Origin of the sequence: Peptostreptococcus porci, assembly GCF_009695815.1 — a bacterium.
In the GTDB taxonomy this organism is placed as follows: domain Bacteria; phylum Bacillota; class Clostridia; order Peptostreptococcales; family Peptostreptococcaceae; genus Peptostreptococcus; species Peptostreptococcus porci.
In genome coordinates this window covers 230,687-288,357 of the sequence record NZ_VUNE01000002.1, presented here as the reverse complement: position 1 = coordinate 288,357, position 57,671 = coordinate 230,687, and the positions used below count along the sequence as shown (strand labels likewise).

Here is a 57,671-nt window from a genome sequence, read left to right as displayed (position 1 = left end):
GGAAGTTTGTTCAAGCCCAGATGGATGATTTTCTACCAGCAAAAGTATTTATAAAAGAAAAAGGCGGAAGTGAAATCTTAGCTGAACTAGAGTTTAATGAAAATGAATGGTCTGATGGTAAGACTGTTGTAAGAAGACTAGGTGTACCTATTTCTGAAAAATATAAAACATGGAAAGAAGATTCATTTGATGTTGAAGTCTTAAATAAATCTGGTCAAAAGATTGAACATGAGATAACTAGATCAGGATCAGTGTTCACCGTAAATGTATATGATAAAAAATTGTATACTGGAAGAGCGATAAATATAACTTGGGCATATCCAGAAGCAGTCGAAAAAGATTATCTTGGTCAGGCTGAAGCGGTAAAACCTGAAAATGCAGATTGGATGGGACAATCAAATTATTCGGTTAAACTTAAAGTAAAAGTCAAAGATAATAAAATTTTAAGTGTAGAGGATAATGGAAGTGACTATTCTGATTTTAATAAAGGATATTTTCTAATGGCATCCAAGAACTTTGAAAAATACAAAGATAAAAACATTGATAGAGTAAAAAATAGTAATATTGGCGAAGATGGTATTGATGTTGTGACAAACGCGACAGTGACTAGTAATGCAATTCATAATGCTGTTAAAGATGCATTGAATAAGGCGAAGTAGTTACTATATTTAACTGCGTTAAATCTAATCTTTACATAATGTTTTGTAAAAAATAGTTTTTAACATTTTAGATGTAAAAACTTATAAAAAAATCTAAATTATCTTAAGAACCTGCATTCTTGCAGGTTCTTAAGTAATTTAGGGATAATTATATTTTAAATATGGTTCTTTGTCAAAAAACGTCGACGAATTAAATATAAAAAATTTATCGTCAATTTGCAAAGTGATTTTAGTTCGAAAAATAAATTATAATATTCTACCGATTTTCAATAATTAACCAATACAATTTTCAATAAATAACTTTATATCGGAGTATACTCTAGCCCTATCTTTTTCATTCAAGACCTCATGTCTCATGCCATCATACAAAATCAAGCTTGTTTTTTTATTTCCATTGCGTATATATTTTTCTCTTGCACTTTCTACAAACTTGCCGTATCCACCAACTGGATCATCTTTTCCTGAAATAAACAATATAGGAGTATCAGCCAGAGTTTTTTTATGCAAATTCTTCTTTTCAAGTTTTGAAATTTTTTGCATTCCTTTCATAAATTCATTATAAAAACCATTTGTCATGTACATTCCACAGAAAGAGTCCTCAATATACTTCTTCACTTCATTGGAATCTGTACTCAGCCAGTCGAAAGTAGTTTTAGGGTCAGATATCTTGTCGTTGTTGCTCTTAAATGCGGATTTGTGTACAAATTTTGCAATCTTTTTCTTTTCGCCAAATGTGGTAATTAATCTGGTAATATTGTATAGGACAGGATTATCTGCGTTTCCAGCTCCCATGATTATTATGCCAGACAATTTGGCATCATATTCGTTTATAAAATTTCTAGTGATAAAAGATCCCATACTATGACCCAATATGAAAAAAGGGATATTTTTTCCATATTTTTTGTGATACTCGTCTTTTTTTATATTCAAAAGATATTCAATATCCTTAAGTATATTATTCCAGTCATCATTGGCAAAATGTCCAAGTGAGTTCATTTCACTTCCAGTTTGACCATGTGCTCTTAAATCCATTCCCAATACATCTATTTCTCCTTTATTCAAAAAATTGGCAAAATCGGAATATCTTGAAATATGCTCAGCCATTCCATGAACGATTAAAATAACAGCTTTTGGTGTTGATGCACAACTCCATTCCTTGTAATATATTTTTGCATTATCTCTATTAAAATACTTCATAAGCACCTCCCGTAGTGTAAATTCTGTAGCACATAATATAATCATAACGCAATGAAGATTTTATGGTGAATAAATATAATCATAACGTAATGAAGATTTTGTAACAAATAAATATCATCATAATAAATTATATATCTTTTTTATAGCTTATTACAGTAAATTTTACATACATTTTACAAAAAGGTAATTATTTCCTTACAATTAACTATTAATATAGAATCATAGATAAACGTGGTACATAAAAGTATTTGTACCAAAGTGGAAAGTAATTATTAATATTTTGGGAGGACGTTATGAAAATTAGGAAAATGCTGATTGGTATATCTGTAATGGGCTTGGTTTTAACAGGATGTGGAAAGAGTGACAGCTCTAGTTCAGGAAAATCAGATAATAGTATTCACGTAGTATCGAGAGAAAATGGATCTGGCACAAGAGATGCTTTTGTAGAAATTACGGGAGTTCTTGAAAAAGACAGCAGCGGTAATAAAGTGGACTATACAACAAAAGATGCTATAATACAAAATTCAACTGAATCTGTTATGTCAACAGTACAAAATGATAAAAACGCTATTGGTTACATCTCATTGGGTAGCTTGAGTGATGTAGTAAAGGCAGTTAAGGTTGATGGTGTAGAGCCTTCGAAGGATAATATTAAGAACAAGTCATATAAGTTGCAAAGACCATTTCTGATCGCTTATCAGAACGGTAAGCTGAGCGCAGGTGCAAAAGATTTCTTAAAGTTCTTAGCTTCTCAAGAGGCATCTACTGAAATTGAAAAAGATGGATATATTTCAATAGATAAGGGGACTGAATTTGAAACTAGCAAACCAAAAGGTAAGCTATCAATATCAGGCTCGACAAGTGTGACTCCATTAATGGAAAAATTAGTTGAAAAATATGGTTCTTTAAATCCTGATTTGGAAATAGAAATACAATCTAATGGATCAAGTGCTGGAATATCTGATGCTTTGGCAGGTGTAGCTGATTTGGCAATGAGTTCAAGAGATTTGAAGCCTGAAGAAAAATTGGAAACATACACTTTGGCTTTGGATGGTATAGCAATAATAGCAAACAATGAAAGTAAGGTAGAAAGCATTTCTCTTGACAATATCAAATCAGTATATACTGGAAAGATAGTTGAATGGAGTGAAGTAGAATAAAAAATAATCAGACATGATTTTATATGAATAATAAATTTGATGATAAATTTCGTGATAAATTGTGTAGAAATAATTTTTAGTTAAAAATTTAGGGAGAAAAAAATGAAGCTATATGAAAAGTTGATGAAGAATATATTTGTGATTTCATCAATAGTGAGCATAATGTCAATCATAGTAATAGCTACATTCATTATAAAAGGTGGGTTTCCGTTTATAGCGGAGTACGGACTATTGAAGTTCTTGTTGGGAAAAGAATGGTTCCCAACAAACTCACCTAGTGAGTTTGGGCTATTACCAATGATACTCGGTTCGGTATATATAACAGTCGGTGCTTTGGTTTTGGCAGTACCGATTGGAGTATTGACAGCTATATATCTAGCAAAATTTTGTGATAGGAAATATTACAGATTTTTAAAATCTTTAGTTCAATTAATGGCAGGAATACCATCAATAGTGTATGGATTCTTTGCTTTAAATATGATAGCACCTCTGATTAGGAATATACAAGGCGATGGTTTGAGTGTTCTGACTTCATCGATACTTTTGGCAATAATGATTTTGCCGACAATAATAGTTTTGTCTGAATCGAGTATTAACTCTGTTCCACAATCATACTATGAGGGGAGTAGGGCACTGGGTGCAAATGATGAAGAAAGTGTTTTTAAGGCAGTAGTACCTGCTGCTAGAAGCGGGGTATTTGCATCAATAATTTTGGCTTTGGGTAGGGCTATTGGTGAAACAATGGCTGTGTTAAGAGTTTGTGGTAATCAAGTTAGAATACCTGACTCTATGTTTGACGGTGTAAGAACATTGACGACAAATATAGTGATGGAGATGTCATATGCTCAAGGAACACATAGAGAATCCTTGATAGCGACATCATTAGTTTTGTTTGTGATTATATTAGTAGTTAATTCGGCGTTTGTCGTGATTAAAGGGAGGAAAGTAAGTTGATTTTAGCTAATGAAATAGAGGCGACAGTCAGTCTTGAAGGATATGACTCGTTGTTTCATACGAAGAAGAAAAAAAGAAATTTTTTAAAGCCAATAGTCAATATTTCTGCATTTGCTTGTTTTTCGATTTTTTTGTTTATTATTGGTTATATATTAATGAGGGGGATTCCCAATTTAACCTCCGAGCTGTTCGAATGGAAATATACTAGTACAAATGTTTCTATGATGCCGGCTATTATAACGACATTATATGTTGTGTTTTTGTCGATTATTATTGCCGCTCCAATTGGAATATTTACAGCCATTTATCTTGTGGAGTATCTTGATACAAATTCAAAATTTACGAGGATAATTAGGCTGACATCAGATACATTATCTGGTATTCCTTCAATAATCTATGGGTTATTTGGTATGCTGTTTTTTGTTCATTTTCTTGGACTAAATAATAGCGTGATTTCAGGGGTACTTACTTGTGTTATTATGATACTTCCAGTTATGATTAGATCTAGTGAAGAGGCTTTGATGAGCGTAAAAGATATTTATAGATATGGATCAGTGGCTTTGGGTGCTGGAAAAGTTGCCACAGTATTCAAGGTTGTACTTCCAATGGCGTTTCCTGGCATTATTTCAGGCATAATACTTTCGATTGGTAGAGTTGTTGGAGAATCTGCTGCTTTGATTTATACATTGGGAACAAGTAGCAAACTACCCGAAACGATATTTAACTCAGGTAGAACTCTTTCTGTACATATGTATATGCTATCAGGAGAGGGGAGATTTATTGAACAGGCGTTTGCAACGGCTGTTATGCTGGTATTACTGGTGATCCTTTTGAATACAGTGAGTGAATTAGTAGTTAGAAAATTTCTAACCAAATAAACAGTATCTTAATGTAAATGAACAGTATATTAATGCTAATAAACAGTAGCTTAACACAAATAAATATTAGATTAATTCAAATAAACATTAAATCTATATAAATGAGCAACAGATAAATACAAATAAATTGCGAAACAATATTTTACTAATTTAAAGAGGAGATAAGATTTTGAACGATAAAAAATTCAGTATAAAGAATCTAGATTTGTTTTACGGTAAGACCCACGCATTAAAAGACGTCAATCTGGATATTTATGAAAAGGAAATAACTGCGTTTATCGGACCTTCTGGTTGTGGAAAATCAACATTATTAAAAAGTCTAAACAGAATGAATGATTTGATTTCTGAATGTAGAATTGAAGGAGTGATAAAGGTTGATGATATAGATATTTACGACGAAAAAATAGACGTAAATAACCTTAGAAAAAAAGTCGGAATGGTATTTCAACAGCCTAGTCCTTTTGCGATGAGTATTTATGATAATATCGCCTATGGACCGAGAATACATGGTATCAAAAACAAGAAAGAGTTGGATGAAATAGTTGAAGCTTCATTAAAAAGTGCAGCCGTTTGGGAAGAATTAAAGGATAAACTAAATACTTCTGCACAGAGCTTGTCTGGTGGTCAACAGCAACGCCTTTGCATTGCGAGGGCTTTGGCTGTAAATCCTGAGGTTATTTTGATGGATGAACCAACCTCGGCACTAGATCCTATTTCAACTGCCAAAATTGAGGCGCTTTGTTTGAAATTAAAGGGAAAATACACAATTATTATGGTTACGCATAATATGCAGCAAGCCAATAGAATTTCTGACAGAACAGCCTTTTTGCTAAATGGAGAAGTTGTTGAATATGACGATACCAGAAAAATTTTCGATAGACCTGAGGATATAAGAACGAGAAACTATATCACGGGAAGGTTTGGTTAAAATTGTTAATATAATTTTTTCTAATTGATGATATAATGAATAAAGGGATTATATTAAAATTAAAATTACAGGATAAGAAAATAATAATATATAAAATGTAGAAAAGTATGTAAATAAAACATATAAATAAAATATATAAATAAAATATATAAATAAAATATATAAATAAAATATATAAATATAAGTAATCCCTTAGTGTGACTGTGACAGTTATTGCGAGGGGATTTTTTCTTGATTGGAGGAAGATTAGATTGATATTTTGTGTTGAAGACGAAAAAAGTATTAGAGATCTGATTGTATATGCATTGAAAGCACAGGGGTTTGAGGTAGTTGGATTTGAAAATGGTGAGGAAATGTTGATGCAAATTGAAAACTATAATCCGGAGCTTTTTCTTCTAGATATTATGCTACCGGGCATAGATGGTATTGAAATCATGAAGTCAATCAGAGAAAATCCCAAGACTGAGGGTATTCCGGTGATTATGCTTACAGCAAAAAGTGATGAATTTGACAAAATCCTTGGATTGGATTCTGGTGCTGATGATTATATCACAAAGCCATTTTCGGTGCTGGAATTGATTGCAAGAGTAAAGGCCGCAATAAGAAGAAGTAATAGGAGAAATGATAGCGATGGCAATAGATTAGAGCTTATAAAAATTGATAATCTGTCACTGGATGTTTCTTCAAGGGAAGTAAAGGTCAATGGTCAGACGGTTGAGTTGACATTTAAGGAATTTGAGTTGCTAAAAAAACTGATTGAGAATAAAGGGATTGTACTTTCTAGAGAAATGCTATTAGATGAAATATGGGGCTTTGAATACGGTGGAGAAACAAGGACAGTCGACGTACATATAGCGTCTATAAGAAATAAAATTGGAGATATGTCATCATGTATACAAACTGTTCGAAATGTTGGGTACAAATTTGGCGATAAAAACTCTAAAAAAGGCTAGATATAAAGGGTAATTATTATGAAAAGCAAGATACTAAGTAATACGATTTTTATCATTTTTATCGCTATAATTGTAAGTTTGGGAGTCTTTAGTTTTTTTCAGCATGGTAAAAACTCTGAGCAAGCCTCTAAGGATATCAACAGACTTCTGACAATATTAGTTGATGAGTCAGGTGGAAAAAGTGATGAAGTGATTTTAGAAAAAATTAAATATATTAGCAAAATCGACAACAGATATAGATATACATTGATAAAAAAAGATGGTGTCGTAATATACGATTCCAATATTTCTCCATCAAAAATGGACAATCATCTCACTAGGGAAGAAATTACTCAATTGAAGAACAAAAAAATAGGGAGAGCAAAGAGGTATTCAAAATCACTGGGTGAAGAATATCAATACATGGCAGTATATATCAATGATAATCTGATGCTTAGAATATCCGTAGAACTGAACTCACCTGTAAGCATGGTGTTGAGTGCACTTACAATCGTATTTATTATTACTATTATTGCAACTTGCATATCGTTCTTATTTATATCTAGGCTATTGGATAGTAGCTTTGAAAGAGTTGAGGCTGTGGCGAAGAGAATGAATGTAAAGACGATGGATAACGGCGGTTTATTTGATGAGGACGAAGAGAAATATGATGAAGAAAAATACGATGAAGAAATAAGACCTCTGATAAACATTATCAGAAACCAAAATCAAGAGATATCATTTCATATAAAGATGTTAAAGGATAAAATAATCGAGATGAATGAGATTTTGAACAATATGAAAGAGGGGCTTGTCATTTTGGATGAATCCGATAGAATTGTTTCTACAAATGAATCCGCAATTAAATTGTTGAAAATTGGGGAACTGAAAGGCGTGGAAGGAAGAAAAATTCTAGATGTTTTTTATGACGAAAGGTTGGAAAAAATGCTTTGTGAAGAGCATAGAATTTCAATTATTAATACTGAATCAGATGTGTATTTGAAGATGTATATTTCAAACGTGAATGATTCTGAGGGGATAAATAGAGGAAAGATAGTTTTTATAGAAGATGTAAGCATGACCTACTTGGATGAAAAATACAGAAGAGAGTTTTCAACGAATGTTTCACATGAATTAAAAACACCTTTGACGAGTATAAATGGCTATGCTGAGATGATTTACCTAGGTTTGGCGAGTGATGAAGACATTAAATCATTTTCAAAAATCATATATAATCAGGGAAATAGATTGTTGAATATGATTGATGATATTATTAAATTATCAAAAATGGACGAGGATTATAAGCCTTACAAGGAAAAAACAAAGGTAAACCTAAATGAAACGATAGATAGAATTGTTGATATGTTGATACCTCAAGCCAACGACAAAAAAGTCAATATTGAATATTCGTTTGATGAAGTGATTATTGTTGATGGAATGAAGATACTGATTGATGAAATCATGCAAAATATTTTGTCAAATGCTATTAAATACAACGTCGTTGGTGGAAGTATTAATATAGAGATGGCAAGAAAAGAAAAAATGGTTGAGATATGTGTCAAAGATACTGGGGTTGGGATAGATAAAGAAGATCTCAGTAGAATTTTTGAAAGATTTTACAAGGTGGATAAGGCGAGAACTAAAAGAGATTCTTCATCTACAGGGCTGGGATTAGCCATAGTCAAGCACGCTTCAGAGATGATGGGAGCAAAGGTGAACGTAGATAGTGAAAAGAATGTAGGTACAAAGGTGGTAATAGATATTCCCATAGAATAAAGACGTAGAGAAAAAAGTAAGTAAAGAAATTGCGAAAAACATAAATAAAAAAACAGAGAAAAACAAAGATAAAGAAATAAAGAAAAACGTAAATAAAAAAATAAAAGACTCCACTTTGTGATATAATATCATATATAAGTTTGGTGTTTTGGAGGAAGATATGGAATTTAAGAATAAAAAAAATACATTTCTGATGGGTACCTTGATTTTGGGTGCTGCAGGTGTATTGATAAAAATACTAGGTGCTGCCTTTAGAATTCCCCTTGCGTACTTAATCAGCGAAGAGGGAATGGGTTATTATCAGACAGCATATCCAGTGTATGCATTATTTTTGACGCTTGCGACTGCTGGATTTCCTACTGCGATTGCAAAGTTGGTATCTGAACAGGTTGCCATCGGAAACCATAAGGGCGCTAATGAGATATTTAAAATTACGCATATTATGCTTTTTGCGACTGGAGTTGTGATGTTTACGATTCTTTTTGCTGGATCTAACCAGATAGTTACTTCCGTTCAGCATAATCCGAACGCGTTGACAGCAATGAGAGCAATTGCACCTGCGTTGCTAATCGTACCGTCAATGTCGGCATATAGAGGATATTATCAGGGGTATCAGCAGATGTCAAGAATTGCGGCATCTCAAATCGTTGAACAAGTATTCAGAGTTGTATTTGGTTTGGCATTGGCTTTTGTTTTTATGAAGAGCTTGGGACCTAAATTTGGTGCTGCCGGCGGTATTTCAGGTGCAACAATCGGTGCATTCGCTTCATTTATGTTTTTGGTATTCATTTATTTAAAGGATTCAAAAAACAGAAAAGTATTGATTGAAAATAGCACAGGATACATTAAACAAACTACAGGAGAAATAGTGGGCAAGATTATTTCGGTGGTAATACCAATAAGTATTGGTGCTTGTATAATGCCTTTGGTAAATGTTGTAGATACAGTTATAGTGATTTCTAGGTTGGAAACTGCAGGGTTTACGACTGATGCGGCAAATGGAATGTTTGGACAATTGACAGGAATGGCAATGCCTTTGATAGCGATGCCAATGATTTTTACAACTGCAATTGGAATGAGTCTGGTTCCAGCCATATCTGAGGCATTTGCGTTAAAGAAGTACGATGAGGCTAGAAAGAATGCAAAAATGGCTTTTAAAATTACAATGTTATTAGTTTTGCCTTGTTCATTTGGTTTGGCTTCATTATCAGTTCCTATCTCGATGCTGTTATTTCCAAAACAGCCACCTATGGTAGTCGGCTTACTGTTGTTTGTTATGGCTCCTGCTTGTGTATTCTTGGGATTATTATACACGTTTAACGGGATATTGCAAGGCGTAGGCAAGCCATATGTACCAGTTTATGCACTGCTTAGTGGTATTGCAGCAAAGATAGTCATTAGCTATGTTTGTACAGCAATTCCATCAATTAATATTCTAGGATCAGCTTTTGGTACTATAATGTCGTATATTATTGCTGCTATAATCGAGTACACATATATAAAGAGATTTTTGAAGATAGAATTTGACCTGATGAACTATTTTGTAAAGCCTTTGATAACGGTAATTGTCATGTTTGTGGCTGCGAAATACTCTTATGTTGGATTCAATTTGATTCTTGGAGTAAAATTATCGACACTTTTGGCAATTATTGTAGGTGGTATTGTTTATATTGTAGTTCTACTGGGAATTGGTGGAATTACAAAAGACGAAATACTTGCAATGCCAAAAGGTAGAAGTGTTTTGAATAAATTGATGAAGATAAAATTGGTCAGATAATTGTATAGATAATAATTGACTGTATAGAGATTTGTTAAATTTGGTGGCTGCAAAACGTAATTGTGGTCATCAAATTTATTTTTTTATTTGAATGACATAAATTTTTTAAGCAATGTGAATATTGGAGGGGAAAATGGGCATTAAGATAATCGGACTAGGTCCTGGTGACAAGTCCCAAATCAGCTATGGTGCTATTGATGCACTAAAATCTGGAAATAAAATTTATTTGAGAACTGAAAATCATCCTGTGGTAAATGATTTAGATATATGTTATGAGAGCTTTGACTATCTTTACGAAAGATCAGATAAATTTGAGAACGTCTATGAGGAAATAGCAAAGAAAATTGTTGAAATTGGTAAAAATGAAGATATAGTGTACGCAGTTCCAGGACATCCTAGGGTGGCTGAAACATCCGTTACATTTATTGAAAAATTGTCAAAAGAAGAAGGTGTGTCAGTAGAAGTGATTGCCTCAATGAGTTTTGTCGATGCAATGTACGCATTTTTGGGTTTTGATCCATCAGAGGGATTTAGGCTGTTGGACTCCTTTTCTATCAGAAAAAAAGATTTGGATACAGACGTAAACATTATTATCACACAGGTATATGATAGATTTATTGCATCAAACATAAAAATTGAGCTGATGAACTATTACGCTGATGATCAAGATGTTTGGATTGTTAGGGCTGCTGGTGTAAGGGGAATGGAGTTTAAGGATAAAATCAAACTGTACGAACTCGATAGGCAGGAAATGGTATTTGATCATTTGACAAGCATATTTATTCCAAAAGGCGGAGAGAAGAATTTCAAGGATATTATGGACTTGGTTGAAGTGGCGAGAGTATTGAGAAGTGATAATGGGTGTGAATGGGATAAAAAACAGACTCACAAGACTCTTACAAAGTATTTGATTGAAGAGTGCTATGAACTAATAGATGCGATAGAAAATGATGATATAGATGGAATTGTGGAAGAATTAGGGGATCTTCAATATCACATTGTGCTTCATTCTCAAATTGGGTATGATACAGGCTATTTTGATTATGACGAGGTTTGCAATTCATCTGTTGAAAAAATGGTGTCCAGACATCCTCATGTTTTTGGAGATGAAGAATATAAGGAAGGTAGCTGGAATATAAACAAGATGAATGAAAAGGGAGAGACCAAAGTATCTGAGGGCATGAGAAGAATACCTAATCATCTTCCAGCTTTGATGAAGGCTATAAAGGTTCAAAATAAAGCCTCAGATGCTGGATTCGATTGGAAAGAAATAGACAGTGTATTTGAAAAAGTACGTGAGGAGTACGAAGAGTTTATCGAAGAATATAATAGGTGTGATTATGAAAAGATGACAGAGGAGTTTGGAGATCTTATTTTTTCTATTGTTAAGCTTGGAAGATTTCTGAATATAGATCCTGAGCATGCCCTTTGTATGACGATAAATAAATTTGTGAATAGATTTGAGTTTGTAGAGGATTCACTGATAAATAATGGATTAAAAATTGATAAAACAAATCTGGAAACACTTGAAAAGTTGTGGGAGGAGTCCAAAAAACGCATAAAAAATACATAAATATATAAAATTGTTAATTGAATTGTAAAAAAATAACATATTTTTAAGTGTATTTAGCACTTATTGTTGCTAAATGGGGATTCTTATTGTATAATAGTGTTGTCAACAAGAAAATATGTCTATAGGAAGATGTATATTTTTAGTTAATTAAATTGAAGAAAATTAATCAGGAGGTAATGATTGTGAACAAGGCAGAATTAGTTGCAAAAATTGCAGAAAAGAGTAACTTAACAAAAAAAGAAAGTGAATTAGCTTTGAACGCTTTTATGAAAGTTGTTGAAGAAACTCTAGTTGCTGGAGATAAAGTTCAGCTAGTAGGATTTGGAACATTCGAAACTAGAGAAAGAGCTGCTAGATCTGGTAGAAATCCTAGAAAGCCAGAAGAAGTAATTGAAATACCAGCTTCTAAGGCACCTGTATTTAAGGCAGGAAAAGGTCTTAAAGAACTAGTTAATAAATAAGTTATATAAAATGGTATTGGCAATGACTTTTGTCAATACCATTTTTGGTTATAAATAAACGAAGGTTGTGGAGGTGCTTATGAGACTAGATAAATATTTGAAGGTTTCTAGGATAATTAAGAGAAGAACCGTTGCCAAGGAAGCTTGCGAGAAAGGCTTGGTAGAAATCAATGGTAAGGTTGGAAAATCATCTTCAGAAGTAAAGATAGGAGATATTATCGAAATTACATTTGGTGAAAAAAAAGTAAAATATAGAATTACTGAAATCAGAGAGCATGTGTTAAAAGATCAAGCAAAAGAGCTTTATGAGGTTTTGTGATGAGGTATGGTATAATAGACATAGGAACAAATTCGATGAGACTTTTGCTTGCACAGTACAATGATGGTGTCTTTGAATACAGAGAAAAAATAATTGATACAACAAGGCTAGGCGAGGGTGTGGATTCTGAAGGCATGATATCAAAGGAATCAATTTCTAGAAATATTGATTCACTGCAAAAGCTCAAAAAAATAGCTGTTGACTACGGTTGTGATGGAATTCATTGTATTGGAACTGCAGCATTAAGGAATGCAAGAAATGGGTTGGACTTTGTCGAATTGGCGAAAAAGGATACAGGCTTGGATGTTGAGATAATTTCAGGTGATAGAGAAGCCCTACTTGGTTATTTGGGTGTAATTGGTGGTCTAAATTCTATAGAGGACTATTTTCTTGTAATAGATATAGGCGGTGGATCAACTGAGTTTATTGTTGGAAATAGTGAAGAAATTCTGTTTAAAGAAAGTGTCGATATAGGTGCATTGAAATTAACTGAAAAGTTTATAACATCCATACCAGAGACAGATGAAACGATTAGGGAGCTAAGGAAATATATTAATATCGAAATAAGGAATGTAATATCAAAAATTTTATCATTAGGAATACCAATGAAATTAATTGGCATTGGTGGAACCATCACATCAGTTTCTGCTATAAATCAAAAATTAGAAAACTATTCAATGGAAAAAATTCATTTGAGTGAAGTAACAATCGATGATATAAAATCACAAGTACAGGAAATAAGAACGATGACTAGTGATGATAGGGAAAATATCAAGGGTTTACAGAGGAAGCGTTCCAAAATAATATTAGCCGGAGAGTATATATTGATAGAAATAATGGACTTGCTTCAAAAAAATAAAATAATTGTGAGTGAATATGACAACTTAGAAGGGTATATACTGTTTAGTAAGTAAACACTTGAAAATATAATTATATAAGTAATTGAACGGGAGATGAATATATTGAAAAACAAAGTAAGAAAAGCTGTAATTCCAGCCGCAGGGCTTGGCACTAGATTTTTACCAGCAACAAAGGCTCAGCCTAAGGAAATGTTGCCGATAGTTGATAAACCGACTCTTCAGTATATAATAGAGGAAGCAGTTGCATCAGGCGTTGAAGAGATATTAATAATAACTGGCAGAAATAAAAAATCTATTGAAGATCACTTTGATAAATCTGTTGAGCTTGAATTAGAATTGGAAAATAAGGGGAAACATGATTTATTAGAAACAGTTAGAGGAATTTCCAATATGGTAAATATCCACTACATTAGACAAAAAGAACCAAGAGGTCTTGGCGATGCAATTTATTGTGCAAGATATTTTATAGGTGACGAGCCTTTTGCTGTTATGTTGGGAGATGACATTGTTGACAATGGAAATGGAACTCCTTGTCTAAAGCAGTTAATCGATGTTTATGAAAAATATCAGACCACAATATTAGGTGTTCAGGAAATTGATAAAAAAGATACTGATAAATATGGAATAATTGATGGTAAAAAGACGGAAAATGACGTTTATAAGGTTGATGCATTAGTCGAAAAACCTAGTACAGAATCTGCACCATCAAATGTGGCTATTTTGGGTAGGTATATAATAACTCCAGATATATTTGATATCCTGGGAGATTTGCCTCCTGGAAAAAATGATGAAATACAGTTGACAGATGCATTGGAGAAGCTTATAAAAGATGATGGAATGTATGCATACACATTTGAAGGGAAAAGATACGATCTTGGAGATAAGCTTGGATTCTTAAAAGCAACAGTTGACTTTGCACTAAAGAGGGACGATTTAAGAGAGCCTTTCTTGAATTATCTTGAAAATGTGTGTAAAAATAATGGGTAAATTGGAGAATTAATATGTCTAATACGAAGAAGAGAAAGAATACACTAGGAAAAATTGTTGCAATATTTATTGCCTTGTTGTTTGCATTATCAAGCATAGCATCGACTATATATGTTTTGATGAATAATTAGTAATAGAAAGAAGGTAAACGATGATTGATATAGATCTTGTTAGAAAAGAGCTCAACAAGTCTAATATATTAGAGCTGAGAGTAGCCTCAAAAAACATTGGGATGAAATCGGTGACAACTTATAAAAAACACGATTTGGTTGAAAAGATTTTGGAAAACTTGGAAGCAAATCCGAGTAATGCTAAGTTAATAGCTAGTGAACTGGATATTAATCTAGAATTGAACGACAAGAGCTTTGAACAAAAAAATGTAGATCAAAATGTAGCGCAAAAAGTAGAAAATCAAAAAGCAGAAGAACAAAAAATAGTAGAACAAAGGACTACTGAGACTACACCGAAAAAAGACTACAGCACATACTATAAAAGCGATGTTCAATTGACTCTGGATAAGAATATAGATGGTACACCTAGAGTTATACCTGAGATGAATGATGGGAATAAAGTCGAAGGTGTTCTTGAAATATTGCCGGAAGGATTTGGTTTTTTGAGAGGAAGCAATTATCTTTCTACAGAGAATGATATTTATGTTTCTCCAAATCAGATTAGAAGATTCGGTTTGAAGACAGGTGATTATGTTGTAGGCGTTACAAAGCCGGAAAATCCATCTGAAAAATTTAGAGGATTGATGTTTGTGTACAGTATAAATGATGAAAATCCTCTTATGGGTAAAAGAAGAACACCATTTGAGCAGCTAGTTCCGATTTATCCAGATGTAAAACTGAAGCTTGAAACTACATATGACAATCTTTCTACGAGAATAATAGATTTGTTTTCTCCAATAGGTATGGGTCAAAGAGGTCTTATCGTAGCTCCGCCAAAGGTTGGTAAGACAGTTTTGCTAAAGAAAATTGCAAATAGCCTGACTGAAAATTATCCTGATATAACTTTGATAGTTCTGCTGATTGACGAACGTCCTGAAGAAGTTACTGATATGAAGGAATCAATTGACGGAGAAGTTATTTATTCTACGTTTGATCAGGTTGCATCTCACCATGTAAAGGTTGCAGAAATGGTTTTGAATAGAGCGCAGAGATTGGTTGAACATGGAAAAGATGTAGTAATTTTACTTGACAGTATCACTAGATTGGCTAGAGCGTACAACTTGACTATTTCTCCAACTGGAAGAACACTGTCTGGTGGTATAGATCCTGGAGCGTTGCATGGTCCGAAAAAATTCTTTGGAGCAGCTAGAAATATTAGAAAAGGTGGATCGCTTACTATTCTTGGAACTGCGTTGGTCGATACAGGATCGAGAATGGATGATGTAATATTTGAAGAATTCAAAGGTACTGGAAACATGGAGCTACATTTGGATAAGGGTATGGCTGAGAAAAGAATATTTCCGGCTATTGACGTGTATAAATCTGGTACTAGAAGAGAAGATTTATTGCTTTCTTCTGATGAAATGGATGCTTTATACAAGTTTAGACGTTCATTTACTGCTGGAGAAAACCAAATTGCGTCGGATAAAATAATAGAAGAGATGAAAAAAACAAAATCCAATAGAGAATTTCTAGATTTAATTAAAAAAATAAGCTTTTAGCGATTGTTAATACTTGAAATAGAATCCTTAATATGATATAATAAGGAAGTTGAATTTAGATGGATTATGATATTCCAATAAAACGAATAAAAAGGGGTGAAACATTAATGCAAAAAGATATACAGCCAAATTACAAAGAAGTAGAAGTAAGATGTGCTTGCGGTAATACTTTTATGGCAGGTTCGACAAAAGACGAAATTAAGGTTGAAATCTGTTCAGAATGCCATCCTTTCTATACTGGAAAACAGAAGAATATTGAAAAGGGCGGAAGAATTGATAAATTTAAAAAGAGATTCAACATGGAATAATCTTTTTTTAATTAATTTGTACTTAAATTCGAATTTACGTATAAAAAAAGCAACTGTAACGTTGCTTTTTTTATTTGCGTAATTTCCCACAAACCAATCGATTGAATCCTTGTAAATCTTTTTTTAAATAAATGTCCACAAATCCATTAGTTTTCATAAAGCTCTTGATTTCATCTGCCTGATCATGTCCGGACTCAAAAAAAAGTAAACCATTGTTTTTTAGGTATTTTGATGATTCCAATATTATTTCTTTATAGAAATTCATTCCATCATTTCCGCCGGATAGTGCCAAGATTGGCTCGTAATCCTTGACATCAGGGGATAAAGTCTGTATATCGGCTTCAGGTATATATGGAGGATTGGAAACAATTATATCAAACATATCATGCATATTATCAAATTCTGGCGATTTAAATAAATCAGATTCAAGTAGCTGGATATTACCATAGTTTGAAATGTTTCCGAGTATTCTTTCTAGATTAATATTTGAAACATTCAGTGCTCCTTTTGAAATATCGACTCCCACGAATTTACATCTATAGAAGAAATCACTAGAATAATCGGACATACTGCTGGCAATGCTTAATAATATGGCTCCAGACCCAACACACATATCCATGACATTCAATTCCTCTGCATTATTATACTTATCGAAAATAGTGTCAATCACGTCCTCGACTATTATTTCAGTATCCGGTCTTGGTATAAGTACATTTTCATCAACATAAAAATCATGACCCATAAATTCCTTGTTGTTTATAATATAAGCCACAGGAACTGATTTAAGTCTTTTGTTAAACATATTTTCAAATTCTAGAAAATCATTATCCGACATTTCATTATCGTGGCTCAAAATAAGCTTTATTTTATCATCAAATTTCAAAATATGAGAAATCAAGACCTCTACATCAAGACGGGGGGTAGGGCTGATTCCCGTTAATTTTTCACTGTATATAGATATTATTTCGGAAATTTTCATAAATAATACTGTCTCCTAATCTTTAATAATAATTACAATAATATAGCGATATTATTATACCATATATTGAATAATACTTCCAAAACGTGTAAAATAATATTCAAGATACAATTTATTTTTATTTTATTATTTAGGATTTGGAAAGTGGATGGTTTATGAATAAAATTAAAAGAGCTTTTTGGACTTCTTTTCCGATAGCATTTGGATATATTTCACTTGGATTTATCGGAGGTGCACTAATTCAAAAGAGTGGATTTAACGTATTAGACGTTTTTTTATTGTCGCTATTGGTATTCTCTGGAAGTGCGGTATTTATATCGGCTAATATGCTGGCAGCTGGTATATATCCACAAATATCACTTTATGTTGCTATTACAATTATAGTGACAAGCTTGAGGAATATAATGTATAGCTCCTCATTGGCTAATGATGTCAAGGATTTAAAGGGATGGAGAAAAATAGTTTTTGCACAATATGTAACTGACGAGACTTTTGCTATAAACAAAATGATGTTTGAAGGAAATTCTGATTGGGATAGTGATTTAGCATTATATGTCAATATATTTGCCTGTATTTACGGGCTGATTGGAAATATTCTTGGATGTGTATTTGGTCAAATGATAAATATACCTATTGACTTGGGGTTCTTTATGATGTCTAGTATGTTTATCGTTCTTACAGTTTTGAGAATAAAGGATAAAGCTGACGTAATTATGCTCCTAATATCCATTGTAATTTCTTTTGTGGTATTGAGTATTTATCAGGGTGGATTAGACTTGGTGATAATTGCCTTGATAGTGACGACTATAGGGTATTTCCTTGACAAAAAGTATAAGTCAAACAATGGAAGGATGTGTGATAATGATGAGTAGCTCCGTATTGAAACTCGGAATAATTTTGATATCATTTGTAGGCTTGTTTGCAATGAGATATATTCCGTTTGTACTAATTGGCGGAAAAGGTACTTCTGAGGAATTTGAACGATTTATAAAATATATCCCTTTGGGGGTATTTGTGGCAATAATTGTAAAAGATATTTTTTACAAGGATGGAGCACTATTTTTATCGCCGGAGAATTTTAAAATTATTCCATTACTGATAGTGAGTGCAATTTCTTATAAATTTAAAAACATAGGTTTGTCTGTTGTGTCAGGCGGAATAATTATTTTTATATTTATGAAGCTAAATGGATTGATATGATAAAAAGCATTGATTTTTTTATAAAAAACTACCCACTTAAAAATAAATAAGTGGGTAGTTTTCTATTAACTTTGTCAACATTATTTGACAAAAATCATTATATATAGTTTCTTTTTAGAAGTGTATTTATTATATTTCTACCTTCTTCAGTTCCATCGATTATTCTTCTGGCTCTCATAGAGTCTCCAATGTTCATTATTTCAATTGTGTTGTCATCTTCAAATGCACTCTTGATATCAGCCAAAACTGGATGTTCAGCCTTCATTCCAAGACATACGAAACCATAGTCGAATTCTAAATCTTCTATTCCATTAACAGTTTCAACGACGAATCTATCATCCTTTACTTCTTTTAGAGCAGTATTTGGCATTTGAACAACATTATGCTTTTTCATCAATGTCTGTAAATCAACCTTTGATACAGGATCTATTCCAGCACCAATAACTGGCATCATCTCAACTATTTTAACATCAGCACCCACTCAACAAAATTCCATATTCTTCGTTGATGTATGGATGTGCAATTGCATTATTTGTAATAGGAGTATTGGTTACAAGAATTAAGCTACCAAATAGCAATAATTCTGGTTCTGCTGCAAAGGCATCATTGATTGAAAATATAAAGAATACAAAATTTACAAAAGAGAGTTTGGCGCTTATTGCTATAGGATTTACTTGTACAGCGACTTTCCAGCTTTGGCTAAACTGTGCACAGAAATTCGGTACAGAAGTTGCGGGAATGCAAAATGTTGGACAGATGCAGATATGGTATTCTGTGGGTACGTTGGTTGCAATAGGATTGACATCTGTATTGGTAAACAAAATAAAAGAGGTTAGATTCCTATTTGTATACCCATTGATTTCTTTGTGTATGTTAGTAATAGTATTGCTAGTTAAAACTCCAGCTATTTGCATTATAGGTTCATTTGTTATAGGATATGCTGCTTCTGGTGGTGTTCTTCAGTTGGCGACTGCCACAGTAAACAATTTGTTCCCAAATATAAAGGGTACGATAACAAGTATAATAATGATAGCATCAAGTTTATCAAATTACACTATTTTGACATTGGCTGGTAAAATCGGCGAAACTAGTGGACCACAGTCTGTAATGCTATTGAATATTGTAATTACAGCAATTGGTGTATTATTGGCGATTTTAGTAAATTTGAGATACTCAAAATTGGAAAACTCTGTTAAAATGTAGTTATAGAGAGGTAAAAAATGAAAACAGTAAAAGTTAGAAATATAGAAATAGGAGCTGGAAAGCCAAAGATTTGTGTACCGATTGTAGGCAAAACCTTCGATGAAATAATTGAATCAGCGAAAAATATCGTTGGTGTTGGTGCTGATTTGGTCGAATGGAGAGTCGACTGGTACGAGAATATTTTTGATATTGAAAAGACAATTGAAACTGCAAAGAAGCTTAAAGAAGTATTAGGAGATACTCCAATTCTTTTCACATTTAGAACTTCAAAAGAAGGCGGGGAAAAGTCAATTGCAACAGAAGATTATGTGAATCTTAACTGCAAGGTCGCTTCCTCTAAAGTGGTTGATCTTGTTGATGTTGAGGTATTTACAGGAGATGATGAGGTAAGGGAGATCGTCAAGGTGGCTCATGAAAATGGCGTTTTCGTCGTTGGTTCAAATCACGATTTTGATAAGACTCCGGAGAAAAATGATATCATTTCTAGGTTGGAAAAGATGCAGGAGTTGGATGTTGATATTCCAAAGATTGCAGTAATGCCAAATTCAAAAAGAGATGTATTAACACTTCTTATGGCAACAGAAGAAATGGCTTCTGACAAGGCAGATAGACCGATTGTTACAATGTCAATGAAGGGTATGGGATCTATCAGTAGAATCTGTGGAGAAGTTTTTGGTTCTTCTATAACGTTTGGAACAGTTGGAAAAGCGTCTGCTCCAGGACAGATAGACGTTGAAAATCTGTCTACAGCGATGGATATTATTCACGACAGTCTTTAATATACATTTGAAAATAGCTAGCCTCTTAGTTGATAATTATGTAGCTTTATCTATTTGAGGATAGCTATTTTCACATATAAAAATGTGTTGGATAGGTTAATTTGATTGATGAGGTATGGTTATGAAAAAGATATTGCCTGATAAGCTTGAAGAATTGCTTTTGGTGTTTTTTCTTGGAATGATGACAATTGTTCTTGGTATGCAGATTGTATCAAGATATATTGTAGGTAATTCTTTGAGTTGGTCTGAAGAACTGGTTAGGTATTTGTTCATTTGGTCGGCTTTTATTGGTGTACCCTACTGCATAAAGCTAGGTTCATCATTAAAGGTGTTGAAGTTTATTGAATTTTTACCAATGAGATTACAAAAAACGATACTATTTATTGATAGAATAATATTATTTTTATTCTTTATGCTTATGTTGTATTTTTCAATTATGGTCGTAAGGGAAAGTTTTGTATCTGGGCAAACTAGTCCGGCTTTAGGAGTACCAATCTGGTTGGTCTACCTATCTGTTGTTGTCGGTTCTTTTTTGTCGGTATGTAGAGTGGTGGAAAAGATTATTGAATCTGCAAATAATGTCGATTCAAAAGCAGATAGTTTTTAATTTAGAAAAAGGACGTTGATTATGAATTTGCAAATTGTGTCGATTTTATTCGTTATTTTTTTAATAATTGGAATACCAATTGGAGTTGTATTATGTATTACAAGTATGGTACCAAATTTTATTAATCCTCTATTTCCAGCAGATCCACAGTATCTGGTTAGAGCGATGATCAGTGGTGTAAATAGCTTTCCAATATTGGCAGTTCCTATGTTTATTTTTTCTGGAAATATTATGGCAAAGGGGAAAATATCGGAAAAGATTTTCGACTTTTTCTCATATTTTGTAGTAGATAAGACTGCAGGACTTCCTATTGCAGTAATTATTACTTGTATGTTCTACGGTGCCATATCTGGATCTGGGCCAGCGACAACTGCCGCAGTTGGAACGATGACTATTCCAATATTAGCAAAGGCTGGATATAAAAAGGATTTTTCCACTGCACTTGTAGCAGTGGCTGGTGGAATTGGAGTAATTATTCCCCCATCAATTCCGTTTATTTTTTATGGACAGGCTTCTGGGGTATCCATTTCAAAGCTCTTTATGGCAGGAATAATTCCAGGATTGCTTATTGGATTTTCTCTGATGGTTTATTCGTGGATATACTCTAAGAAGAACGGAGAGGATAAAGAGCTTATTTTGAAATACAAAAAAGAATTGACAGAGTCAGGCTTAAAAAGAATATTTTTTGATAGCGTATTATCTCTACTTTGCCCGATAATAGTATTAGGCTCAATTTATACAGGAATCGCATCGCCTACTGAAGCAGCAGTGATTTCAGTATTTTATTCGATTATCCTGTCATTGATTGTGTATAAGTCGATTGGGATAAAGGATTTGTGGGAGATAATGGTCGAGACAGTGAGAACCTATTCTACAATACTATTTATTATTGCTGCGGCTATAGCTTTTTCAAGAGTTCTTATATTTTTAAAGGTTCCAGACATTATTTCTACTCAGATAACGTCAGTAGTATCAAGTAAGATTGCATTGTTGATTCTGGTTAATCTTTTGTTATTGATGGTTGGAATGATAATGGATACCACGCCAGCAATTTTGGTACTAACACCAATTTTGTTGCCAATAGTCTCAAGATTTGGAGTTGATCCTATTCAATTTGGTATAATTATGGTTGTAAACCTTGCAATTGGCTTTGTAACACCGCCACTTGGGGTAAATCTTTTTGTGGCTAGTACAATTTCAGATGTAAAAATGTCTGATATAGTCAGTAGGTCAGTGCCGTTTATAATTTCTTTTTTAGTTGTTTTGTTGGCGATAACATTTATTCCAGCTTTGAGTATGATAGCGATATAGAGTCGTTGGAGGTATGGATGATTAGAAAAAATTATAATATTATTATATTGATGCTACTAATACTCTTTGTTATAGGGGTTATTAAGTTAAGTGAAAAAAATGTTCCTGACAGAAGGAGTGAATATATAAAAAAAGAAGACGTGTTGGAGCTGTATGCCGGCTGTGATTCAGGAGAAAGTACTGTTACAGCAATGTTTATGAATGATTTTGCAAGGCGAGTGAAGGAAAAATCAAATGGCAAAATTGTGATAGATACATATAGTGATTCCAAAATAGGTGGTGATAGTGAATTATTAGAAGCCTGTCAATCTGGAAATATAAGCTTCGTGTTTCAGACGACAGCACCTCAGTTTTCATTAATTCCAGAAACTGCAATATTTGATATACCGATGAAATTTGATAGCTTGGAAGGTGCTAGGCGAGAGATTGATGAAAAAATTCTCGATAAATTGAAGCCATATTACAGAGAAAAAAACTTGGAGCTTTTGGGAATTGCAGATCAAGGTTTTAGAGAGATGACATCGAATAAAAAAATAAATAGCTTTGAGGATTTTAAAGGTGTTAAAATAAGGACAATGGAAAACAAAAACCATATTAAATTTTGGAAAAGCTTGGGAGCAAACCCAACACCGATGTCATATTCGGAAGTATATATTGGGTTGCAGCAGGGAACGATAGATGCACAAGAAAATCCATTGGAGGCGATTATTACACCGAGATTTTATGAACAGCAAGATTATTTGATAATGACAAACCATCTTTTACATCCAGTTACCTGTGTAGCATCGAGGGAATTGATGAATAGTCTTTCAGCAGAATATAGGAAAATTATTGAAGATTCGATATCTGAGTCTGTTGTTTGGGCAAGGAATAAAACAGATTCACTTTTAAAAGAAAGGATTCAGACTATAATTGATAGTGGAACACAAATTATTAATATCGATGAAAAAACAAGGAAAATTATGATAGAAAAGGGAGAACTCATAGGAAGAGAAATATCCGATTAAATGCGGAGAGCTGCCTCATAAGAGTCTAAATAAGGCATACCCACACATTTTTCGCGTATGAAAATGAATGTAGAGTATGCCTTATTTGTGCCCTTTTTTGTTTTGTCACTTATGCTATATCATGGAGATGTTTTTTTGAATCAATGTATTTATATATGGCGAGAGCTGTAAATGAAGATCCCAAGATTATTGATAGCATAAACATAGCCTCATGAAAGAAAAACTCCTCCGGTAATATTTTTATTACAGGGTCAATCCTCTCATCAAATATCCAGTAATCATTTCTAAACAATATCTTGTGAAAAACCACAAAGCTCCCTGAAAAATTTACTATAAAAGGTATGCTTAAAATCACTGGAATAAGAATTAATTGTCTAAAAATACTTAGAAATATTTTGTGATATTTATTTTTCCAGCAATAAATTACTCCGAATGACGAAGCCAACCAAATTGCAATGTTAATCCTAATAAGCATTTGTATAATATTCCTCACTTCAACAAAATGAATTATTCCATTTTCAGATGAAGGTAGACTTGGTATTTCAAATTTAGTATTTTCAAATGAAATACTATAGTCTATTAAATAATCATAGCTTTCTTTTATTATTTCTCTTGATATCCCAGATTTTTGTGGAATGTTTAAATTGCCTATATCAAGATAGTATATTTGTTTGAAGCCAAAGACGAATACAATTATAGATATTAAAAAGGCAATTGGTATTAAATTTTTTGTATAGTATCCTATTTTGCAAATAATGTTCATAAATACCTCCCATTCTATTATCACATAATTTATTACCAAATCAAAGACACGTAGAATAAATATTACAAGACTGTAATATTATTGTTGTGTAAATATAGTTATGGTATTGTTGTTACGAAAATAATTAAGAGGTACATTTGGAAAAAACGTTCTTGTTAGTGTAACATCTGTATTGACAACTAAGACAATGAATTATTTTATTAATTTATGTATATTGAACAGTGTAAAAACTAGTGTTAAAATATTAAGGTGAGAAATTTTTTTTTGGGAGGTATTAAATGAAGCTAATTGCCGGCACTAGAGGGAGTACTTTAGCTATTGCACAGACTGAAATAGTAATGAGAAAACTGTCTGAAAAATATTCAGATTTGAGCATTGAGAAAAAAATAATAGTTACAAAGGGTGATAGAGACAAAAGTACAGCGCTTAATAAGATCGGCGATAAGGGGCTTTTTGTGAGTGAAATTGAAAAACAATTAATTGAAGGAAGTATTGATTTTGCCGTTCACAGCTATAAAGATATGCCTTCTGAAATAGATGAAAATTTGATGATTGTCGATATTCCAGATAGAAGCGATCCAAGAGATGTTTTAATAATAAATCCAAAACATAATCTTATAAACCAAGATTTGAAGGATTGGCTTGTAAACACACAAGGTCTGAGGATTGGAACTGGCAGTATAAGACGAAAATCACAGATACTTAGGATAAATAATTCAATTGAAGTTTTGGGAATAAGAGGAAATATAGAAACTAGAATTGATAAGATGATAAAAGAAGATTTGGATGGAGTAGTTTTGGCAGCTTCCGGCATAAAGCGATTGGGAAAGGATAATCTAAATATGTATTACTTTTCATATGAGGAAATGATACCATCTCCGGCTCAGGGTGCACTTGCAATTGAAATTAGGAAGGAAAGAAAGGATTTAATAAAACTTTTCTGTAGCATATCAGATGAGCTTGAAACAATAAAAGTGAAAGCTGAGAGAAGCTTTATGAAGACGATTGACGGTGGGTGTCATTCTCCAGTGGGTGCAATCTCAACTATAGACGGAGAAAAACTTAGATTGAGAGGTATTTTTGGAGACTCTGAGGGGGAAAACATAGTGATAGATGAAATTTGTGGAGAGTTGGAAAATGCTGATGAATTAGGACATAAATTGGCAGAATCGTTACTTGATAAATTGAGTTTGGATGGTGAATTTTAGTATGAGCAATAAAGTATATATTGTAGGTGCTGGACCTGGAGATTATGGACTAATCACTTTAAAAGCAGTAGAATGCATAAAAAATGCCGATGTTTTGCTTTATGATAGACTTGTAAATCCAGATTTCTTAGAGCTGAAAAAGGATACCTGTGAGGTGATATATGTTGGCAAGGAATCCAGCAATCATATTGTACCACAGGATCAGATAAATAGAATATTGATAGATAAATTTAACGAGGGCAAAACAGTCGTTAGATTGAAGGGTGGAGATCCATATGTTTTCGGAAGAGGTGGAGAAGAGGCTGAAACTCTTTATGATGAAGGCATTGAATTTGAAGTTGTGCCAGGTGTTACTTCTGCTGTAGGTGGTCTCTGTTATGCTGGGATACCGGTTACGCATAGGGATTACTCTTCATCATTTCACATTGTTACCGGTCATTCAAAAAAAGATGATCAAAATGAGATAAATTGGAGTTCTTTGGCGAAAGAAAAGGGAACATTGATTTTTCTGATGGGAATAGGAAATATTGAACATATTGTCAAGCAATTGATTGACAATGGAAAGGAACCAAATACTCCAGTAGGCTTTGTATCATGGGCGACAAGATATAATCAAAAAACAACGCTGTCGACCTTAAAGGATGCAAAGGCGTGTGTCGAGCGTGAAAATATAAAAGCTCCAACAATTTTTGTCGTTGGAGATGTTGTAAAGCTGGCTGATAAACTTAATTTTTTTGAGAAAAAGCCTCTTTTTGGAAAAAATATAGTTATAACACGATCCAGAGCCAAAAATAGCGAGCTGAGAAAAAAATTAGAAGAAAAGGGTGCCAGAGTAATCGAGATACCGACAATTGATATAAAATCTATGGAGTCATCCAAGTCAATAATAAAAAATAAAATAAACGGTATAAATGGTTACGATTATCTGGCATTCACAAGCTACAATTCGGTAAAGTATTTTTTTGATATTTTAAAATTGTATAGATTTGATTTAAGAAAGCTGGCAAATGTGAAGATTTGCAGCATTGGAGCAGCGACTACGAGGGAATTAGAAGATAGAGGCGTACTACCAGATATCACGAGTGAAAGGTTTGATGCTGTTAGTTTGGCAGGTGAAATTTCAAAAAACTCTATCGGTAAAGTTCTTTTTCCATGTTCGGAAATAGCAGGCACAGACTTGCAGAAATGTCTTGAAAATAAGGGGTTTGCTGTAGATAGAGTCGAGATTTACTCAAATAAGGTCAACTATTCAGAAAGAGAGAGAGTAGTTGATGCTTTTAGAAATTCGGATGTTGATTTTATAACATTTACAAGCTCTTCAACATTTGAAAACATGATTGAATTGATGGGGCATGAAAATATGGAGCTACTTGAGAAATGTAAGATTATTTCGATAGGGGACATTACAACAAAAACAATAAAGTCAAAGATAAGCAATAATGTATTTCAATCGAAAGAAGTGAGCATGGAGTCTATGGTTGAAAAGATGATTGAATTATTGTAAAAGTTTTATAATAAAATATTACTAGGAGATATAAGTATGAAAAGGCAAAGACGATTAAGAAAAACAGATGGTTTGAGATCTATGGTCAGAGAAACTAGATTATCAATGAGAGATTTCATCTATCCAATTTTCGTAATTGAAGGAGAGAATATAAAGAATGAAATACCAAGTATGCCAGGTGTTTTTCATTTTTCAATAGATAAGCTAGAAGATGAGATAAAAGAAATTGTCGAGCTTGGGATAAAAAGCGTATTGTTGTTTGGAGTGACAAAGTCAAAGGACTGGTGTGGCAGCTCAGGCTTTGATGATGAAGGTATTGTGCAACAGGCCGTTAGGGAGATTAAGAGAATAAACAAGGATGTAAACGTAATTACGGATGTATGTATGTGTGAGTACACTGATCATGGACATTGTGGAATACTTGATAATGACGGGTATGTGAACAACGATAAGACATTGGCATTTCTGGCAAAAATAGCTTTGAGTCATGCGAAGGCTGGCGCAGATATGGTTGCACCTTCTGATATGATGGATGGAAGAATAGGCCACATCAGAAAAGTATTAGATGAAAATGGGTTTGTTAATACGGGAATCATGGCATATAGTGCAAAGTTTGCTTCAAATTTCTATGGTCCATTTAGAGATGCAGCGGAGTCCGCACCATCATTTGGAGATAGAAAATCATATCAAATGGATCCATCAAACTATAGAGAAGCTATTCTTGAGTGTGAATACGATATTGAAGAGGGTGCAGATATTATTATGGTAAAGCCAGCCCTGTCTTATCTTGATGTAATAAAAGGAGCAAAGGATCGCTTTAATGTTCCTGTTGCTGCGTATAATGTTAGTGGTGAATATTCCATGCTGAAGCTTGCAGTAGAAAATGGATTGTTAAATGAGGATGCAATTTATGAAGCTGTCATGTCGATAAAAAGAGCAGGTGCCGACATTATTATTACATATTTTGCAAAAGATATGGCGAAGTATATTGATAAATGGTAGGTGATGAAGATGTTTTTTCCAATGATGATTGACATAGAACAAATGAAAGTATTGATTGTTGGTGGGGGGAAAATTGCTTACAGAAAGTACAATAATGTTGCAATGTATGCAAATAACATAACAATAGTCGCAAAATCTTTTAACGAGAGCTTTTTAAAAGAAGAGTTTTTGAAAGATAACAATAATGTCAAGTTATTGGAGAAAGGCTTTGAACTATCGGATTTGGACGGATATGATATGGTTTATGCTGCGACTGATGACAGGGCTTTAAATATGGCGATTAGCGAGCATTGCCATTCAAAAAAAATATTGGTAAATTCTGTTGACAATCATGAGAATTCATCGTTTATTAACATGGGTATTTTCGACTGTGAGATTGATGATGAGAAGGTGTTGATTGGCGTATCGTGTCAAGGTAAAAATCCGAAGCTGGTAAAAGCCATAAAATATCAGCTAGAGGAGTATTTTGCTAGTAGGAGGGAAAAGAGATGAATTTAGACGATTTGAATGTTGCACAGAGACAGGCTGTTGAAAGAACTGAAGGTCCAGTTCTAATTCTGGCTGGTGCTGGTTCTGGAAAAACAAAGGTTTTAACTACTAGAATTTCATATTTGGTAGAGGATAAGAATGTTAATCCGGGAAATATTCTGGCTATTACATTTACCAATAAAGCTGCAAATGAAATGAGAGAGAGAGTCGATAAGATAATAGGCGATAATTCTAGAGATATGTGGATTTCGACATTTCATTCGTGTTGTGTTAGGATTTTGAGAAAGGATATAAATAAAATCGGATATAATAGAAGCTTCGTTATTTATGATTCCTCTGACCAAGCGACATTGATCAAAGAATGTATGAAAGAGTTAGATATTAACGACAAAAAATTCGATCATAAGATGATAATTTCAAAAATATCCTCTGCAAAAGATAAGTTGATGGATCCGAAAGAGTTTGCCAGACAAGCTGGATCTGATTTCCTATTAAAAAAAATAGCTGAGGTATATGCAGTTTATCAAGAACGATTAAAGCGAAGTAGTGCACTTGATTTTGATGATTTGATTGTAAAAACTGTTGAATTGTTGAAAAGCTCTGAAGATGTTTTGGAATTTTACAGAAATAAATTCAAATATATAATGGTTGATGAATATCAGGATACATCGAGAGCACAGTATGAACTAATAAAGATGTTGGCAATGGGGCATCAAAATATTTGCGTGGTAGGTGATGACGACCAAAGTATTTATGGCTGGAGAGGTGCTGACATTAGAAATATACTTGAATTTGAAAGAGACTATGATGATGTTTTCGTAGTGAAGCTTGAGCAAAATTACAGATCTACTCAGATTATATTGGATACTGCAAATCATCTAATAGCCAATAACATAGAGAGGAAGAAAAAACGCCTTTGGAGTGAAAAGAAAGACGGCGAAAAGGTTCAGGTTAAACTTCTTAAAAATGAGGTTGAAGAAGCAAATTTTGTAGTTAATGAAATATACGAAAATTCTATAAAAACGGGTAGACCTTTTAGTGAATATGCAGTTTTATACAGAGCAAATGCACAGGCGAGAGCAGTTGAGGATGCTTTAAATAAATTCCAAATTCCATACAATATCTATGGTGGAACAAAGTTCTATGAGAGAAAGGAAATCAAGGATTTGCTGGCTTTTCTAAGAGTGATAGTAAATCCACAGGATGACATTTCAGTAAAACGAATTATTAATATACCTAGAAGAGGAATAGGGCTAAAAACAATTGAGAAGCTTGAGGATAGAGCGAGCATGATGAAGGAAAGTCTATATTCTGTGTTGCTAGATGTAGACAATAATTCTGATATTTCCACGAAGGCGAAGAAGGGAATAAACGAATTTTTGGATATGGTAGGACTTTTGAGAGCATTGAATGAGGTATACAAACCGAGTGAACTGATTGAAAAAGTTTTAGATGTAACTGGATATAAAAGTGAACTTGAATTTCAGGTTAAAAAGAATGAGAATATGCAAAATGGTAAGGCAGAGGAGGCACAAGATAGAATTGATAACTTGATGGAATTTATTTCTATTGCAATTGAATATGAAACTGGAGTGCTTAATTCTGGGGAAGAAAAAAATCTTGAAGAGTTTTTATCTGGAATATCGCTGTCTAGTGATATTGATGATGAGGATAATGATAGCATAGACAAGGTTTCTCTTATGACGATGCATTCTTCAAAGGGGTTGGAATTTCCAGTTGTATTTATTGTTGGGATGGAAGAGAATATTTTTCCGATTGCAAGAGCCATTCACAGTATGTCGGATGCAGAAATCGAAGAGGAAAGAAGGCTTTGCTATGTTGGAATTACAAGAGCAATGAAGGAATTATATTTGACATACACAGTGAGCAGAGTATTGTATGGTAAGCCTAATGTAAATAAAAAGTCAAGATTTTTGGGAGAATTGCCAGATGAAACTGTTGAGATATTGGATTCTCCAGTAAAACCAGTAGAATTTGCAGGTGCAAATTATAGTCTAATTGCAAAATACGCTGACAAATATAAAAATTCGATGAATCTCGAAAGTGCAAAATCAATCGGAGCGAAAATAAAAAAAGAAAAAGATTATGATGCGATGAATGTCGCTTGTGGTGAAGGTGCAGGCTATGATTCATATGATTCAAGCAAAATACCTAGATTAAAGAAAGGCTCTGTTGTCAGACATCCAAAGTTTGGCGATGGTGTAGTGGTGTCTAAATTAGGCGCCGATGTGACGATAGCTTTTAACAGCAAGGGAATAAAGAAGATAAATTTGGAATATAATACAATTGAGGTGAAGAAATACTGATGAATAGAGAGGATTTTTTGGTAGATCGAGAAAATATATTGATTAATCAAGAAGAAATAGCTTTGGCTGAGCAGTTGGTTGAGTTCATCAACAACAGCCCTACTCCATACAATGTGGTCGATAATTTAAAAAAAGAGTTATCAGAGGCTGGGTTTGATAAGCTAGAAACATTTGATGAATGGAAGATAGAAAATGGTGGTAGATACTATCTGGAAGTAAACTCATCGTCTATCATTTCATTTGTTGTTGAAGAAACTATTGGAAATACAAGCTTTAGAATAATTGGAAGCCATAGTGACTCACCGTGCTTTAAAATAAAACCAAAATCTGAGATAAAGATAGATGGTGGAATCAAGCTGAGCGTAGAATCCTATGGTGGAATGATTATTAGCTCTTGGCTTGATAGACCACTGGCTATTGCAGGGCGAGTTTTCGTAAAAAATGCTGAAAATTATTTTCATCCGAAGGAATATATAATAAATATAAAAAAGCCACTGTGTATTATCCCAAATTTGGCAATACATATGAATCCAAATGTAAATACAGGATTGGAATATAATAAGCAAAGTGATGTTATGCCACTTGTTTTAGAAACAGGAGAAAGAATAGACAGTGAGGATTATATAAGAGAAATTATCTCTGAGGATATAAGACTAAAATACGGTGATGCTGTAGCAATTGACGAAATAGTTGATTTTGAGCTATTTTTATACGAATATGAAGCTGGTAATATAATTGGATCAAAAGGGGAGTATCTGTCTTGTTCAAGATTGGATAATCTTGCGAGTGTCTATCCAAGCATCAAATCACTGATAAAATATTCTCAAAATAAACTAAGATTTTCTTCCTTAGATAATAAAGAACTTGATGAAAATAGGAGAAAAAATAACGAAAAAAACCATGACAACTTAAAAAAGTCATATTCTATAAAAATGGCAGTTGCATTTAACCACGAGGAAGTCGGAAGTATGTCGGGCGAGGGTGCAGACTCTAATATATTGGCGAATGTGATGGAGAGAATTATTCTTGCATTGGGAAATGGGAGAGAGGAGTTCCTAAGATGCTTGCATTCTTCATTTATGATATCGGCGGATCTTTCTCATGCAGTACATCCAAATAAACCGGAAAAATCTGATTCAAATCATAAGTTGATATTCGGCAATGGACCTGCAATCAAGGCTCATGCTGGCAAAGCATATGCAACGGATTCATTTTCGGCATCGGTAATTAAATTGATTTGCGATGACAAAAATATTAAATATCAAATTTTTGTAAATCGTTCTGATATGAGAAGTGGTGCGACGATAGGCTCAATTGTTTCATCAAAGGTAATAATGCCTGTTGTAGATATTGGTATGCCGATACTGTCGATGCATTCAATTAGAGAGCTTGGAATGATAAAGGACTATGTGGAATATTATAATCTTATGGCAGCTTTCTATGAAAAATAGTCAAATAGATAATAAAATAATATTGTTTTAACATTGAACTTGTGTAGAATATTTACGATATAATACACAAGTTTTATTGTTGAAAATGAAAAAAATTAGAAAAAAAATATTTTTTTGAAAAACTGCTGAACACGTTGTATTTTATATGTTTTCAATATGTATATACGTGTAAAAAATAACAATAATAAGCACCTTAATAAAAAAAGTATGCTAACCTTTTCAAAATTTATGTTATAATAATATTAAGGTTATTGTTTGGTCTTAATAAAAAGATTAAAGATAACAAATAAAAAATGAATAGAAGAGGTGAACTTTATGGAAAACAAGAAAAAGGTAAAAGCTATAAGTCTTGAAACTTTTGTATTTCTGGCCATATTTATCGCTGGATTTGGAGCCTTAGGGTCGGTCATGGGCGTGGGGCCAATGTTCAAGACCATGATTGCTACGGCACATGATTTGTTGTTGTCAACTGTATTCTTGATTATGGCTATGGCTGTTCTAGCTGGTGCGATAAGTGCGCTACTGTCGGAATTTGGAGTTATTTCGCTCATCAATAAGATCTTTGCTCCTTTGATGAAACCTATATGGGGTCTTCCAGGTGCAAGTATAACAGGTGCAGTTGCCACATATCTTTCAGATAATCCTGCTATTATACCATTTGCGAGTGATAAGATGTTTACACAATATTTCAAGAGGTATCAGATTCCTGCATTGTGTAACTTGGGAACTTCGTTTGGTATGGGCTTGATTGTAACGACATTTATGATTTCTCAAGGTCCTGAGTATATTACTCCAGCGCTAATAGGTAATTTGGCTGCAATAATAGGATCTGTAATAAGTGTTAGACTGATGCTTAGACAAACTAAGAAATATTATGGGGATTCGGCATACGATAAATTGGTTGCAGATGAAAATTTAAACTCAGAAACTAGTTCAAGTAGCGAAAATCAGAACGAATTTAGATACATTAGGACTGGAAATTTATTCCAGAGAGTTTTGGATGCTTTGTTAGAAGGTGGTAAAAACGGGGTAGAGATGGGAATGGCCATTATACCTGGAGTACTTATTGTATGTACATTTGTTATGATGCTAACATTCGGACCAGGAAAAGGAGGTCAGTACACTGGAGCAGCTTATGAAGGTGTAAAATTGCTTCCGTATCTTGGGGACAAAATCAAATTTATAATTGAACCGTTATTCGGATTCCAGTCAGCAGAAGCTATTGCATTCCCAATAACTTCACTTGGAGCTGTTGGAGCTGCAATATCATTGGTTCCAGAGTTATTGAAGACTGGTCATGCCACTGCAAATGACATTGCGGTATTTACTGCGATGGGTATGTGTTGGTCTGGATACTTGAGTACACATATCGGAATGATGGATGCACTTAAGTCAAGAGAGCTTGCTGGAAAGGCAATCCTATCGCATACAATAGGTGGTTTGTGCGCTGGTGTTTTTGCTCATTTGATATTTGTGTTAATAGTTCATTGATTGTTTTGTTAGGAGTAGTTATAGATTAGTTGAAATGTAGTAAATAGAAATTTAGTAGATATTTAGATTAAACATATTATACATCCTGTGAAAGAGCTGGCTTATAAGATTGGTCACAGAGAAAAAGAGGCTAAACACATATGCTTATACATACAGTGTTCAACCTCATATCTCGTTTGTCTAACCTTTGGGTCAGCTCTTAAAAAATTTATTCGATTCTTTTTTTCTAAATGCACCATGCTTGGTATTAAGCTTTCTAAACACAATGTAGCTCACAAATAGCAGTATGCCTATAATTGTTGAAATAACACCAATGCTTTGAAGGGGTCTTTCATATTTAAACTCAACCTTATGTGACCCTGAGTCTAGCTTAATTGCCATAAAGCTGGTATTTGCCCTAAATATATCAGTTTCTTTTCCATCTACAAATGCCTTCCATCCGTCATTAAACGGAATTGAAATGAATAGCAATTTGCTTTCTTTGTTCTCTATTTCACCTGTAAAGCCATTTTTACTCATAGACACGTTTTCAAGATGGTTACCTTTTAGCTTTTCAATATTTGTTTCGTAATTGCCAAAACTAATCAAATCCAAACTGATTTTTGATAAATCGAATTCTCCTTCATTGGGAATTCTGATTTTTAATTGATTTTTGCCACTGTCAATATATCCAATATTTATAAGCTTTTGATTTTCTCCAGCATACCAATTTGAATGCTTACTGATAAAATCATAGTATCTCTCTTCTCCGTTATGTGTAACAAAAATATGTGGATTATTTTTAAAAACATCTTGGCTGTCTATTCTTAAATAAAGCTCGCCCTTGAGCTTTGCATCATATTCAAGGATGAGAGCATCCTCTTTTTTGTTTTTAATAATATTTTTATTCTGTATTATCTGCTTTGTATTTTTGGTGTCCTTTGAAGCTTTAAAAGCCTTAAAATCTAACTTCGTATCAACCAAACTTGACTTTCTGAAATAATTATCCTCAAGTTTTTTAATATCTGTCAAACTTGATTTTTTATTGTCAGCATCGTTAATAATACAAGCTTCAAGTAATATGTTTTGTTTCTTTAATACATCTAACATTCTAATGTCGTCATAGCTTACATATTTATCATATGTAAAGCCAAACGGAAGATAGTATATATTTTCATATAAGCCATCAGATATTTTTTTATATCCAAAAGGTATTTTAGAATTGGAAAGATAGTATTTAGTTGATGTAATCGAGTTTAGTATGGCTCTGCTATCAAATCCTCTTACAACTGTTATAGGAATAGAAGCAGTGTTTTTATATTCCAAATTAAACAGTGAAAAATTTTTGTTTTCAATGCTATAATTAATTGGTATTGAATTGTATCCAAATATATCGGAATAATTATTCTCTGCTGTGTTTGGATTGTCAACTCTAAAAAATTCGCTGTTATCTGCCAAAATATCCTTATATTTGTCGTATTTATCCAGTCTTTCATGTAATATATCATTTTTTACAAAAGCTCTTGAATACGAGCTTTGTTTGGCGTAAATAAACATATTTACTGAGAAAGATATTATCATAAGCATATATATCGAGCTACTCTTAATATTTTTATTTCTGAAAAATAAAATTATCGCAATTAGTGCAAAAGCAACTACTATTGGGAAAACATCATTGGAAAATGCAATTTTCGATTGTATCTTCATCAAATTAGGATTATTGGCATATCTCAAATATGTTCTATATGTATATACAGCGACTATCAGTAAAGTAGTGAAGCATATCGATATTTTTTTGTACCCTTGCGATTCAACCACAGACTCAAATCGAATAACGAAAATATATGAAAGTAATAGTGTAACGATGAAGTACCATCTGTAGTTATCATATAGAAATCCTCCAAATAGCTTGTGTAATTTCGGAGATAGTATTAGCAATAAAGTGAAAAAAGAAATAATTTTCAGCTTTAAGTTGCCTTTGTTGATAAACATATCGATAAGCGTAACCAATACCACAATCGAAATTCCCACCAATGCAAAATTATTGGAGTTTGGAGCTCTAAAAAACTCATAAAAGAAATTAATGAGGTCACTTTTAGTCATTATAAAAGGTAGCTCAACCTTGCTATCTATATTTCTAATACTGTTGGTAATAATGCTATTAACAACTGGAAAGGTTACTATACCGGATATTAAAAATGACAGCAAATAGGAAAACATACCTCTGCCGAAAACTCGTATGCCGTTTGAAAGACCTTTTTTTAAGAAAATGTCAATCGTACAAATCAATGCATAAAAAAATGCAGTTACTGACAGTATAATTGACAAGTATACATTTGTAATAAGTGAAGTAGCGAACACTATCACAAATAGCAAAATCTTATTTTTATAAACCAATTTATGCACAGCTATAACCATAAGAGGTAGCAAAATCATTGCATTGATAAAAAATGGATGCATCATACCAGGAGATAAGGCATAATTGGAGAATGTGTACAAAACGGCACCAAAAGCAATGCTTATAGAATATTTCTTTTCTGTAAAGTACGCACACATGAAGATAAATGCGATTCCAGATAGATAAATTCTAAGGAATATTCTAACCATGTATAATGTTACAGGGCTAAGATTTTTAATTAGAAAAATTGCACTCAATGGATCCGTTAATCCGTAATAATGGTATGTGCTTAAAACATCCTGTCCGAGACCGATATTAAAGTTGAACAAATAAAAACCATTCTTTACGATATCATTGAGGTATTTGGATATAAATATTTGAGATGGAAAGTGTTGTACAAATGCATCACCATAATATACAAAACTTCTGCCATCCTTATACATAATAAAAATAATGATAGAGGACAGAGATAAAAAAATACAGCTGTAGATTATCATGATTTTTAATAGATCTTTTTTTGGTTTCATTGGCCACCTCTCTCTGCTTTAATATATTAAATCGAAATTCGTTTTGTTAAAAATGTTGTGCAAGGCTCGAATAACCAAGGCACTTACAGCAGTCATATCAAATATAAATGACGAATACCTATATCAAATTTATATAAATATTTGGTAGGGTAGCAAACGAGTGCACCCTACCATATAGCAAACTATACTGTTTTATATTAATCTGACAACAGTTGTTGCAGAAAAATATTTTTTTTATTCGACAATTTTATATGATTCGTCAGTCAAAATAAACTTCGATTTCATTGAATCTGACAAGTATATCTTTTTGTCTTTCGTCAAAAATATAGCTCCAACATCCTTTTTTGAATTAATAAACTCCATACCCTTTTCAAGTCCCATTCCAAAGGTAGAAGTAGATAAAGCATCTCCATCAATAGACTTCTTTGAAACAATAGTAACAGAGTTTAAATTGTTTTCAAATGGATATCCAGTTTTAGGGTTTAACATATGGTGATACAGTTTGTCTCCATCCTTGACGAATCTTTCGTAAATTCCAGATGTGACTACAGAGGTATTTTCACCCTTGATATAACCAATTGATGTTGAAGTTTCCTCATAAGGTGCTTGTATGCCGATTTTATAAGGCTCACCAGATTTGTTACCCAAAACAAAAACATTACCACCAAGGTTGATTATGGCACTCTCAATATCATTGCTTGTAAGATTTTCGCAAACCAAATCTGCGGCATAACCCTTTGCAATTGCACCTAGATCGAGTCTCATGTTTTTTTCTTTTAGAAAAACTGTTTTTTTATTCTTGTCAAGCTCTATATTTTTATAGTTTATAAGCTGTAAATTCTTTGCAATCTCGTCAGCACTAGGAACTCTTGCATTACTAGTTCCAATTTGCCAAAGTGACGAAATGGCACCAATAGTCGGATCGAAAACTCCACCTGTCAAATTTGCATACTTTATTGCGGATTCAATTACGTTGAATGTTTCATTTGAAACAGCTACAGGGCTTATGCCGGCTTTTTCGTTGATTTTATTTACTTCCGTATTGTCCTGCTGTGCACTCATCTTGTTGTGAATGTCCTTTAGTATTGTATTAACATCCTCTAGAGCATCTTCAGCATTACTTTTTTTTGCATTAAATATTTTGACCTCACTGACAGTCCCAAGATAGTAGTAGGTTTTTGATAGTTCATCAATTTTTTTATTCATCGAAAAATATAACGCTACCACAAATATAAGGATTACAAGTACGGCAATTTCGAGTATTCTATTGTTTTTCTGGCTCATCGAAGCTTTCACCCTTTGTATCAACTGTTACTTTTTTCATTTTTTGATCATTGACTGGTCTATCTCCAAAGCTTGTTTCAGTTTCGGCGATCTTGTCTACTATATCAAGACCTTCTATAACTCTACCAAAACTTGCATACTGTCCATCAAGATGTGGTGAGTTTTTGTGCATGATAAAGAACTGAGAACCAGCAGAGTTTGGATTCATTGCTCTAGCCATTGAAAGAACACCTCTTTCATGTTTTAAGTTGTTTGTGAATCCATTAGCCGAGAATTCTCCATAAATGTTGTATCCAGGTCCACCCATTCCTGAGCCTTGTGGGCAACCTCCCTGTATCATAAAACCATTAATTACCCTATGAAATATTAATCCATCATAATATCCCTTGTTTATTAATGAAATAAAATTTTTGACAGTGTTAGGAGCTATATGTGGATAAAGCTCTGCCTTAATAATATCTCCATTTTCCATTTCTATTGTTACTATCGGATTATTTTGTTCCATTTTACACCTCTTCTTTTTTTATTTTTTTGTTAGAATTTTTCTACTTCTGGAGTAAGGTTTGGCACCAACTGTTTCTTTCTTGAAACAAGTCCGTCGACAAAAACTCCCTGAGCAGGTTCAACGTTGAATGCATTGGCAACTATTTCATCTGGTGACTTATAAAGCATATAAGAACCTTCTTTGATGATATCAGTAATTGCAAGATAAAGCATGTCAAATTCAGACGCATTTATATAAGTAAGGAATTCATCTTTTTTACTCAAAACAGAGTCGATGTCAAGAGTCATTACCTGACCGATACCAACCTTCTTTGTTCCCATATCAAAAGCCTTGAAATCCATGTTTACAATCTCTTCAACAGAGTATCCATCAAGAGAAGTACCAGCCTTGAACATTTCCATTCCATATTTTTCATAATCTACTTCCGCTATTTTGGCAAGTGCCTTACCAGCTTCTATATCAAGCTCCGTAGTCGTAGGTGATCTAAAGATCAATGTATCTGACAATATTGCTGATAACATTAATCCTGCGATTGGCTTTGATATTTCGACTTTGTTTTCTATGTACATATTGTATAAAATTGTGTTTGTACAGCCAACTGGTCTTAATGTCATGCTCAAAGGTGTGGCAGTAGTTATTCCGCCTAATTTATGATGATCGACAATTTCTAATATTGTAGCATCTTGTAAACCATCAACACTCTGACCATATTCGTTGTGATCAACTAGACAGCAGCTGTCTTCACTTCCTACAGATTCTAAAAATTCGGGAGGCTCAACTCCAAAATAATTAAGCACGAATTCTGCTTCTTTTCTAACTTCGCCCAATCTACAAGATTTCGCATCTATACCTAGTTTGTTTTTTAAATTTGTCATTACCAAACTCGAACAGATTGAATCCGTATCAGGGTTTTTATGACCGAAAACCAATAAACTCATTGTATTTCTCCTTCCAATTTGAAATTTCTATCATAATCATTATATCAAAAAAATAGTACATTTTGAATATTTTAAGCTTTATTTAGTAAAATTGAGTAGTCGTAATCAAAAGTAAAGAAAAAAATGTTATAATAGATACTGTTATTACACGATTCAGAAAGGAAAATATAATGAAATATACTGCATTGATACTGATGTTGACATCTGTAATATCAAGAATATTTGGTTTTATAAGGGAAATACTGATGTCAAATTACTATGGTACTTCCCAAATTGCAGATGTTGTTGTGATTGCACTGGCAGTGCCAACGGTAATTTTTGCTTTTTTGTTCAGTAGCTTGAATACTAGCTTTATACCAGCATATAACAATATAAAAATAAATAGTGGATCAAATGAGGCTGAAAGATTTACATCAAATCTATCTAATGTAGTGATGGTAATCAGTATAGCTTTATGTCTTTTAGGTATACTTTTTGCAGAGCCACTTGTATTTGCGATGGCTTCTGGGTTTAGTGGTGAAAAATTTGAAATTACGGTCAATTTTGTAAGGATTGCATTTATTGGTTGTACATTTAATTCAATAGCTGCAATTTTTAGTGGATACTTAAATATTAAGGGATCGTATGTGCTACCGTCTTTGAGATTGGGAGTGCAAAATGTCATCTTAATAATATTTACGCTGTTGAGCGTTAGGACAAATGTGTATATGCTTGCCATCGGTATTTTGGTTTCTACTATATTTCAAAATATAGTAATAGTACTTGGGCTTAAGAAGGTTGGGTATAGACATAGGTACACGATAGATATTGGGGATAAGAATATAAAATATATTATTATTCTGGCACTTCCAATGATGCTTGGAGTTGCAGTTGACCAAATCAATATGTTTGTCGATAAAACACTGGCATCAAGGGTGATTGATGGTGGAGTTTCGATATTGAATTATGCAGATAGAATAAATGCATTGGTATATATAGTTGTCACATCAATTGTGACCGTTGCATATCCAGCTATAAGCAAGTACGCTATTGAAAAAAATGACATTGAGCTAAAGAAATCTGTTTTTAAATACATTCAGATAATATTAATATTTTGTATGCCAGTCATTGCAGCATTTATCGTATTTGCAGAGCCTATTGTCGAGATTATTTATGAAAGAGGCGTGTTTTCGCATTCGGATACATTAAAGGTGGCAGCCTGTCTTATGGTTTATAGCCTTACAATTTTTGGCGTATCTATTAGAGAAATTGTCTCAAGGACATTCTATTCCTTGGGAGATTCTAGGACACCAGTCAAAAATGGTATGATAATGGTGATTGTAAACTCAGGGCTGAGTATTATTCTCTCAAAATATTTGGGGCTTGTTGGTATTGCATATGGTACAGCTATATCATCAATCTTGGGTAGTTTTATATTGACCTATTTACTAAGAAAGAAAATTGGTAAGCTAAACATCAAAAATTTTGCGAAAAATACAATGATAATTGCAGGTATATCGACATTAATGATTGCCTTATCAAAACTTTTATATAATTGGACAAAAATGAGCTTGGATACGGAAAAATCATTTTTTATAACTGTTGTGTTTGGAATGACAATATATTTTGCTTTGATCATATTATTTAATATTTCAAATTCGAGAAGCCTAGTTTACAAAATTATTGGTAAGATTGGAAAAAAGTAAGCCAAGGATTCACTATGAAAAATAATCATATAAATAGATAATATCAATACACACGAGAATAACAATTTGTTGTTTCTATAGTGTGTATTTTTTTGAGTATTTGGAAAATATAATGTTTGCTATTGTGATATAATATTTTTCACATAATAAAAAATATGGAGGAAATTATGAAAATAAAAAAGGAAATAGCAAAAAAACTTAGTTCTATCATTTTGGCATTATGTCTAACTTTTTCGGCTACAGGACCGTATATTGTCAAAGCAGATGAGAATGCCAATAAGGTTACAATTGGAGCAGATTATAATAAAGATAATATATCAAGTTATGAATTGCCTAAAACTGGTGGCGTTGTAAGTGTAGAAATAAATACATCTTTGTTGGGCATAAGTGATGATAGTGAATTAGATAAAATCTCAATGAAATTCTTTAGAACAGAATCTGATTGGCGCAACAAGTTCAATTCAAATGATGAGGATAAGGTTATTGAAAAATATAATGAGCTAGATGGAAACCAACCGGAAATAGCTTTTATTGAAGGTAGCAAAAAAATAGAGAATGGAAAATTTGTAGTTCAGTTTAAATTTAAAGGATATCCTTCAATTAAGAGTGATAGATATTTTAAAACAATTTTCAAAAATACTGAAAATGATGAAAAAACGGTAGATGCTCATTTTACTGTTACTACAAAAGAAACAGTTGAAAACAATAATGGGAATAATTCAGGAAATGGAAACTCAGGAAGTGGAACGTCCGATTCAGGGAACGAAAATGTTACAAATAAATCTCTTTCGGTTATTTCTATAAATACGGCTGTACCAGATGTCAATGGAGAAAATAGTGCAAACTTTATGGTATCTACAAGTAAAGGTGATGAGGCAAATCTAAGAGTAGAAGTTTTAAATAAAGATGGCGAAAAGGTTACGGAAGGTATCAACACAAATATTTCAAGTTCAAACTCTTCAAACTCTTCAAACTTCATTGATGTAAAAGTATCATTTCCGAATAATGCTTCAGATGAGGATTTAAAGTACACTGTTAAATTTAAGTTAGATGGAACAGATAAGGAAGTTATAAAAGAAGTAACTGTAAAATCTTCCGGTCAAAGCGTATCGACGAGTGATCTTATTAAGGGAGTTAAGAAGAATGATTACAGTGTTAGTTCAAATGGTGGGACTATAGAAATTGAATTAGAAACATCTGAAAGTATTCAAAATCAAAGCATAAGTGTTGCAGATAGAATTTCCGGAAAAGTTTTCAATATTTCTGGTGTTACAGGTGATGGTACAACTAGAAAAATAAAGGTAGATATACCAAAATCACAAGAGGACAGTACAACAAAATATGAATTAGTATTTACTGGAATGGGAAAAGAAACCGCTTTGTCATCTTATCAAAAATCTCCGGTTGTTAATGTAAACATTGATAATACGAGTGTTTTAGAGCCCATTGTAGATTCTGTAAAGGTAAGATTACCTATTATGACATATTCAGGTGGGGAAAATTCACTTACTATCAAGGGTAGTAACTTAGATCCTTCAAACGTATCAGTAGTAGTTGAAAAAAAGGAAGGGGACAATTATGTTGATGTAACAAGCCAAGTCTTTCCAGATGGTAGAATGTATGGAAACAGTGCTATTTTAACAGGACAGTTGTCTGTACCTCAAGCGACAAAAGACGAAGAGTATAGAATAAAATTGACTTTTTCAAATAAAAATGAGGCTGAACTTATATTTTATCAAAAAGAATCTGGAAGTTCTGAAAAACTAGGCGATTTCTTACCTAGAATGACATATATTAGAAATAAAAATGAAATTGTGGTTAGATATTTCTTCGATGTTTCTGCAGTGAATAAGGATACATTAAAAAATGGAATAAAGCTAAAATTATATAAAAACAAAGAAGTAAAATCATTGTCAAATAATGATTCTGTTGAAGTTTCAGGAACTGATTTAGTGATAAAATTAGGCGAAGAAATTAATGAAAAAGAACTTGATAGCGGTGCAAAGGTCATTTTAAATGAAAGAGTTATAAAGGACGCTAAAAATGTAGAGAACAAGGCAAATGAATATTTGATCTATAACAATATATCTGTGCTTAATGATTACAAGTTCATTGAGGGCGAAGTATTGGAACACAATGGTGGAAAAGTAAAGATTAAACTTATTGGAGAAAACTTGAACTCAAAAAATGTAAAGGTAAAGGTTCAGAAGAACGGAAAGTATGATAATGAAGGAACTAGGCCTGAAATTAAAGATGTCAAGGTTACTGAAAATAATGATAGTGGAAAAACTATGGACATTGAATTTAACCTTCCGGAAAATACCTCTGATTTGACAGAAACTTATGTTGTTCTTCTTTCTTTGGATGGTGGTATTTCTTATGCCTCTGATCAGAAGCTAGAATTGTATGATAGAACTAAAAAAATAATTCCAGCAGTTCTTCCAAATGGAAAAGCTTTAAATGATAAGACATTGAGCTTTATGAGAATACATTCTTATGGTACAGTTGGTGGAAATGCAGAAGTTCCTGATACTACATATACTGAAACTCCAATTGGTCAGGAAAGTAAAAAAACATTTGTAGATTTGTATGGAACGAATTTAGAAAAGAGCAAGACAAAGGTTAGATTAGTAGATGAAAATGGAATTATCTGGTATCCTGTGAACGAAAGTGTTCATGACAGTGGAGATAGAGTTATCATGATAAACCTTGATGGTACAGGTATAGAAGGTAATGGGAACAATCAAAAATTAGAAGTTATTTTGCCAAGAGGTTATAGCGGTGATATGACATTTACATATCAGGTAGCGATTGATGGTGTAAATTTTGATGAAAAAACAGTTGTTAGAGCTAGGATAATTGATGATAAAGAAGGAATTAAACCGACTTTCGCCGAGAAGATAAGAACTGCAAATGTAAAATACCAGACAGATGATGGCAAAGATGTCGTAGCTTCAAGAGATATAAAGGTAATGAAACAATTACCTCTTAGAATAACTGAGATAAGACCATTGGAAATAGATGGTTACAAATATGTTGGAATCAAGGACTACAAGAAAGATATGTCTAAGATAGAGAGGCTTGCAGAGCTTGAAAAGCTTGAAAAAGAAGGAGAACTGACTGATGAGCAAAAGAAAGAAATGGATACTCTTAAAATAGATATAAGATTAAGAGAAAGAGAAGAATTGAATGAGCCTCTTGGAGAAAGAAATGAAGTCGTATTTCTTTATGAAAAGGTAGATGATAAAAAAACAGAGGGCGAAAATAACTCAGGCAGTTCGGCAGGCTCAAGCAACAGTTCATCCACAGGTATTCCAAAAATAGCTTTAAATGATGAAACCAAGAAAGAAAAGAATAAGACCGTTGAAAGAATATCTGGAGATGATAGATACGATACATCATACAACATAGCGAGAAGAGCAGTAAAATCAGCGAATAGAGTGATTGTTGTATCGGGAGAAAATTTTGCAGACGCTCTTACAAGTGCTCCTCTTGCATTCTCAAAAGATTCTGTAATTCTTCTGAGCTCTGATGGAAATGTGAAAAAGCTAAAGGAAGAAATAAATAGGCTTAATCCTAGAGAGGTAATAATTTCAGGTGGCTCTAATTCTGTTTCAGATGCTGTAGAAAATGCGATAAAGGGTGACTCAAAAGCTATAAGAATTTCTGGAAATGATAGATATAAGACTGCTGCAAAAAATGCTGAAAAGGCAATTATCGAAAATGGAAATAAGAAAAAAGTAATAATTGTTGATGGTAGAAACTATCCAGATGCGATTTCAATTGCACCATATGCTGCAAAAAACGGACTTCCAATATTACTTGCCAATGGAAATAAGCTTTCTGATGAGCAAATGAGCGTAATCAAGAAATACGGAATAGATGAAGCGATAATCATAGGTGGTCAAAATTCTATTGGTAGCTCTATTGACGGACTGTTTAATAAATCGACGAGAGTTGCTGGAAAAGATAGATATGAAACATCACGACTTGTTGCAAAAAAATATTTTGGCGATGCTAGAAAAATTGTGGTTGCAAGCGGTAGAAACTTTGCAGATGCATTGAGTGTTAGCTATTATGCTGCTCAAACAAACTCTCCAGTCGTTCTTACAGATGGAGTGAAGAATGATGATAATTTATTAAAGATGTTAAAGGATTTTAATTTTGAAGAATTGATAGCTGTAGGTGGTGTAAATTCGATAAAGGAATCCATATTATCAAATATAAAATAAGGTTAATGTGACAACCAGCTATACTGTTTAGAGAAAATTAAAGTAAGACTATCCGATTTACCAATAAAAGTAATGGGTAGTCTTACTTTATTTTTAAAACGATTAATGTAAAATTTTATCAAAAAACATATTATTGTTTAATAAAATAGCACTTTTAGTTGAGAAATGCTTAAATAAAAGTTTTTCATATTTGAGAATTTAGTGTATAATGATATCTAACGAATATTAGATTTTTCGTTGGTCGAAGGGAGATGAATGTGTGATTGATATACCAATAAAGTCAGATATTAAACCTAATGATAATGACAATATTAATAAAAATTGTAGATTAAAAAATGAAAATAAAGATAAAGAGAATAGGGAATCTGGAAAGATAACAAACCAAACAACTAATTTCCAAAAAGATCTTGATAAGATTATAAAAAATATCGAGAATAGTGTAGCAATCCCGACTTTATTGCTACATAGTTGCTGTGGACCTTGTAGTAGCTATGTATTGGAGTATTTATCGAAATATTTTTCAATAACTGTTTTTTATTACAATCCGAATATTTATCCAAGTGATGAGTATTGGGCCAGAGTTGAAGAACAGAAAAAGATAATAGATATAACTGAATCGAAATATCCTATAAATATGATTACTGGTGCATATGATGTGGATAGGTTTTACAAAATGGCAAAGGGTAGGGAAGATATTCCAGAGGGTGGTGAAAGATGCCATCTATGCTATGAGATGAGACTGAGAGAGGCAGCAAAAATAGCAAAGGAAGAAGAATTTGATTATTTTACGACAACACTGTCAATAAGTCCGCATAAAAACTCACGAGTTCTAAATGAGATAGGAGTGAGAATTGGTGAAGAATATGGGGTAAAACATCTTCCGTCAGACTTTAAAAAGAATAATGGTTACAAACGATCAGTTGAAATAACTTCGCAAGCAGGTATTTACAGACAGGACTATTGTGGATGCGAGTTCTCAAAAAAAGAAAGCGATAAAAGGAGAATCAAAAGAGAAAAGAAGGATTTAAGAGAACATATTAAAAAAATATATTCCGAAATAGAAAAAGAATATCTTGATAAATCAGAAGCTGTGATAATAGAAAAATTTTTATGTTCTGATTTCTATAGAAATGCCAAAAATATTTTTTGTTATGTTGGAAAATTTCCAGAGCTTGACACCTTAAGGATAATAAATAGAGCATTAACTGATGGGAAAAAAGTCTCAGTGCCTTATTGTGTAGATGGTCATGAGATGAAATCCTTGATTATAAATAGCGTGGATGATCTTTCCGTTGGACAATTCGGTATACTTGAGCCAGATGAAGCTTCGGAAGAAATGAAAAAAGAGGATGTTGATTTAGTCGTTGTTCCATGCTGTACCTGTGATAAATCTGGAAATAGATTGGGCTTTGGTAGAGGATATTATGACAGATACCTGGAGCAAATTGAAATAAAAAAAATCCAAGCAAAAAAGGACATGGCAAAAAATATATTGCTAATAAGAAAACAAGTTATGGTTGATGTAGTTCCAACTGATGAACATGACATAAGGATAGAGGAGATAATAACTGAGTAAACAACCTATGATAAGGTTAATAATATATAAAAAAATAGGATAGAGTATAAAAAAAATACACTGAAGGAGGATAATCAATGATTAGATTAGCAGGATTGACAAAGCAATATGGGGATAAAATAGCTCTCGATAATTTAGATTTAGAAATTTTCGATGGCGAAATTTTTGGATTAATTGGTCATAATGGGGCTGGGAAATCTACCACAATTAAATCATTGGTGAGTATTATTGAACCAACGTATGGGCAAATATTTGTGGATGGCAAGAATTTAAAGGAGAATAGACTTGAAATCAAAAAACAAATAGGATATGTTTCTGATTCTCCAGATATGTTTTTAAAGATTCCAGCAATATTGTTTTGGGAATTTATAGGTGATATTTATGGAGTCGAAAAGGAAACGAGAGATAGAAAAATAGCAGAGCTTTGCGAAATATTCGATATGACTGGGAATGAGAACTTGCTTATTGAAGAGTTTTCTCATGGTATGAGGCAGAAAGCATTTATAATAGCAGCACTTCTTTCTGACCCTAAAATATGGGTATTGGATGAGCCTATGACAGGATTAGATCCACAGTCGGCTTTTAATCTTAAAGAAATGATGAAGGAGCATACGAAAAAAGGAAATACTGTATTGTTCTCTACACACGTGTTAGAGGTAGCTGAAAGGCTTTGCGATAGAGTTGGTATTCTTAGAAAAGGAAAATTGATTTTTGTGGGAACGATTGATGAGCTGAAAAATAGATATCCTGGAGAAAACTTGGAAAAAATTTATTTAGATATGGTAAATAATCCAAATGGAAATAATAAAATTGATCCTGAAGAAAAACAGTATACCTATTCCGATAGAGACTCAGATTCCGATATAGGATCAGAAAAATCTGATAAACAACAGAGCATGGAAAAGTAGGTGAAAAAGATGAAAAATTTACTGAAAAATCAAGCCTTCAAACACTTATTTTTTATAAATCTGTTGTATGCAAATCCATCCTATACCTCAAGCTTGAAGAAAAAGCATAAGTATAGATACAATCCTAAATTGATATATTCTGATATATTGAAATATAGTTATATCTTGGGAACAATAATAATGGTCGTAGTATATACGCCTATATTTATTCCGATTAATTTCTCGGTTTTACCATTTTTATTAGACTATTCGCTGGGCTTTTTTCTGTTGATGAATATTTTGCAGACATTTACATTTTTCTTTAATGTATTTTATGAAAGTAGGGATTCGGAAAGTTATATGCCACTCCCAATACCTGAGAAAATGGTGTTTACTGCTAAAATGGCTGTTATAGGTCTTGCTACAGCACAGTTGTCAATACCAATACTTCCGCTAGTAATTGTGTTCAATGTATACAATGGAATGAATATTGTTCTGTCCTTAATCTATGGAATACTTGCCTTTATAATATTTGGGGGAGCTGTCGTTGCAATTAATTCATTACTTATGCAGTTTATGGTAAAGACAGCAATTCTTTCAAAATTTAAAACAAGTATTATTACATTTATGTCGTTGGCTGGTATATTTTTAAATGTTTTCGTCATTTTTAAATTGCAGAGATATAACTCAAATATTTCGCAAGAAGTACTAAAAAAAGGTAAGGTGGTTTTTGGTCCAATATCAAAATTGATGGCAAATGGTGTTTTGCAGGGGATTATGCTGTTGGTAATCGCTGTTGTGGTAATCGCTGTGATTCTATTTGTTTCAAGGGGATCAGAAAAGAGCTTTTACAGCAGTGTTAGACTTATTCAAGGAAATACAAAATCCGGTAAAAATGGCAATGCTAGAAAAAGAAATATATTATCAAGTTACAACTCTGATAATGAAAATACAAAGGGTGGAATTGTATTTGATGGTGAAGATACAGTTCGAGATAGTGTAGTACAAAGAACGAGGAAAAAAAGATTCAAAAAAGCAAAGTTTGGTATGTTTAGATATAATCTGGGGTTGATAAATGATTCGACATTGATAACACAATCAATAGTGCTTCCTTCTTTTATGCCAGTTATGACGATTGCTCCAATGATGATCAGTAATTCAGCAGAAATCACTAATGTGTTTAGAAACAATCAAATTGTTTTCGTATTATTGATTCCATTAGCAATAGGATTGATTGTATCTATTTATCCAACAAATCTTTGCTCAGTAATTGTTTCTCTTGATAGAGAAAATTATAACTATTTTATGGCATTGCCGATTGATAGAAGAAAGTACTTTTTTTCCAAGCTACAGTTTTCTTTGTTGTTTACAATACTGGTTCCTTTAATTATGATGATAGGATTATTTTGGTACTTGAAAATAAACATCCTACTGTCAATTGTCGGTATTCTTGTGCTTATTGTGGTTACTGCATCTGCCTCTATACACTGGCTGATATTCGACTACAAAAATGTTTTGATAAATTGGCATAGTGTCAATGAAATACAGAATAGACTGCCGAGATATATCACAATTTTAGTTTTTATGATTTTAATATCAATGATAATCGTGTCAAGTGCATTGATATATGGAGTTTCATTATTGGGATCAAGTGGTGGAGTAATTGGAATTGTCATTGCTATATTAACAGTGATAGTTGGATTCTCGATTTACAGGTTAAGGAAATTTTTGAAACAGATAATTTAATACGGAAAATTGTGAAAAATACGAACAATTTTGTTGTTAAAAATAATATAATCTGAAAATTGCTATTTTTAAAATCGCTCAAAAAAGCTTTGTAAAACACTTATGAATGTGCTATTATATGGGTATACTAATAATTAATCAAATCGTAACATAAAAAAACAAGAATAATTCAAAAAACATAAATATATAAAAATGTTCGTGTTTTTAGATTAATAAAAATCATTATCAATTATTCTTGTATTTGTTGCAAATAAAGGAAATATTTGAAATTTATTTATAAAAAATAATAAACTTTTTTGTTTGGTATTTTTTATTGAATGTTCAAGTATTTATACCTAATAAAAGTCGAATTTGTTTTGACTTATAATTAAATGGAGGTGTAATTCATATGATGGCATGGAATGATTTCAAAAAAGGCAATTGGACAGAAAATGTTGATGTTCATGATTTTATAAACTTAAACTATACTCCATATGAGGGTGATGATAGTTTCTTAAAGGGTCCTTCTGAGAATACAAAAAAACTTTGGGATCAAATTTCTTTCCTTTTCAAAAAGGAAAGGGATAATGGCGGAATGTTGGATGTTGATGTCGATACCATTTCGGGAATTGACTCATATAATCCTGGATATATTGATAAAGAGCTTGAAAAAATTGTAGGTCTACAGACGGATGCTCCGTTAAAAAGAGCAGTAATGCCGTTTGGTGGAATAAGGATGGTAGAAAATTCTTGTGAAGCCTATGGTTACGAATTAAACCCAAAGATAAAAGAGATATTCACAAAATACAGAAAAACTCATAATCAAGGAGTGTTTGATGTATATACAGATGAAATGAAGGCTGCTAGAAAAGCAGGTATAATAACTGGACTTCCAGATGCATACGGTAGAGGAAGAATAATCGGTGACTATAGAAGAGTAGCCCTATATGGAGTTGATTTTCTGATTGAAAAAAAGGCAGAAGAAAAACTATCATTAGCAAATAGACCGATGACTGAAGATGTGATGAGATTGAGGGAGGAGATATCCGAACAAATTGTTGCACTAAAGAAGCTAAAGAATATGGCTCAGTCATACGGTTTTGATATTTCAAAACCGGCTGAAAATGCACAAGAGGCTGTGCAGTGGTTGTATTTTGCCTATCTTGGAGCAATAAAGGATCAAAATGGCGCTGCGATGTCATTGGGTAGAACATCATCATTCTTGGACATATATTTTGAAAGAGATTTGAAAAATGGAGTGATTACAGAAGAGGAAGCTCAGGAGATAATGGATCACTTTGTTATGAAGCTTAGGCTGGTTAAGTTTTTGAGAACACCAGACTACAATGAATTATTCTCTGGAGATCCGACTTGGGTAACAGAGTCAATTGGCGGAATGAATGGCGATGGCAGAACTTATGTAACGAAAAATTCATTCAGAATATTAAATACGTTGTATAATATTGGACCATCTCCGGAACCAAATTTAACAGTACTATGGTCTACAAAGCTTCCAAAGGGCTTTAAAGATTTCTGCTCTAAAGTTTCTATAGATACTAGCTCAGTTCAATATGAAAATGATGATCTGATGCAGAACTATACAGGTGATGACTATGGTATTGCTTGTTGTGTATCAGCAATGAGAATAGGAAAACAAATGCAATTCTTCGGAGCAAGAGTGAATTTGGCGAAAACACTTTTATATGCTCTAAACGGTGGTATAGATGAAAAGTCTGGTGTACAGGTTGGACCAGTGGCAGAGCCGTTAAAGGATGAGATTCTCGATTATGAAACTGTTAGAGAGAGATTTGAGCAGTATTCAGAATGGCTTGCAGGTCTTTATGTCAATACATTGAACGTAATTCACTATATGCATGACAAGTATTCATATGAATCGTTGGAAATGGCTCTTCACGATATGGAAATACTTAGAACTATGGCTTGTGGTATCGCTGGATTGTCAGTTTGTGCGGATTCGCTTTCTGCAATCAAGTATGCAAAAGTTAAGCCGATTAGAAATGAAAATGGAGTCATTGTCGATTTTGAAACTGAGGGAGAATTCCCAATGTATGGAAATAATGATGATAGAGTTGACTCAATAGCTGTCGATTTAGTTAGAGGTTTTATGAACAAAATTAGAAAGCATAAAACTTATAGAGATGCGCTTCATACACAATCTGTTTTGACAATTACTTCAAATGTTGTATATGGAAAGAAAACAGGAAATACTCCAGACGGTAGAAAAGCCGGAGAACCATTTGCACCAGGTGCAAATCCAATGCATGGTAGAGATTCTAATGGTGCATTGGCGTCATTGTCATCAGTTGCAAAGCTACCATATAGCGAATCTCAGGATGGTATTTCAAATACTTTCTCTGTAATACCAAATGCGTTGGGTAAGAATGAGTCAGAGAGAGTTTCAAACCTGTCTGCAATGATGGATGGATATTTCACTCAAGGAGCTCAGCATCTAAATGTAAATGTTCTTGATAGAGATACATTGCTTGATGCAATGGAAAGACCAGAGGAGTATCCACAGTTGACTATAAGAGTTTCTGGATACGCTGTAAACTTTATAAAGCTAACTAGAGAACAACAGTTAGATGTAATAAATAGAACATTCCATCAAAGAATGGCTTAGGATAATGATATGAAACTAGGAAATATACACTCAATAGAAACTTTTGGAACTGTAGATGGACCGGGAATTAGATATGTGTTGTTTTTGCAGGGCTGTATTTTAAGATGTAGATATTGTCACAATAGAGATACGTGGGAAATAGGAGCTGGCAAGATGATTTCTCCAGAAGAGGTAATAAAAGATGTTTTAAGATATAAAGCTTATTACTCTGCATCTGGTGGTGGCATTACAATTTCTGGTGGAGAGCCGACCATACAGGCTGAATTTGTGAGAGATGTGTTCAAGCTTGCAAAGCAAAATAACATACACACTTGTTTGGATACGAGTGGTCTGGTCGATATAAAAAAAATCGATATGATTTTGGAATATACGGATTTGGTTTTGCTCGATGTTAAGCACATATCTCCAGAAAAATCCAAATGGTTGACGGGGTATAGTTCCGAAGCTGCTTTAAAATTGGCTTTGCATCTCAATGAAAAAAATATTCCTGTGTGGATTAGACACGTGTTGGTTCCGACTATTACTGATGACAAGTCTGATTTGAGGGATATGGCAGAATTCTTAAAACAGCTTGATAACGTGGAGAGGTTTGAGTTTTTGCCATACCATGAAATGGGGAAATATAAGTGGAAAGAGTTTGATGAAGAGTATTCTTTATCTGATATTAGACCCGCAAATGAACAGGACGTTCAAAATGCAAAAAATATATTTATTGAGGCGGGCTATGATAATTTTGCCGATAGTAGAAAATAATTAATAAATAATATGTAAAAGGCTGATTAAAATATGTGTAATCCTTGCTGGGCAAGCCAGTAGAATTGACATATATTAATCAGCCCTTTTTCTTATTTCTGTATTCCCAATGTTCTCTTAACTGGTTGAACGAATAGGACTCCGCTATTTGGTTTTCCTAGATCCATTTCTTTATTGATTGATTCTACAATACTGTCAGTCTTATCTGATTCAGAAATTATAATTACAATTTCCTTTTCAGGCTCTATTTCGACTGCAAATATTTTTTGACAAGGAGAATCTGATGCCGAGCCTCGTGCATTTATAATCGTTCCGCCCTTTGCTCCACCTTTTGAAGCTGCTGATACAACATCTTCAGCTTTTCCTTTATCTACTATAACTGTAATTAAGTCGTTCATATTTTTTTCCTCCAAGCTTCTATCATCGCAATAATTGTAATGACATCCAATAAGACCACTTACAGATATTGCAAATGCTATTCCATGATTTGCTTTATAAAATTTGTATTTGGAATCCAACTCATTTAAAAAAGAGTCGACTTTTTCGCTTTCCATAATCAAATAAACAATTTCTTTTCTAGTGTCAGATAGACCCATCAAATTCATTATTCCTGTGTTCGATGTACCTTTTGCAATTACACAGGAAGTATATTTCGAACCATTTTGTCTGGCTAATTTCTCGATTTTTTTACTCAACCCGTAGTTTACAATAACACAGACCAATTCAATTTCATTTTTTATGCTAATCATCTTTTACCTCCTGCGAAGATTTACGTTTGAATACTATACCCAATATTTGTAGAGCAATCAATGGAGTCATGGCAATCATGGATATAATTCCAAATCCATCAATTACAACATTTGCACCCTCTGTACCTTGTGCAATTCCTTGAGCAAACGCTAGTACAAATGTTGCTGCCATAGGTCCAGAAGCGACGCCGCCAGAGTCAAATGCAATACCCACGAACAGCTTTGGCGAAATATATGTCAGTATTATTGCAATTGCATAGCCTGGAAGTAGATAGTGCCACAATTGTATTTTGGGAACTAATATTCTAAGTATTGACAATGATACAGCGATTGCAACACCAATTGATAGTGTGATCAAGACGAGCTTTCTATCTACATATCCACTAGTTACATCCTCGATTTGATGAGTAAGAACATGGACTGCAGGTTCGGCGAGTATTGTCACTGTACCAAGTACAAATCCAATTGCAATTGGATAGAAATTATTATCTAATAGAGTTAATTTATATCCAACGATTTCTCCTACCTTCATGAACCCAGAATTTACACCAACTAAGAATAATACCAAGCCAATTAGAGAAAATAGTATTCCGAAAAGTATTCTGTATAATACCTGCTTCGATAGCTTGAAGTATAGTCTATCAAAAATTAGGAAAATAATCAATATAGGTGATAGAGCTATTAATACCTCCATCGTCGTATGTGGGATGCCATGCAAAAAAGGTGCTATTATTCCTTGCGTGCTATTCTGTGATGAAATTGAGATTTCTCCTGAAATATTATTTATACCTCTTATCAATCCCATAATCAATACAGACATTATAGCACCGGTTGAGGCAATTGCTACCAAGCCGAAGCTATCCTTCTCTGATGCCTTACTATCTCTCTTTATTTTTGAAATACCGACAGACAGTGCAAGCATAAATGGAACTGTTAGTGCACCTGTAGTCGCTCCAGATGCATCAAACGAAATTGCTAAAAACTCCCTTGAAGAAAAAATTGATAGCATGAAAATAACTCCGTAAAGCACCGTCAAAACTCTATAAAGCGGTGTATTATAAACTATTCTTAGCAACCCTATTGAAATAAGTACGGCGATTCCGATGGAAACGCATATCAATATGGCATTCTTTGAAATTACGCCGTCTGTAACATTAGAAACTTGGTTTGCTAGAATGTGTAGATCAGGCTCTGCAATGGAAATGATAAATCCCAAAACCATTCCCGATATTGCAACTATCCAAATTTTATTTGATTTTGCAATACCCTGACCCATAATGCTTCCTACTGGTGTGATTCCAATATCAATACCCAATAAAAAAATTGCCAATCCAACAATCATTAGAAAAGACCCTATTACGAATTTTATCAATGATGTGCCACCGATGGGTGTAAGTGTGAAGTTTAGAATAATGACGATAATTGTAATGGGTAAAATAGAAAATGTAGTTTCTTTTAACTTTGATCTTATTACATTCAATAATTTTCACTCTCCTTTTTTTACGATAAAGATAATATTTATTTAAGATAATTTAACCTTGATAACAACAATGTTTATATATATTATACAATAAATTGAAAATATTCACAAAATATTAAGTGTTAATTTAATGGATATAAGAGGTTAATATTTCGCTATAGGTATTGTTGAAGAAAAATAAATGATGTATAATGTAATAAATAGAAATTAAATAAATTTACATTTAAAAAATAATAAATATTTTATGCACACATACTGCACTAATTGCAATATTAATTATATAGATATCAATTAATTTAATGGTCTATTATTTTGTTAGTTTTAATTTTATTAAAATTTGAAATTATATTTATTATATAAAAAAGTGTTTTTTGATTTGTAAATTTAGAATTGAGGTTTAAAAAGTTATGAAAAGCGGTAAAAAAAATTTCAGAAATGATAGGGAAATTATGAGAAGAAATCGCCGGAAGAATAGTTTTTTATGTATCGCTTGTCTATTTGCGACACTTATCACATTTATTTCTGGGTACAGATTTGAATCTGAAAAAACTCTTGCAGAGGGTGTAAATGTAACAAACATAGATAATGTCTATGGTATTACCTATGCAAATATTGATACCTTTGGTTACTACGAGTATAGCACGGGTCAATTTGGTTATAATGAGTACGGTGCAGGGATGGATATTAAGTTTAAGCTTCCAAAAGAAGCAAAAGAGGGCGACTATTTTACTCTAAACTATGGCGAACAGCTGATGATTAATAAGATGCCTATGTATGGTGATAATGAAGAAGTTCCATATGCATCATTGGATAGTCAGCCGAATAGGTACAATAATAGACATGACAATATATTTTTTGTAGTAAAAACGAGAGGTGACGCTCAAAATCCATATGGTGTACCACTATTAAATGTCTATTATACAAAAAAAGGAGAGTTGACGTTTGTCGTTCAGAAATATGCAAATGACAAGGGGGTTATCGAGGGAGATGCAATAATAGGTGAGACTATGAACGACCCTTTCAATGCAAATTCCTCACTAAATTCACGATTTGAAGCAATCACCGATGGTAACGGTAGACATGTCAGAAAAGGGAAAAAACAATGGCCTTGGGATGTCGAAGATTTGGAATATCAGCTATCAAAATACTACTTCTTTACAGGGTTTAGACCGAATAATTTGTTGATGAGAGTTCAGGCAGGTGCCGAGTTGATGAACAACCATAGAGCATTTATCGGTAGAGATATAACGTATGTATCAAAATATATGAATGCGAATCCTGTCGAGTTGAATGATGCCAATGGGAATCCTGATAAATCGGGTATGTTCGTAAATTATGAAACAGAATTGTTTAAATACTGGGGAGGAGGTAATGTAACTTCATTTGGTAAAGAGCATTTGTATCCTCATTATGAAGATAGAGAGTACATATATTATCATTTTATTTATCAAGCCAATAAAGGAGCAACAGACTCAACTGCGGGTAGAAATGTAAACATATATCCTATAGATAATACTCTTGATATTGAAGAGATTAAATTATATAAGGGGTTTGATAGCAACGGATCTGTTGACTATTCAAGGTTATCTCCAAACTCCATAGTTCCGCCTATGGCATATTTCGATACTGGTCAAACTGTTCAAGGGTTAGCCTTTGCAAAGCAGAATGACGGATCTTGGTATGCAAACTTTAATTGGCATCAACACCAGACTTATTTTGGAGTTCTTAGGGCTAGAAAAAAGGATCCGTCGAAATTTGAAGGTAAGGATGCCTATAAGATAGGAATGTGGAGTTATACTGGTACAAAGCAGCGTACTCATGACGATTATTATATACCGACATCTGGTTTTGGTTATGGTCTTGCAGATACAATAACTCCAAAGGATTCAATTGGATTTTTCAAGATAAGAAAGGCAGATCCAAACAATAACGTTGTAAAGCCGGTTTATGAATTAAAAGACGGAAAAATGCAGTATATTGATACATATGGAAATACATTCACTTATGATGAATCAAAAAAAGCATATGTAAATCAATATGGAAGAGCAGTTTCTCAGGTAAAAGACAAGGACGGAAATTTGATATTTGAGGATAATCTCCTAAACAAATATACACAAATAGTAAATGGAAGTGAAGTTACATATAAAGATGAAAAAGGTGAAATATATACAAAGGTAAGCGGTAAGGACGAGTGGAGAAGCCAGAGCGGTAAAATCTTCAAGCCTACAAGACCATTACTTTTGGAGGATTCATTTACTCTAAGAATAATAGATAATGGAAATGATACATCAGTAACTGATGCCGATGGTAATCCATTGACAAAGATTGAGATGATCGATAAGGATAATTTTTCTGTTATAACTAGATACGGTAATATATTGATGGTAAAAAAAGAAAATGGAGAACGTGTATTCTATAAATGGGATGGTGCTACAAAGCAATTTGTTAGAGCTGAACACGTACTACAGCAGCAAGATTCTTATCATATTACAAATCTTGGATATAACCCTACTCACGTTCGTCCTCTACTAAAGAAAACTTTTGTATTCA

47 protein-coding genes (2 of these 47 running past the window's edge) are annotated in these 57,671 nt (G+C 33.1%); 37 read left to right on the top strand and 10 right to left on the bottom strand.

The annotated features are described in order from the left end of the window. On the top strand, window positions 1-659 hold the 3' portion of the coding sequence (locus FYJ71_RS05385; protein WP_154537793.1) for a cell wall-binding repeat-containing protein. 2,620 nt of this gene lie to the left of the window's left edge; 659 of the gene's 3,279 nt are visible here — the last part of the coding sequence; its start codon lies beyond the left edge, outside the window; its stop codon occupies window positions 657-659. Window positions 660-932: 273 nt separating this feature from the next. Here the strand turns inward: FYJ71_RS05385 and FYJ71_RS05380 are convergent, their stop codons facing one another. Next, window positions 933-1,856, bottom strand: coding sequence for an alpha/beta fold hydrolase (locus FYJ71_RS05380; protein WP_195836904.1), 924 nt, complete (start codon window positions 1,854-1,856; stop codon window positions 933-935). A 293-nt stretch (window positions 1,857-2,149) separates the two neighbouring features. Between FYJ71_RS05380 and FYJ71_RS05375 the strand changes: the two genes are divergently transcribed. The 14 genes from FYJ71_RS05375 to rpmE all read left to right on the top strand — a co-directional run bounded on the left by FYJ71_RS05375 (window position 2,150) and on the right by rpmE (window position 16,441). Next, window positions 2,150-3,016, top strand: coding sequence for a substrate-binding domain-containing protein (locus FYJ71_RS05375; RefSeq protein ID WP_154537791.1), 867 nt, complete (start codon window positions 2,150-2,152; stop codon window positions 3,014-3,016). Window positions 3,017-3,118: 102 nt separating this feature from the next. Further along, window positions 3,119-3,970, top strand: a complete 852-nt coding sequence (pstC, locus tag FYJ71_RS05370; protein WP_154537790.1) for a phosphate ABC transporter permease subunit PstC — start codon at window positions 3,119-3,121, stop codon at window positions 3,968-3,970. Then, window positions 3,967-4,848 (top strand): phosphate ABC transporter permease PstA, encoded by an 882-nt coding sequence (gene pstA, locus FYJ71_RS05365; protein WP_235899075.1) that lies wholly within the window; start codon window positions 3,967-3,969, stop codon window positions 4,846-4,848. The genes pstC and pstA overlap by 4 nt, the downstream gene beginning before the upstream one ends. 166 nt (window positions 4,849-5,014) lie before the next feature. Further along, window positions 5,015-5,776, top strand: coding sequence for a phosphate ABC transporter ATP-binding protein PstB (pstB, locus tag FYJ71_RS05360; protein WP_328597749.1), 762 nt, complete (start codon window positions 5,015-5,017; stop codon window positions 5,774-5,776). A gap of 251 nt (window positions 5,777-6,027) precedes the next feature. Beyond that, window positions 6,028-6,729, top strand: coding sequence for a response regulator transcription factor (locus FYJ71_RS05355; protein ID WP_154537788.1), 702 nt, complete (start codon window positions 6,028-6,030; stop codon window positions 6,727-6,729). Between the two features lie 18 nt (window positions 6,730-6,747). Next, window positions 6,748-8,484, top strand: a complete 1,737-nt coding sequence (locus FYJ71_RS05350; protein WP_154537787.1) for a sensor histidine kinase — start codon at window positions 6,748-6,750, stop codon at window positions 8,482-8,484. A 160-nt stretch (window positions 8,485-8,644) separates the two neighbouring features. Beyond that, window positions 8,645-10,261 (top strand): putative polysaccharide biosynthesis protein, encoded by a 1,617-nt coding sequence (locus FYJ71_RS05345; protein WP_154537786.1) that lies wholly within the window; start codon window positions 8,645-8,647, stop codon window positions 10,259-10,261. A 133-nt stretch (window positions 10,262-10,394) separates the two neighbouring features. Next, window positions 10,395-11,834 (top strand): bifunctional methyltransferase/pyrophosphohydrolase YabN, encoded by a 1,440-nt coding sequence (gene yabN, locus FYJ71_RS05340; RefSeq protein WP_154537785.1) that lies wholly within the window; start codon window positions 10,395-10,397, stop codon window positions 11,832-11,834. 182 nt (window positions 11,835-12,016) lie between these two features. Then, on the top strand, window positions 12,017-12,295 hold the full coding sequence (locus FYJ71_RS05335) for an HU family DNA-binding protein (RefSeq protein WP_091992807.1): 279 nt from the start codon (window positions 12,017-12,019) through the stop codon (window positions 12,293-12,295). Between the two features lie 79 nt (window positions 12,296-12,374). Continuing rightward, complete coding sequence (locus FYJ71_RS05330; RefSeq protein WP_154537784.1) at window positions 12,375-12,614, top strand: RNA-binding S4 domain-containing protein; 240 nt, start codon at window positions 12,375-12,377, stop codon at window positions 12,612-12,614. Beyond that, window positions 12,614-13,528 carry a Ppx/GppA phosphatase family protein gene (locus FYJ71_RS05325; protein ID WP_154537783.1) on the top strand — a complete coding sequence of 305 codons (915 nt, stop codon included), beginning with the start codon at window positions 12,614-12,616 and terminating at the stop codon, window positions 13,526-13,528. Before FYJ71_RS05330 ends, FYJ71_RS05325 begins: the two co-directional genes overlap by 1 nt. 48 nt (window positions 13,529-13,576) lie before the next feature. After that, complete coding sequence (gene galU, locus FYJ71_RS05320; protein ID WP_154537782.1) at window positions 13,577-14,461, top strand: UTP--glucose-1-phosphate uridylyltransferase GalU; 885 nt, start codon at window positions 13,577-13,579, stop codon at window positions 14,459-14,461. Window positions 14,462-14,612: 151 nt separating this feature from the next. Next, window positions 14,613-16,133, top strand: a complete 1,521-nt coding sequence (gene rho / locus FYJ71_RS05315; RefSeq protein WP_154537781.1) for a transcription termination factor Rho — start codon at window positions 14,613-14,615, stop codon at window positions 16,131-16,133. A gap of 107 nt (window positions 16,134-16,240) precedes the next feature. Further along, window positions 16,241-16,441: a 50S ribosomal protein L31 gene (gene rpmE, locus FYJ71_RS05310; protein WP_091992802.1), complete on the top strand. Its 201-nt coding sequence runs from the start codon at window positions 16,241-16,243 to the stop codon at window positions 16,439-16,441. 70 nt (window positions 16,442-16,511) lie between these two features. Here the strand turns inward: rpmE and prmC are convergent, their stop codons facing one another. After that, window positions 16,512-17,420 carry a peptide chain release factor N(5)-glutamine methyltransferase gene (prmC, locus tag FYJ71_RS05305; RefSeq protein WP_154537780.1) on the bottom strand — a complete coding sequence of 303 codons (909 nt, stop codon included), beginning with the start codon at window positions 17,418-17,420 and terminating at the stop codon, window positions 16,512-16,514. 155 nt (window positions 17,421-17,575) lie between these two features. On the opposite strand from prmC, the gene FYJ71_RS05300 reads away from it, so the two are divergent. Together FYJ71_RS05300 and FYJ71_RS05295 are read left to right on the top strand one after the other, a co-directional pair. Further along, window positions 17,576-18,292 carry an AzlC family ABC transporter permease gene (locus FYJ71_RS05300; protein ID WP_154537779.1) on the top strand — a complete coding sequence of 239 codons (717 nt, stop codon included), beginning with the start codon at window positions 17,576-17,578 and terminating at the stop codon, window positions 18,290-18,292. Then, window positions 18,282-18,620, top strand: coding sequence for an AzlD domain-containing protein (locus FYJ71_RS05295; protein WP_235899074.1), 339 nt, complete (start codon window positions 18,282-18,284; stop codon window positions 18,618-18,620). The genes FYJ71_RS05300 and FYJ71_RS05295 overlap by 11 nt, the downstream gene beginning before the upstream one ends. Before the next feature lie 97 nt (window positions 18,621-18,717). Here the strand turns inward: FYJ71_RS05295 and FYJ71_RS05290 are convergent, their stop codons facing one another. Continuing rightward, on the bottom strand, window positions 18,718-19,101 hold the full coding sequence (locus FYJ71_RS05290) for a hypothetical protein (protein ID WP_207707221.1): 384 nt from the start codon (window positions 19,099-19,101) through the stop codon (window positions 18,718-18,720). Window positions 19,102-19,127: 26 nt separating this feature from the next. On the opposite strand from FYJ71_RS05290, the gene FYJ71_RS05285 reads away from it, so the two are divergent. The 5 genes from FYJ71_RS05285 (at window position 19,128) to FYJ71_RS05265 (ending at window position 23,527) form a co-directional block, all read left to right on the top strand. Continuing rightward, entirely contained in the window at window positions 19,128-19,823 is a 696-nt protein-coding gene (locus FYJ71_RS05285) for an MFS transporter (protein WP_328597748.1), read from the top strand. Window positions 19,824-19,840: 17 nt separating this feature from the next. Then, the gene (aroD, locus tag FYJ71_RS05280; RefSeq protein WP_154537778.1) at window positions 19,841-20,602 is read left to right on the top strand and encodes a type I 3-dehydroquinate dehydratase; all 762 of its coding nucleotides are present in this window, start codon (window positions 19,841-19,843) and stop codon (window positions 20,600-20,602) included. 121 nt (window positions 20,603-20,723) lie between these two features. Next, entirely contained in the window at window positions 20,724-21,209 is a 486-nt protein-coding gene (locus tag FYJ71_RS05275; RefSeq protein ID WP_154537777.1) for a TRAP transporter small permease, read from the top strand. A gap of 21 nt (window positions 21,210-21,230) precedes the next feature. Then, window positions 21,231-22,520 carry a TRAP transporter large permease gene (locus FYJ71_RS05270; protein WP_154537776.1) on the top strand — a complete coding sequence of 430 codons (1,290 nt, stop codon included), beginning with the start codon at window positions 21,231-21,233 and terminating at the stop codon, window positions 22,518-22,520. Between the two features lie 17 nt (window positions 22,521-22,537). Beyond that, window positions 22,538-23,527, top strand: a complete 990-nt coding sequence (locus FYJ71_RS05265; RefSeq protein ID WP_154537775.1) for a TRAP transporter substrate-binding protein — start codon at window positions 22,538-22,540, stop codon at window positions 23,525-23,527. Window positions 23,528-23,636: 109 nt separating this feature from the next. Here the strand turns inward: FYJ71_RS05265 and FYJ71_RS05260 are convergent, their stop codons facing one another. After that, window positions 23,637-24,290 (bottom strand): TIGR01906 family membrane protein, encoded by a 654-nt coding sequence (locus FYJ71_RS05260; RefSeq protein ID WP_154537774.1) that lies wholly within the window; start codon window positions 24,288-24,290, stop codon window positions 23,637-23,639. Between the two features lie 278 nt (window positions 24,291-24,568). On the opposite strand from FYJ71_RS05260, the gene hemC reads away from it, so the two are divergent. The 7 genes from hemC (at window position 24,569) to FYJ71_RS05225 (ending at window position 33,762) form a co-directional block, all read left to right on the top strand. Beyond that, entirely contained in the window at window positions 24,569-25,498 is a 930-nt protein-coding gene (gene hemC / locus FYJ71_RS05255; protein WP_154537773.1) for a hydroxymethylbilane synthase, read from the top strand. Window position 25,499: 1 nt separating this feature from the next. After that, complete coding sequence (cobA, locus tag FYJ71_RS05250) at window positions 25,500-27,002, top strand: uroporphyrinogen-III C-methyltransferase (protein ID WP_154537772.1); 1,503 nt, start codon at window positions 25,500-25,502, stop codon at window positions 27,000-27,002. 36 nt (window positions 27,003-27,038) lie between these two features. Beyond that, window positions 27,039-28,004 carry a porphobilinogen synthase gene (hemB, locus tag FYJ71_RS05245; protein WP_154537771.1) on the top strand — a complete coding sequence of 322 codons (966 nt, stop codon included), beginning with the start codon at window positions 27,039-27,041 and terminating at the stop codon, window positions 28,002-28,004. Window positions 28,005-28,007: 3 nt separating this feature from the next. Continuing rightward, window positions 28,008-28,496, top strand: coding sequence for a precorrin-2 dehydrogenase/sirohydrochlorin ferrochelatase family protein (locus FYJ71_RS05240; RefSeq protein WP_154537770.1), 489 nt, complete (start codon window positions 28,008-28,010; stop codon window positions 28,494-28,496). Then, a complete protein-coding gene (locus FYJ71_RS05235) occupies window positions 28,493-30,820 on the top strand; it encodes an ATP-dependent helicase (protein WP_154537769.1) in 2,328 nt (775 codons plus the stop codon). Before FYJ71_RS05240 ends, FYJ71_RS05235 begins: the two co-directional genes overlap by 4 nt. Next, window positions 30,820-32,271, top strand: a complete 1,452-nt coding sequence (locus FYJ71_RS05230) for a M18 family aminopeptidase (protein WP_154537768.1) — start codon at window positions 30,820-30,822, stop codon at window positions 32,269-32,271. The genes FYJ71_RS05235 and FYJ71_RS05230 overlap by 1 nt, the downstream gene beginning before the upstream one ends. 315 nt (window positions 32,272-32,586) lie before the next feature. Then, window positions 32,587-33,762 carry a CD0519/CD1768 family membrane protein gene (locus FYJ71_RS05225; protein WP_154537767.1) on the top strand — a complete coding sequence of 392 codons (1,176 nt, stop codon included), beginning with the start codon at window positions 32,587-32,589 and terminating at the stop codon, window positions 33,760-33,762. A 192-nt stretch (window positions 33,763-33,954) separates the two neighbouring features. Here the strand turns inward: FYJ71_RS05225 and FYJ71_RS05220 are convergent, their stop codons facing one another. The 4 genes from FYJ71_RS05220 to FYJ71_RS05205 all read right to left on the bottom strand — a co-directional run bounded on the left by FYJ71_RS05220 (window position 33,955) and on the right by FYJ71_RS05205 (window position 39,393). Beyond that, window positions 33,955-36,666: a YfhO family protein gene (locus FYJ71_RS05220; RefSeq protein WP_154537766.1), complete on the bottom strand. Its 2,712-nt coding sequence runs from the start codon at window positions 36,664-36,666 to the stop codon at window positions 33,955-33,957. A 234-nt stretch (window positions 36,667-36,900) separates the two neighbouring features. Then, window positions 36,901-37,950: an FAD:protein FMN transferase gene (locus tag FYJ71_RS05215; RefSeq protein WP_154537765.1), complete on the bottom strand. Its 1,050-nt coding sequence runs from the start codon at window positions 37,948-37,950 to the stop codon at window positions 36,901-36,903. Then, a complete protein-coding gene (locus FYJ71_RS05210) occupies window positions 37,931-38,455 on the bottom strand; it encodes a peptidylprolyl isomerase (protein ID WP_154537764.1) in 525 nt (174 codons plus the stop codon). The genes FYJ71_RS05215 and FYJ71_RS05210 overlap by 20 nt, the downstream gene beginning before the upstream one ends. 29 nt (window positions 38,456-38,484) lie before the next feature. After that, complete coding sequence (locus FYJ71_RS05205; protein ID WP_154537763.1) at window positions 38,485-39,393, bottom strand: manganese-dependent inorganic pyrophosphatase; 909 nt, start codon at window positions 39,391-39,393, stop codon at window positions 38,485-38,487. Between the two features lie 170 nt (window positions 39,394-39,563). Between FYJ71_RS05205 and murJ the strand changes: the two genes are divergently transcribed. The 7 genes from murJ to pflA all read left to right on the top strand — a co-directional run bounded on the left by murJ (window position 39,564) and on the right by pflA (window position 52,892). Continuing rightward, window positions 39,564-41,078: a murein biosynthesis integral membrane protein MurJ gene (murJ, locus tag FYJ71_RS05200; RefSeq protein ID WP_154537762.1), complete on the top strand. Its 1,515-nt coding sequence runs from the start codon at window positions 39,564-39,566 to the stop codon at window positions 41,076-41,078. Between the two features lie 167 nt (window positions 41,079-41,245). Then, complete coding sequence (locus tag FYJ71_RS05195; RefSeq protein WP_195836900.1) at window positions 41,246-45,310, top strand: cell wall-binding repeat-containing protein; 4,065 nt, start codon at window positions 41,246-41,248, stop codon at window positions 45,308-45,310. A gap of 259 nt (window positions 45,311-45,569) precedes the next feature. Beyond that, window positions 45,570-46,886: a 5-formyltetrahydrofolate cyclo-ligase gene (locus FYJ71_RS10055; RefSeq protein WP_331468031.1), complete on the top strand. Its 1,317-nt coding sequence runs from the start codon at window positions 45,570-45,572 to the stop codon at window positions 46,884-46,886. A 77-nt stretch (window positions 46,887-46,963) separates the two neighbouring features. Next, window positions 46,964-47,794 carry an ABC transporter ATP-binding protein gene (locus FYJ71_RS05185; RefSeq protein ID WP_154537760.1) on the top strand — a complete coding sequence of 277 codons (831 nt, stop codon included), beginning with the start codon at window positions 46,964-46,966 and terminating at the stop codon, window positions 47,792-47,794. A gap of 9 nt (window positions 47,795-47,803) precedes the next feature. Beyond that, window positions 47,804-49,519: a hypothetical protein gene (locus tag FYJ71_RS05180; RefSeq protein ID WP_154537759.1), complete on the top strand. Its 1,716-nt coding sequence runs from the start codon at window positions 47,804-47,806 to the stop codon at window positions 49,517-49,519. A 388-nt stretch (window positions 49,520-49,907) separates the two neighbouring features. Then, window positions 49,908-52,139 carry a formate C-acetyltransferase gene (gene pflB / locus FYJ71_RS05175; RefSeq protein ID WP_154537758.1) on the top strand — a complete coding sequence of 744 codons (2,232 nt, stop codon included), beginning with the start codon at window positions 49,908-49,910 and terminating at the stop codon, window positions 52,137-52,139. A 9-nt stretch (window positions 52,140-52,148) separates the two neighbouring features. Continuing rightward, a complete protein-coding gene (gene pflA, locus FYJ71_RS05170; RefSeq protein WP_154537757.1) occupies window positions 52,149-52,892 on the top strand; it encodes a pyruvate formate-lyase-activating protein in 744 nt (247 codons plus the stop codon). A gap of 92 nt (window positions 52,893-52,984) precedes the next feature. On the opposite strand, the gene FYJ71_RS05165 is transcribed toward pflA, so the two are convergent. Next, on the bottom strand, window positions 52,985-53,641 hold the full coding sequence (locus FYJ71_RS05165; protein ID WP_154537756.1) for a P-II family nitrogen regulator: 657 nt from the start codon (window positions 53,639-53,641) through the stop codon (window positions 52,985-52,987). Further along, entirely contained in the window at window positions 53,634-55,121 is a 1,488-nt protein-coding gene (locus FYJ71_RS05160; RefSeq protein ID WP_154537755.1) for a DUF1538 domain-containing protein, read from the bottom strand. Before FYJ71_RS05160 ends, FYJ71_RS05165 begins: the two co-directional genes overlap by 8 nt. Before the next feature lie 407 nt (window positions 55,122-55,528). Between FYJ71_RS05160 and FYJ71_RS05155 the strand changes: the two genes are divergently transcribed. Further along, on the top strand, window positions 55,529-57,671 hold the 5' portion of the coding sequence (locus FYJ71_RS05155; protein WP_154537754.1) for a SpaA isopeptide-forming pilin-related protein. 2,057 nt of this gene lie beyond the right edge of the window; 2,143 of the gene's 4,200 nt are visible here — the first part of the coding sequence; the start codon lies at window positions 55,529-55,531; its stop codon lies beyond the right edge, outside the window.

Bases quoted from the DNA above. Each gene is read 5' to 3' on its own strand.
- FYJ71_RS05215 (WP_154537765.1), bottom strand. From the start codon at position 37,950: ATGAGCCAGAAAAACAATAGAATACTCGAAATTGCCGTACTTGTAATC.
- FYJ71_RS05185 (WP_154537760.1), top strand. From the start codon at position 46,964: ATGATTAGATTAGCAGGATTGACAAAGCAATATGGGGATAAAATAGCT.
- FYJ71_RS05260 (WP_154537774.1), bottom strand. From the start codon at position 24,290: ATGAACATTATTTGCAAAATAGGATACTATACAAAAAATTTAATACCA.
- FYJ71_RS05345 (WP_154537786.1), top strand. From the start codon at position 8,645: ATGGAATTTAAGAATAAAAAAAATACATTTCTGATGGGTACCTTGATT.
- yabN (WP_154537785.1), top strand. From the start codon at position 10,395: ATGGGCATTAAGATAATCGGACTAGGTCCTGGTGACAAGTCCCAAATC.
- FYJ71_RS05375 (WP_154537791.1), top strand. From the start codon at position 2,150: ATGAAAATTAGGAAAATGCTGATTGGTATATCTGTAATGGGCTTGGTT.
- FYJ71_RS05210 (WP_154537764.1), bottom strand. From the start codon at position 38,455: ATGGAACAAAATAATCCGATAGTAACAATAGAAATGGAAAATGGAGAT.
- FYJ71_RS05295 (WP_235899074.1), top strand. From the start codon at position 18,282: ATGATGAGTAGCTCCGTATTGAAACTCGGAATAATTTTGATATCATTT.
- prmC (WP_154537780.1), bottom strand. From the start codon at position 17,420: ATGAAAATTTCCGAAATAATATCTATATACAGTGAAAAATTAACGGGA.
- FYJ71_RS05205 (WP_154537763.1), bottom strand. From the start codon at position 39,393: ATGAGTTTATTGGTTTTCGGTCATAAAAACCCTGATACGGATTCAATC.
- FYJ71_RS05240 (WP_154537770.1), top strand. From the start codon at position 28,008: ATGAAGATGTTTTTTCCAATGATGATTGACATAGAACAAATGAAAGTA.
- hemB (WP_154537771.1), top strand. From the start codon at position 27,039: ATGAAAAGGCAAAGACGATTAAGAAAAACAGATGGTTTGAGATCTATG.
- aroD (WP_154537778.1), top strand. From the start codon at position 19,841: ATGAAAACAGTAAAAGTTAGAAATATAGAAATAGGAGCTGGAAAGCCA.
- FYJ71_RS05265 (WP_154537775.1), top strand. From the start codon at position 22,538: ATGATTAGAAAAAATTATAATATTATTATATTGATGCTACTAATACTC.
- FYJ71_RS05275 (WP_154537777.1), top strand. From the start codon at position 20,724: ATGAAAAAGATATTGCCTGATAAGCTTGAAGAATTGCTTTTGGTGTTT.
- FYJ71_RS05230 (WP_154537768.1), top strand. From the start codon at position 30,820: ATGAATAGAGAGGATTTTTTGGTAGATCGAGAAAATATATTGATTAAT.
- cobA (WP_154537772.1), top strand. From the start codon at position 25,500: ATGAGCAATAAAGTATATATTGTAGGTGCTGGACCTGGAGATTATGGA.
- FYJ71_RS05300 (WP_154537779.1), top strand. From the start codon at position 17,576: ATGAATAAAATTAAAAGAGCTTTTTGGACTTCTTTTCCGATAGCATTT.
- FYJ71_RS05330 (WP_154537784.1), top strand. From the start codon at position 12,375: ATGAGACTAGATAAATATTTGAAGGTTTCTAGGATAATTAAGAGAAGA.
- FYJ71_RS05285 (WP_328597748.1), top strand. From the start codon at position 19,128: ATGTATGGATGTGCAATTGCATTATTTGTAATAGGAGTATTGGTTACA.
- FYJ71_RS05235 (WP_154537769.1), top strand. From the start codon at position 28,493: ATGAATTTAGACGATTTGAATGTTGCACAGAGACAGGCTGTTGAAAGA.
- FYJ71_RS05165 (WP_154537756.1), bottom strand. From the start codon at position 53,641: ATGATTAGCATAAAAAATGAAATTGAATTGGTCTGTGTTATTGTAAAC.
- hemC (WP_154537773.1), top strand. From the start codon at position 24,569: ATGAAGCTAATTGCCGGCACTAGAGGGAGTACTTTAGCTATTGCACAG.
- pflB (WP_154537758.1), top strand. From the start codon at position 49,908: ATGATGGCATGGAATGATTTCAAAAAAGGCAATTGGACAGAAAATGTT.
- FYJ71_RS05225 (WP_154537767.1), top strand. From the start codon at position 32,587: ATGGAAAACAAGAAAAAGGTAAAAGCTATAAGTCTTGAAACTTTTGTA.
- FYJ71_RS05180 (WP_154537759.1), top strand. From the start codon at position 47,804: ATGAAAAATTTACTGAAAAATCAAGCCTTCAAACACTTATTTTTTATA.
- FYJ71_RS05350 (WP_154537787.1), top strand. From the start codon at position 6,748: ATGAAAAGCAAGATACTAAGTAATACGATTTTTATCATTTTTATCGCT.
- FYJ71_RS05380 (WP_195836904.1), bottom strand. From the start codon at position 1,856: ATGAAGTATTTTAATAGAGATAATGCAAAAATATATTACAAGGAATGG.
- FYJ71_RS05325 (WP_154537783.1), top strand. From the start codon at position 12,614: ATGAGGTATGGTATAATAGACATAGGAACAAATTCGATGAGACTTTTG.
- murJ (WP_154537762.1), top strand. From the start codon at position 39,564: ATGAAATATACTGCATTGATACTGATGTTGACATCTGTAATATCAAGA.
- pflA (WP_154537757.1), top strand. From the start codon at position 52,149: ATGAAACTAGGAAATATACACTCAATAGAAACTTTTGGAACTGTAGAT.
- rpmE (WP_091992802.1), top strand. From the start codon at position 16,241: ATGCAAAAAGATATACAGCCAAATTACAAAGAAGTAGAAGTAAGATGT.
- FYJ71_RS05195 (WP_195836900.1), top strand. From the start codon at position 41,246: ATGAAAATAAAAAAGGAAATAGCAAAAAAACTTAGTTCTATCATTTTG.
- FYJ71_RS05270 (WP_154537776.1), top strand. From the start codon at position 21,231: ATGAATTTGCAAATTGTGTCGATTTTATTCGTTATTTTTTTAATAATT.
- FYJ71_RS05220 (WP_154537766.1), bottom strand. From the start codon at position 36,666: ATGAAACCAAAAAAAGATCTATTAAAAATCATGATAATCTACAGCTGT.
- rho (WP_154537781.1), top strand. From the start codon at position 14,613: ATGATTGATATAGATCTTGTTAGAAAAGAGCTCAACAAGTCTAATATA.
- pstC (WP_154537790.1), top strand. From the start codon at position 3,119: ATGAAGCTATATGAAAAGTTGATGAAGAATATATTTGTGATTTCATCA.